The following is a 54,405-nucleotide window of genomic DNA, read 5'->3' as shown; positions in this document are numbered from 1 at the left end:
CCCTGATGATCCAGCGCAACGACCTGACGTCGAGGTTTCCCGCCGGCGTCATCGGAAGCTCGGGATGTGAGCCCGCCACGACCAGCATGGGGCGATCCTCATCGACCGTGGCGCGCCGCAATATGTCGGACTCGGTGCGACCTTCGACCAGCCCGAAATCGGCCCGGCCGTCCAGCACATTGGTTTCCACTTGCCGCGTGTTGCCGATGGTGACGCTCAGGCGCACCGCCGGATAGGCCTCGTGGAAGGACGCCAGGCGCCTCGGCAGCCAGTAGCTGGCGATGGTCTGACTGGCCGATATCGACAGGCTGCCGGTGATGGTCTGGGAAACATGCTCCAGCACGTTGTGGGCAGCCGCTGCCCGTTCCAGAACAGCCTTGGCTTCGGGCAGGAAGCGGTGGCCGGTCTGCGCGAGCTCGATGTTGCGGCCGACCCGGTTGAACAGCCGCACGCCATGATGGCTTTCAAGCGCGCGGATGGCGGCAGAGGCGGCCGATTGCGAGATGCCGAGCAGGTCGGCCGCCTTGGTCATGTGGCCATGCTCGGCGACGGCGACGAAGATGCGAAGCTGATCGAGGGTCATGGCCAACTAAGAAGCAAAATCGATCGGAATTACAAGAGCGGCTTGTTAGACAGATCAATCGCTTTGTTCTAACTTTTTACCCGAGCTTGGAAAAAATTGGCCGTTCTGCCGCCAAGGTTGGAAATGATCGGGCGCTTCAAATCCCTTTTCGCGCATTGGAGCCGCCAGCTGAAGCGGCAGTTCGCCGGCGACCGCTACCATCCTGAGCTGCATTATATGCGCGGGCCCGGCCCGAAGACCAAGGCCAAGATGGCAAGCGGCAAGAGCGTTCGCGGATCATGAGCCTAGCTGACCCACGCGGCGCAAACTCCGCGCCCTCGCAGCGGCCGCTGGCCGACAGCCAGGCGCCTGACGAAGGCGACGGCGTCGAGACCTCGCCGAGCGTGTCCGACCGCATCGCCAAGACCACCTGCTACATGTGCGCCTGCCGCTGCGGCATCGACGTCCACATCAAGGACGGCAAGGTGCGCTATATCAACGGCAACAGGGACCACCCGGTGAACCGGGGCGTGATCTGCGGCAAGGGCAGCGCCGGCATCATGCAGCATTACAGCCCGGCGCGGCTGAGGAAGCCGCTGCTGCGCACAGGGCCTCGCGGCTCCGGCGAGTTTCGCGAGATCGAATGGGACGAAGCGCTCACCATCGCCACCGAGCGCCTGTCGGCGATCCGCTGCGCCGATCCGAGAAAGCTTGCCTTTTTCACCGGGCGCGACCAGTCGCAGTCGCTGACCGGCTGGTGGGCGAGCCAGTTCGGTACGCCCAACTTCGCCGCCCATGGCGGCTTCTGCTCGGTAAACATGGCGGCCGGTGGGCTCTACACGATCGGCGGCTCGTTCTGGGAGTTCGGCGAGCCCGACTGGGACAACACGAAATACTTCATGCTGTTCGGCGTCGCCGAGGATCACGATTCGAATCCAATCAAGATCGGCCTCGGCAAGCTCAAGGCGCGCGCCGCCAAGGTGGTGTCGATCAATCCTTGCCGCACTGGCTACAACGCAATCGCCGATGACTGGATCGGCATACGACCCGGCACTGACGGACTGTTCGTGCTGGCGCTCGTCCATGAGTTGCTCAAGTCGGGCCGCGTCGATCTCGACTATCTGCTGCGCTACACCAACGCGCCGGTGCTTGTCGTGCAGGAGCCCGGTTCCGCCGACGATGGATTGTTCATGCGCGATGGCGACGGCAACCTGTTGGCTTGGGACAGGGGGGCGAAGGCGCCCGTCAATGCCGCCGATCCGGATGCCAAACCAGCACTGACCGGCAGCTACACGGTCAATGGCCGCCGCTGCGCACCGGTATTTCAGCTGATCGCCGACCGATACCTGCACGAAAGCCATTCGCCGGAGGCGGTGGCGGAGCGCTGCGGGGTCGGCGCCGACACCATCCGACGGATCGCGGCGGAGCTGGCGCATATCGCCTTCGAGCAGGCGATCGAGCTGCCGGTCGCCTGGACCGATTGGGCCGGCCGCCGGCACGAGACGATGAAGGGCCGGCCGGTGTCGATGCATGCCATGCGCGGCATCTCGGCCCATTCCAACGGCTTTCATACTTGCCGCGCCATCCACCTGCTGCAGGTTCTGCTCGGCACGGTGGACGTGCCCGGCGGCTTCCGCTTCAAGCCGCCCTATCCGCGTTGCGCGCCGCCGGGGCCAAAGCCCGCAGGCAAGAACGTCCGCCCGATGACGCCGCTGGAGGGCATGCCGCTCGGCTTCGTCTCAGGGCCCGACGATCTGCTCGTCGACGAGGTCGGCACACCGATCCGCATCGACAAGGCCTATTCCTGGGAGGCGCCCTTGGCCGCCCACGGCCTGATGCACAGCGTCATCCGCAATGCCTGGGCCGGCGATCCTTATCCGATCGACACGCTGATGATGTATATGTCGAACATGGCCTGGAACTCCTCGATGAATACCGTCGAGACGGTTCGTATGCTCACCGACAAGGACGAGGCGGGCGACTACAAGATCCCCTTCATCATTTATTCCGACGCCTATTATTCCGAGACGGTGCCGTTCGCCGACCTGGTGCTGCCCGACACGACCTATCTCGAGCGGCACGACTGCATCAGCCTGCTCGACCGGCCGATCAGCCATGCCGACGGGCCGGGCGATGCCATCCGTCACCCGGTGGTGCAGCCGGACCGGGATGTCCGGCCGTTCCAGTCGGTGCTGATCGAGCTCGGCGCGCGGCTCGGCCTGCCCGGCTTTGTCAACGAAGGCGGTTCGGCGAAATACCGCGACTATGCCGACTACATCGTCAACCACGAGCGCACGCCCGGCATCGGCCCGCTTGCCGGCTGGCGCGGTAAGAACGGCGACGCGATCGGCAAGGGCGAGGTGAACCCGGACCAGTTGCAGCGCTACATCGACAATGGCGGTTTCTGGCACCACGGGTTCGCCGACGACCAGCGCTATTACAAGATGGGCAACCGCGCCTATCTCGACTTTGCCGTGCAGATGGGATTCATCTCCAAGGCCGATCCGATCATCTTTCAGCTCTATTCGGAGCCGATGCAGCGCTTTCGCCTCGCCGCGCGCGGTCATGGCAAGGTGCAGCCGCCGGAGGCCGAGCGCGACCGGATCGAAGCCTATATGGACCCGCTGCCGTTCTGGTACGCGCCCTTCGAGGACGACGCCGTCGATCTCCAGAAATATCCGCTGCATGCGCTGACGCAGCGGCCGATGCACATGTACCATTCCTGGGGCTCGCAGAATGCGTGGCTGAGACAAATCACCAGCCAGAACCGGCTGTTCGTGCACCGGGAGACGGCAGCGAGGCTTGGGCTGGCCGACGACGACTGGGTGTGGATCGAAAGCGTCAACGGCCGCGTGAAGGGGCAGATCAAGCTGATCGACGGCGTCAACCCGGACACGGTCTGGACCTGGAACGCGATCGGCAAGCGGCGCGGCAGCTGGGGCCTGAAGGACGACGCCGCAGAGAGCAATCGCGGCTTCCTGCTCAATCACATCATCGGCGACCAGACCGCAGCCACCGTCAAGGGCAAGCGCTATTCGAACTCCGACCCCGTCACCGGACAGGCAGCATGGTTCGACGTACGCGTGCGTATCGCCAAATGCGCCGCGGAAGAGGCCGGCTTCACCGAGCCGCAATTCGAGCGCTTGCGGCAGCCGCCAAATTTCGAGCCGTCACCGGATGTGCTTCGCTTCGGCGATGGATTCCGCATAAAAAGGGAAGCCGCCGAATGACCTGCCTTCCCGCCCAAACCGAGAAGAAGCTCGGCCTCGTCATCGACCTCGACACCTGCGTCGGCTGCCAGGCCTGCGTCACCGCTTGCAAGGAATGGAACACCGGCGGACACATGGCACCGCTGACCGACATCGAGCCGTATGGCGGGCGTGTCGACGGCGTCTGGTTCAACCGCGTGCACAGCTATGAGCACACGACCGAACAAGGCGGCCGCACGGTGAACTTCCCGCGCTCCTGCCTGCATTGCGAGCAGCCAGCCTGCGTCACCGTCTGTCCGACCGGCGCCTCCTACAAGCGCGCCTCCGACGGCATCGTGCTGGTCGACGAGGACAAGTGCATCGGCTGCAAGCTGTGCAGCTGGGCCTGTCCCTATGGCGCGCGCGAATTCGATACGGATGTCGGCGTGATGAAGAAATGCACGCTGTGCGTCGACCGCATCTACAACGACAATCTGGCGACAGAGGACCGCGTGCCGGCCTGCGTCGCCGCCTGCCCGACCAGCGCCCGGCATTTCGGCGATCTGGGCGATCCCGCCTCGGCAATCTCGCAACTGGTTGAAGAGCGTGGCGGCGTCGAGCTGATGCCCGAGCTTGGCTACAAGCCGACCAACAAATACCTTCCCCCGCGAGCCCGCACCGAGCGCGCGGCGAAGGTGGACGCGCCGGTGCTGGAACCGATCCGGGCCGACGGAGGCTTCCTCGGCTGGATCGATCGCATGCTTTCGAACTGAAATTCGCGCAGCCATGCATCCCGCCTATTCCGTCGTCTTCTTCACCACCGCCACCGGGGCCGGTTATGGCCTGCTGGCGCTGCTCGGCGTCCTTGGCGGGCTGGGATTCATCGCGCCCGAGTTGTGGCTCGGGCTGGTCGGCATGGCGCTTTCGCTTGGCTTGATCGCGGCCGGCCTGCTCTCCTCGACCGGCCATCTCGGCCGTCCTGAACGCGCCTGGCGCGCCTTCTCGCAATGGCGAAGCTCCTGGCTGTCGCGCGAAGGGATCGCCTCGGTCGCGACCTTCATCCCGGCCGGGCTGTTCGGCATTGGCTGGGTGCTGATGGGCAAAAGCGGCGGTTGGGTGGCCATCGTTGGCCTGCTGGCTGCCGCCGGCGCCGTCGTGACGGTCTGTATGACCGGAATGATCTATGCCTCGCTGAAGCCGATCGCGCAGTGGCACAGCCGATATACTTTGCCGGCTTATCTTATCTTCTCGGCAATGACGGGTGGCTTGCTGCTCAACGGCCTGCTGCGAAGCTTCGGCGCCGGATCAACCGCGGTTTTGGCCGGCGCGCTGCTTGCCACTCTCGCCGGGTGGGGCTGGAAGCTTGCGACCTGGCACTACAACGACAAGCTGGAAATCCCGACCACGGCCAACACGGCGACCGGCCTGGCCGGCGGCACGGTGCGGTCCATCGAATGGCCGCACACCGAAGAAAACTACCTGCTCAAGGAGATGGGTTTTCGCATTGCGCGCAAACATAGCGCGAAGCTGAGGCGCATCACGCAGGTGCTGGCCTTCGCCGTGCCGGCCATCTTGCTCGTGATCGCCTTAGCCTTGCCACGGCCTTTCGCAGCAGCCGCATCACTGCTTGCAGCGCTCTTTCAGTTCGCGGGCATGCTGGTCGAACGCTGGCTGTTCTTCGCCGAGGCGAAGCACACCGTCACGCTCTATTACGGCAGATGAAGCCGCCTCAGCCCGGCCGCAGCATCGAGCCGGAAATGGCAAAGGTGCGCTCTGCACCCAGCATGTAGGCAACAAGCGTTTCCAGGCGGAACAGTCCGGCATAGGCGCGGTCGAGCACGTTGAGCGAGCCGGTATAGGCGCCGAAGGCCGGCATGATCATGCGGCCGCCGTCACCGGCGAAGCAGCGCCGCCTGACCGAGCGGCCGCGCTGGACGATGCGGGCGCAGGGATGCAGATGGCCGGCGATCTCGCCTTCCACCCGCAGCTTGGATGGCTCATGGCGGAAGACAAGCGAACCGATCGCGAGTTCCCTCACCGTCTCGCCAGGCAGGTCGGCGGGAGCATCCGGATCATGATTGCCGGCAACCCAGAACCAGTCGCGGCCGGCCATCATCGCCTCCAGCCGCTCGCGGAAGCTTAGATGCATGCGCTCGGCGCCGCCGCCGTCGTGGAAGGAGTCGCCAAGGCTGACGACGATCCGCGGACCGTAGTCGGCGATCACAGCCTGCAGCCGCAGCAAGGTCGCACCTGTATCATAAGGCGGGATCAGCGCGCCGCGCCTGGCGAAGGACGAGCCCTTTTCGAGATGCAGGTCGGAGACCGCAAGCAGCCGCAGATCGGGGAAATAGAGCACGCCGCGCCGGTCGCAAACCGCTCGTTCGCCAGCGATGCCGACGAAGTCGGCCTCGGCGACCAGCGTTGCGCGCGACAGCGAAAAATTCATCCCCTCTTGCCTTCTCTCAGTCGGCCATCTCCGGCCCCATGGCCTCTTCAACGAGGGTGGCGGCATCCATCAACAGCGTTTCATCCGCCTCGCCATGCACCGGCATCTTGCCGATTTCGAGCATGATCGGCACGGCTAGCGGCGATATCTGTTCCAGGTCCTTATGCACGATTCGACCGCGGATGCGCGAGAGCATCTCGGCAAGTCTGCTGACATCGAGCAATCCGGTCGCTGCATCGGAACGCGTCGCCTGGAGCAGGATGTGGTCGGGCTCGTGGCTGCGCAGCACATCATAAATCAGGTCTGTCGAGACGGTGACCTGGCGGCCGCTTTTCTCCTTGCCGGGATGACGTTTCTCGATCAGTCCGGAAATCAGCGCGCAGTTGCGGAAGGTGCGCTTGAGCAGCCAGCTGTCGGCAAACCATGCCTCGAGATCGTCACCGAGCATGTCCTGATCGAAGAGCGCAGCCAGCGATGGTTTTTTGTTTTTGAACATCCAGCCCATGTCGGCCAGCGACCAAATCGCCAACGCATAGTCGGTGGCAACGAAGCCGACCGGTTTGGCGCCCGCTCGATCCAGGCGGCGCGTCAGCAGCATGCCCAGCGTCTGATGCGCGAGCCTGCCTTCGAACGGATAGGCTACGAGATAGTGCCGGTTTCCGCGTGGAAAGGTCTCGATCAGCAGATCGTCCCGTTTCGGCAGGACGGATTTATCCGCCTGAAACCGCAGCCAATCGGCCACCTGCTCGGGCAGCTTCTTCCAGCGCTGCGGATCGTCGAGCATGGCGCGCACCTGCTCGGCGAGATAAGTCGAAAGCGGGAATTTGCCGCCGCCGTAGTAGGGCACCTTTGCTTCACTTCCGGGAGCATTCGACACGAAGCACTCATTGTCGCGGATACCCTCGAAGCGCAGAACCCTTCCGGCGAACATGAAAGTGTCGCCATAGGTCAAGGTCTCGAGAAACGCTTCCTCGATCTTTCCCAAGACTCTGCCGCCGCGCGAGGCCGCGCCCTTGCTTCCAGCTTGGACGTAACGAACGTTGAGGGCCGGCACTTCGATGATGGTCCCGACATTGAGCCGGTACTGTTGCGCCACGCGGGGATTGGATACTCGCCACAAGCCTTCCTTGGTTTGGCGAATGCGGGCGTAGCGCTCGTAGTTTCTCAGCGCGTATCCGCCGGTGGCGACGAAGTCGATGACCCGGTCGAATGTCGGGCGGTCTAGGCTGACATAGGGCGCAGCCGTCCTCACCTCGTCAAACAGCGCGTCGGCGTGGAACGGGGCACCGCAGGCGCAGCCGAGCACATGCTGCGCCAGCACGTCGAGCCCGCCATTGACTAGAGGCGGCGTGTCCTGCGCGCCGAGATAGTTGGCGTCGAGCGCGGCACGGCATTCGAGCACCTCAAACCGGTTGGCCGGGATCAGGATGGCCTTCGATGGCTCATCCATGCGGTGGTTGGCGCGGCCGATGCGCTGCGCCAGGCGGCTTGCCCCCTTCGGCGCGCCGACATGCACGACCAGATCGACATCGCCCCAATCGATGCCCAGGTCCAATGTCGAGGTAGCGACGATAGCGCGCAAGGCGTTTTCGCCCATCGCCTTCTCGACCCGCCGCCGCTGGGCGACGTCGAGCGAGCCGTGATGCAAGGCGATCGGCAACGTGTCTTCGTTGACGCGCCACAGCTCCTGAAACAGCAGCTCGGCCTGGCTGCGCGTGTTGACAAAGAGCAGCGTCGTCTTGTGCCGCTTGACCTCGCGATAGATCTCCGGAGTGGCGTAGCGGGCGGAATGGCCAGCCCATGGCACCCGCTCTTCGGAATCGAGAATGGAGATGTCGGGCTTGGCGCCGCCTGTCACGACGATTAACTCGGACATGGCCTCAGGGGAAGCCTGGCTGACCAGCCAGCGCCGCAACTCATCCGGCTCGGCGACCGTAGCCGACAGGCCGATGGTCTGCAGCTCAGGGACAAACGCGCGCAGCCGCGCCAGGCCTAGCGCCAAAAGATGCCCGCGCTTCGAGGTGACGAGCGAATGCAATTCGTCGAGGACGACATAACGCAAATCCTCGAAGAAGCGCCTGGCGTCGGCGGAGGCAATCAGAAGAGCGAGCTGTTCGGGCGTGGTGAGCAGGATGTCGGGCGGTGCGAGCTTTTGCCGCTGGCGCTTGTGCGAGGGAGTGTCGCCGGTACGGGTCTCGATGGTCACCGGCAGTCCGATCTCCTCGACCGGCTTGCCGAGATTGCGCTCGATGTCGACGGCCAGCGCCTTGAGCGGCGAGATGTAGAGCGTGTGGATGCCACGATGCGCCCCACCAGGCTTGCGCCGCGGACGTTTGGCGAGCTCGGTCAGCGAGGGCAGGAATCCGGCCAGCGTCTTGCCGGCGCCGGTCGGCGCGATCAGTAGCGCCGATTGACCGGCTTGAGCCTTCGCCAGCAGTTCGAGCTGGTGGGCGCGCGGCGACCAGCCTTTTGCAGCGAACCATTTTACGAACGGCTCGGCGAGAAGGACGGCGACATTCTGTTCGGCAAGGCGCGGCTGCTCTGTCACCCGCAAAGAGGTAGCGCGCTGGCAAGCGATCGCCAAGGAAAATCGGAACAAAAGGGGATCATTCTTCCCCTCTCCCCGTGTGGGAGAAAGGTGGCCCGGCGCGCAGCGCCGAGACTAATGAGGGTGATCCAGCTTGGCGCTACTTGCCAACCGACTTGCGAAGAGCAAATCGGGGCAATCCGACTTCTCTCCCATGGGGAGAGGTTAGGGCGGCGCTAAGGCCTGCGGAACCCGGTCGGGCCGCCATAGAGATAGCCGATCCGCTCGACGGCATCCTTCAGCCCTTCGCGCGAGACCAGCATCGTGTGGCCATTGGCGTGGATCATGTCCTTCGCGTCGGTCATGATCGCGACGTGGCCCTTCCAGAAGACGAGGTCGCCGCGCTGCAGCCCGGAATACTCAGTGCCCGGCTCGAGCGGCGTCCCGATCGATGCCGCCTGCATGTCGGAATCGCGGAGCACATCCTTGCCGGCCATGCGCATCGACAGTTGCACGAGGCCGGAGCAGTCGATGCCGAAGCCGGAGACGCCGCCCCAGAGGTATGGCGTGCCGAGGAAGCTTTCGGCGACCGTCACAAAGTCGTCTGCAACCTCGGCGAGCGGCCGCAGATGGCGGGCAATGACGGTCTGGCCGGATGGCAGCAGCGCGTAGTGCGTGCCGCGCGTTTCGGCGGAACCCGTCACCGTCACCGCGGAGCCCATCGACAGTTGCCCGCCGATCGGGAAGCGCAGGTCCGGTCCGGGATAGAGGAAGGTGCGCGGCACGGAGACGATGTGGGTGGGCGCATGCTCACGTGCGCCGAGTACATTGTCGGCGGCATAGCCGACATAGCCGTCGCGCTCGGCCTGCACCCAGGCCCAGCCTTCCGCAACCTCGAAGACCAGCACGTCGTCGCCGAACAGCGCCTGCGTGTTGATGCCGGCATCGGGGCGCGGCGCCTTGCGCAGGTCGGCGACGGCGGTGGTGATCCGCGCCGGGCGGCCGGCGACAAAGCGATCGGCGGCGACTTCCCCCTTCAGCCTGGCATCGGCGAGATCGGAACGAAAGGCGTGAAGGCGGGCATCCCTGGCGGTCAAATCGGTAGTCCAGTCAAATGAGTTTATCGGTCAGACAGACGAGTTGTCGGTCAGATGGGCAGCTCATGCGCCTTTGCGACGATACCATCGCCGAAGCGCTCGACAAAGAGCGCGCCCTCCACCGTGCGCCGGATCAGCACATTGCGCTTGTCGAGCTCGTCGCGGTGGCGCGAAACCAGCTTCAGCGCGCCCATCGTGTCGAGCGCGCGGGTAATGACCGGCTTGGTGACGTTGAGCCTCGCGGCCAGCCCGCGCACCGTATGCGGCGGCGGATCGAGGTAGATGGTGAGCAGGATGGCGGTCTGGCGCATGGTGAGGTCGGGCGCGTCGTCGCGCACCTGCGACAGCAATACCTGCTGCCACAGTCGCAAGGCCTGGCTCGGGCGCATCGAGATCGACATTTGCCAAGCATGACGGCAAATTGTTTCGCTTCCGTTTCAGTCCACGGCGGCTTTTGCCAGTTTTCTCGTCACACTCACCCGAAGCGCTTCGAGATCACTCGCTCCAGCGCGCGAATGCCTTGCGCCTCGCCCCCCGTCAGGCCGTGCGGGCGGTCATTCGGGTTCCAGGCAAAAATGTCGAAATGCGCCCATCCGGGCGTCTTCTCGACAAAGCGCTTGAGGAACAGCGCCGCCGTGATCGATCCGGCGAAGCCGTCCGTCGTGACATTGTTGACGTCGGCGATCTTCGAGGAAAGCTTCGCGTCATAGGGACGCCACAGCGGCATGCGCCACAGCGGATCCTCGACAGCAAGCGCAGCCGCAGCCAGGTCGGACGCCAGTGCCTCGTCGCCGGTATAGAAGGGCGGCAGATCGGGGCCGAGCGCAACACGGGCCGCTCCGGTCAAGGTCGCCATGTCGAACAGCAGGGCCGGCCTTTCCTCGTCGGCAAGCGCCAGAGCGTCGGCCAGCACCAGCCGGCCTTCAGCATCGGTGTTGCCGATCTCCACCGTTATGCCCTTGCGGCTCCTCAGCACGTCGCCAGGCCGGAAGGCATTGCCGGCGATCGAATTCTCGACCGCAGGGATCAGGACGCGCAGCCGCACATTCCGTTTCGCCGCCATGATCATCGAGGCGAGACCCAGCACGTTGGCGGCGCCCCCCATGTCTTTCTTCATCAGCAGCATGCCCGACGACGGCTTGATGTCGAGGCCGCCGGTGTCGAAGCAGACGCCCTTGCCGACCAGCGTCACCTTCGGCGCGTCGCTCGGGCCCCAGGTCATGTCAATCAGCCGCGGCGCGCCGGCCGAGGCGCGGCCGACGGCATGGATCATCGGGAAATTCCGCGCCAGGAGATCGTCACCCTTGACGACGGAAACGTCGGCGCCGTGCCCGGCTGCCAACCCCTGGACAGCCTCCTCCAGCTCATCCGGCCCCATGTCGCTGGTCGGCGTGTTGACGAGGTCCCGCGTCAGGAACATAGCCTCAGCGGTGCGGCGCACATGCGCGCCGTCGGCGCCCGAGGGCAGCGCCAAGCGCAACGCCCTGCCGGGTTTCTTGCCGTAGCGGGTGAATGCGTAGCCGCCGAGGACGACGGCCAGCGCCGCAAGATCGGGCGCTGGCAAATCCTGGGCGAAATGCCATTCGCCCTCGGGCAGCGACCGCGCCAGGGCGCCCACGGCAAGCTGGCTCTCGCCGTCGCCTGTACCGAACAGCGCGCCGGCGAGACCGCCACCTTCTGCCGGCAGAACGAGCGTGCGGCCCGCCTCGCCGGAAAAGCCGTTGGCCCGTGCCCAGGCGATAACGGAAGGGGGAAGGCCAGTGCCGTCGAGGCCATCCTTTCCCACCAGGTAGACTGGCAAGGCTGCTTCCGGTTTCTGGTCAACGAGTTCGACAGGCATTCGATGGTCTCCGGCCGGCACGGCGAGTCGGCTTCTTAACGATCCGTTAGGGTTAACAGAATATTTCTGTGGGAGGGAAGACGGCCAGCTTAATGGCCGCGCAGGAATGGAGACAGGCGCCGATGCCGATCAAAGCGTTGACCTTCACAAGCAAGCGTCTGGTCACCACGGCATTGCTGGCGGTGCTGGCGGCCAGCGTGGCCGGCTGCGGCAGCACCAGCAAGTTCACGACCGGCTCCATTTCCCGCTCCGACAACCGCCCGCTGGAAACGATGTCGGCCAGCGAACTGCACAGCGCCACGACCAGGCTCGGCGAATCCTACGCCCGGAACCCGAATGACAAACGCATCGCCACCAACTATGCCGCGGCGCTGCAGATGGATGGCGACGCCGACCAGTCGCTGGCGGTGATGCGCAAGCTCGCGATAGCCTACCCCAAGGACCGCGACGTGCTCGCCGCCTACGGCAAGGCGCTTGCCGCCAACGGGCAGTTCGAGCAGGCGCTCGATGCGGTGCGCCGCGCGCAGACGCCGGAATATCCGGACTGGCGCCTGGTTTCGGCGGAAGCCGCCATCCTCGACCAGATGGGGCAGCGGGACGAGGCACGTCAGGACTACCGGAAGGCGCTCGAGCTCAAGCCGAACGAACCCTCGATCCTTTCCAATCTCGGCATGTCCTATGTGCTGGAGGGGGATCTGCGCACCGCCGAGACCTATATGCGCTCGGCCGCGCAGCAACCCAACGCCGACAGCCGGGTGCGGCAGAACCTGGCGCTGGTCGTCGGCCTGCAGGGTCGTTTCGACGAGGCCGAAAAAATCGCCTCGCAGGAGCTTTCGCCGGAGCAGGCACAGGCCAACATCGCCTATCTGCGCCAGATGCTTGCGCAGCAGAATGCCTGGAGCCAGCTCAAGGATAAGGACAAGGGCAAGGCGAAGGTCGCGACGAACTGACCGCCCGGCACCTAGAGAGGTCACCGTTTACGGAAACCGCGAACTGCTCTGGCTGTTTGTTTTTTCCGTAATTCCGGATGGAAAACCGTTACACACTTTTCCTGGAATTGCACAAGGTTAGGCCAGACAGCATAGCCGCGCGGCGCCTGCCACGCGGCTTTTGTTATGACTTCAACGGCTTCGCCTATTGGCTGCTGGAATTGTGCTGATCGCCGAAGATGCCGCGCTGGCTGACCTGGATGCCGGCCGGCCCTAGGATGATGGCGAACAGAACCGGCAGGAAGAAGAGGATCATCGGCACGGTGAGCTTGGGCGGCAGTGCTGCGGCCTTCTTTTCGGCCGCATTCATACGCATGTCGCGGCTTTCTGAGGCGAGCACGCGCAGCGCATGCGCCACCGGCGTGCCGTAGCGCTCCGCCTGGACCAGGGCCTGAGTCACCGCCTTCACCGAATCCAGACCGGTGCGGCTTGCCAGGTTCTCGTAAGCGACCCTGCGGTCCTGCAGATAGGAGAGCTCGGCATTGGTGAGCACGAATTCCTCGGCGAGGGCGACGGACTGAGTACCGATCTCGTCGGCAACCTTGCGAAGCGCTGCTTCCACCGACATGCCGGATTCGACGCAGATCAACATCAGGTCGAGCGCGTCCGGCCACGCCAGTTGGATCGACTGCTTGCGTTTGGTGGCGCGGTTGTTGACGTAGAGGATCGGCGCATAGAAGCCGCCATAGGCGACAAGAATGCAGACGAACAGCTTGATGAAGGCAGGCTGCTGCGCCAGACCGCCGAGAAGGAACAGATAGATCGCCGCGAGCGCGAATCCGACAAAGGGCAGGATCAGACGAAAGAACAGGAAGCGCGTCAGCGGATTCTGGCCGCGGAAGCCCGCGACTTTCAGCTTCTGCAGCGTGCCTTCGTCGGCAAGCGCGCGCTTGAGATCCAGCCGTTCGACGATGTTGCGCATGCCGATCGACTGTTCCTCGCGCAGACCCTTGCGGCGGCGGTCGGCTTCATTGGCGAGCCGCTGACGCTGCTTTGCGCGCAGCTCATCCCGCTCGAGCGCCACCGTTTTCATGCGCGCCTTGAGCTGATTGCCGCCAAGCGCTGGCATGAGCGTGAAGACGGTCGCAAAAACCGCGATGCCGACCAGGAGCGCGATAAGAAACGAAGGATCGGTTAGCGTCTTGACGACCTGGTCTGTCATTGGATCCGCGTCCCTAGACTTCGAAGTTCATCATCTTGCGCATCACCAGGATGCCGATCGACATCCAGACGCCGGAGCAGCCGAGGATCAGATTGCCGACGCTGGTGGTGAATAGCGGCATGATGTAGTTCGGACTTGTCAGATAGACGAGAAAGGCGACGACGAACGGCAGGGCGCCGATGATGACGGCGGATGCCTTTGCTTCCATCGACAGCGCCTGTACCTTGGCCTTCATCTTCTTGCGGTCGCGCAGCACGCGCGAAAGGTTGCCCAGCGCTTCGGAGAGATTGCCGCCGGCCTGCGACTGGATCTGGATGACGATGCCGAAGAAGCCGGCCTCGGTGCATGGCATGGTCTCGGACATGCGCATGGTGGCGTCGGGGATCGACATACCCATCTGCTGGGAATCGACGATACGGCGGAATTCGGAGCGGACCGGCTCCGGGGATTCATTGGCGATCAGGCGGATCGCGTCGTTGAGCGGCAGACCGGACTTCACCGCGCGCACGATGATGTCGAGGGCATTCGGGAATTCCTCCAGGAAGGCCTTCACCCGGCGCGCGCGACGAAACGAGACGAACCAGCGCGGCAGGCCGAGGGCTCCGGCCAAGAGAGCGCCGGGCAGGACCAGCAACGGCGCGCCGGCAAGAAAGGCGAGGATCGTAAGCACGATGCCGCAGATCACCGAGTAGATGTAGAAGCGCTCGAGGGAGACGGTCATGCCGGCCTGGCGGATCTGGGCCCTCAGCGGCGGTTTCTTGACGTTGCGGTCATTGGTTTTCTGCTTTTCATCGAGCTGCTTGAGCGAATCCTGAAGCGTCTTGCGCCGTCTGACCGCTTCCGCGGCGCGGTCGCGCGTAGCCTTCACCACCGATCGGTCGGTCTCGGCCGTCTTGATCGTTTCAAGCCGCTTGCCGGCCTGCTTTTCGTTATCGATGCGCTTGAACAGGAAAGCATAGGCTATCGCGCCAGCGCTGAGGCCCGCGAGCACGACGAAAGCCAGAACCGTGGTGTCAATTCCGAACATCGACCGGGGCCCCTACACCTCCAGATGCACTAGAGCGGTTCAGCTTTTGATAAAAGCGCTGACCCGCTCTAAGTATTTGTTTTTACGCAATTCCGGACGGAAAACCGCTACGCACCTTCCCTGGAATTGCTCTAGTCAGCGCGTTTCTCCATGGCCTCGAGCGCGTTGGCGAGGCGCTGCTCCTCGCCATAGTAGCGGGCACGATCCCAGAAATGCGGCCGGCCGATGCCGGTGGAGACATGCTCGCCGATCAGACGGCCGCTCGCGTCCTCGCCCTTGATGTTGTAGAGGACGAGGTCCTGGGTGATGACGACGTCGCCTTCCATGCCGATCACCTCGGTGATGTGGGTGATGCGGCGCGAGCCGTCGCGCAGGCGAGCCGCCTGAATGATCACGTCGACCGAGCCGACGACGATCTCGCGCACCGTCCTCTGCGGCAGCGAATAGCCGCCCATGGCGATCATCGATTCAATACGGTTCAGACATTCGCGCGGGCTGTTGGAGTGGATCGTTCCCATCGAGCCGTCATGGCCGGTGTTCATCGCCTGCAGAAGGTCGAATACTTCCGGTCCGCGCACCTCGCCGACGATGATCCGCTCGGGCCGCATGCGCAGGCAGTTCTTGACCAGGTCGCGCATGGTCACCTCGCCCTCGCCTTCGAGATTGGGCGGCCTGGTTTCGAGACGGACCACATGCGGCTGCTGCAGCTGCAGCTCGGCCGAGTCCTCGCAGGTGATGACCCGCTCCTCGCGATCGATGTAGTTGGTCAGGCAGTTGAGCAGCGTCGTCTTGCCCGAGCCGGTACCGCCCGAGATGACGACGTTGCAACGGACGCGGCCGATGATCTTCAGGATCTCAGCGCCTTGCGGCGAGATGGCGCCGAACTTGACCAGCTGGTCGAGCGTCAGCTTGTCCTTCTTGAACTTGCGGATGGTTAGCGCGGTGCCATCAAGCGACAGCGGCGGCGCGATCACGTTGACGCGCGAGCCGTCGGGAAGGCGCGCGTCGCAAATAGGGCTCGATTCGTCGACGCGACGGCCGACCTGGCTGACGATGCGCTGGCAGATGTTGAGCAGCTGCTGGTTGTCGCGGAAGCGAATGCTGGTCGGTTCGACCTTGCCGTTGACTTCGATGTAGACGTTCTTTGAACCGTTGACCATGATGTCGGCGATGTCGTCGCGCGCGAGCAGCGGCTCCAGCGGCCCATAGCCGAGCACGTCGTTGCAGATATCCTCGAGCAGCTCTTCCTGCTCGGAGATCGACATCGCGAAATTCTTGATCGCGATGATGTCGTTGACGATGTCGCGGATTTCCTCGCGCGCGCTTTCCGGATCGAGCTTGGCGAGCTGCGAAAGATCGATCGTGTCGATGAGCGCGGAAAACACCTGGCTCTTGGTGTCATAATAGGTTTCGCCGCGCTCGCGCTGGACCCTTTTCGGCGGCTCGGGCGCCATCGGCGGCGCCTCCACCGGACGGCGAACGGGGGACGCGGCGGGCGTGCTCGGCGCGGGCGCGGCCGGCCGATCGACAGCGATCGTCCCAGCCGGAGCGGGAGCGGCCGGAGGAGGTGCTGGCGGACGGAATTCGGGAGCTGCCCGGCTGCCGTCGTCTGTGCCTCTTTTACCAAACATGATCGACTACCCGATGCCGCTTAGCGAGCGTCATTTCTTGCTGCGTGAAAGCTTGCCGAGGATGGCGCCAAGGCTTGCCTTCTTCTTCGCCTTGATCTCGCTGCGCCCTGTCAGCACATGCGCTATTTCGTTGATCGTGCCGACGACCGGACTCTTGGCATCCATCTCGCCGAGCATGCGGCCATTGTTGGCGGCGTTGCCGAACAGCAGCGGCTCGAAATTGATCACCGCCATCGGCGTGATGCCGAGCGGTTCGGAAAAATCCGATGCCGCGATCTCCGGTCGTTTGGGAACGCCCGCCTGATTGATGATCAGCTTCGGCGGCGGATCGTTCGGACGCAGCCGCTTCAGCATGTCGACCATATTCTTGGTGTTGCGCAGATTGGCGAGTTCCGGCGTGGCCGTGATGACGATCTCGTCGGCCTTGATCAGCGTGCTCTTGGTCCAACCGCTCCAGACGTGAGGGACGTCGAGCACGAGCAAGGGCGCGCTGCGCTGCGCCGTTTCGATGACCTGGGAGAAGGCGTCCGGATCGAAATCATAGACGCGCTCGAGCGTGGACGGTGCCGCCAGCAGCGACAAATGCTCGGCGCATTGCGCGAGCAGCCGGTCGAGATAGACCTCATCGACGCGCTCGGGCGAAAACACCGCCTCGGCGATGCCCTGCGCGGGGTCCCGGTCGAAGTTGATGTTGGCGGTGCCGAAGGCGAGATCGAGATCGGCGACGACGACTTCGGACTTGAACAAGGACGACATCGCCCAGGCGACGTTGTGGGCGATCGTCGAGGATCCGACACCGCCCTTGGCGCCGATGAAGGCGATGGAGCGGCCGATCGGATCGGACTCGGGATCGACGAAGATCGACGAGACGACGCTGACGATATCGGTCATCGAGACCGGCGCGATGACATATTCGGAAATGCCCGAACGGATAAGCTCCCGGTAGAGTCCGACATCGTTGTAATGGCCGATGACCACGACCTTCGAGGTCGGATCGCAATATTCGGCGAGCTGAGCGAGCTGCTCCAGCAGCTGTTTCGGCTCGCTGCGCGATTCCAGCAGGATCAGGTTTGGCGTCGGCGCCGACTGGTAGAATTCGATCGCGGTGGCGATGCCGCCCATATGGACCTTGAGATGGGCCTTGGCCATGCGACGATCCTCGCCGGCGCGCCCGATCGGATTTGCGACGCCTTCGGTCTCGCAAAAAGCCTGGATCGAGATGCGCGGCACCGGGCGCAGCGCCTGCATGGCGGCGATGTCCTGTTGCGAAAGATCGCCGGTATCCGCAGGCGTGTCGTAGGCAAGATTGCTCATCGTCATGCTCTTTCCGTGATCCGCCGCGGGCTCAGTAAGTCACTTCCGAATTGCCGAGGAACTCATCCGAAATGCCTCTCGCCCGATAGACGTCGATCACCGCGCCGCGATTTTCGGCATCGATGTCGGACTGCTTGCGTGGCCCGAGCAGATCGTTGGGATTGGCCATCTGGGCGGCGAGGTTGTTCTGATAGGAGCACCCGAAATCGGCGTAGTGCTTGTTCTCGGAAGTCTCGGTCAGATCCTCGGGCCAACGCCCGCATTTGTCGGTCTGTGCCCTCACCGCCACGAAGGCCACGCGGACCGGCGCCGAAGCCTCGGGCACGGCCGACTGATAGGAGGTCATGATGATATTGTTGCGCTTGACGCCTGCGGCCATCGCAAGTCTGGCGAAATCGCGGCTCGCGGCCTGGGCGGCGGCCTGGTTCGCGGAACCCACCGGGGCCGCGATCGTCAGCGCCGGCGCGGCGCTCCTGTCGTAGCCGTCGAGGAAGCCGAGCAGAGTGTCGCGCTGCGAAGCCGTCATGCCGCGATCACCGGCGCCGACCGGGAGGTCGATCTTCTGGTTCTTCTCGGCGATAACGATCGGATGATTGGTGCGGTAGTCGTCCGGAATGGAGCCCACTGTCACGCTGTCGCGATGGAAGTTGGCGCATCCGGTGAGCGACGCCGCAAGGGCGATCGCCAGGACCGGAGCCGACCCGCGGAATCGTCCGCGGCCCGATTGTGCCGCTGCGATCGTCATGGCCTTCGATGTTGAGTTGGACATGTCCGCTTTCCCGCTCACTTGTAGATGAAGCCGACAACGCCGTGGTAACGGCCAGGTGGCCTATCGGTCTGCATGGTGCCGTAGACGCGATTGACGCGACCGAGGAACATGCCGGCGCCGTCGCTCGGCGCATTGAAATTATCGTCGGGCTTGGCCAATTCGTTGCGCGCCACGGGCCGCGCCAGATAGGGCGTGATGATGATGACGAGCTCGCTTTCGTTGCGCACGAAGTCGCGGCTGCGGAAGAGCGCGCCGAGCACCGGAATCTTGGTCAGTCCGGGCAATCCAACGACGGCCTGCCTGACGTCGTCGCGCACAAGGCCTGCGATCATCATCGAGCCGCCGGAAGGCAGTTCCACCGTCGTATCGGCCAGGCGTTTGCGGAGCGACAAAGCGTTCATGCCGATGCTGCTGTTATCCGTGGATGCCGACACGGAGCCCTCGGTTGTCGGTTCGGAAACCGACGTTCTCACCTTCAGGCTGATGCGGCCGGGTGACAGCACCACCGGCTGAAACTCCAATCCGATGCCGTATTCGATCTTCTCGACCTGATAGTTCTTCAGGCCGGTCTGGTTGTCGTTGGAGACGTTGGCGGTAACATTGGTCACCATATTGTATTCGCCGCCGACCTTGAAGGTCGCCTTCTCCCCGGACACGGCGGTCAAGGTCGGCTCGGCCAAGGTCTTCATGACCCCCGACTGCTCCATTGCGTTGATATAGGACTGCAGCCCGGACGCACTGATCCCTAGGCCCGCGTTCGACAGCGGCTTACCGAGACCAGCGTAAGGGTCGCTGAGCGCGCCCCAGGAGATGCCGTTGCTGCCGCCGCTGGCCATCATGTTGACGCCGAGCTGCTTCATCACCGAGCGGCTGACTTCGGCCACCGTCACCTTCAGCGTCACCTGATCGTCGCCGATGATCTGCAGCAGATTGACGATCTTGGAAACCCGGCGCTCCTGGTCGGGATTGTTGATGTCGACGCCGCCGTTGGCGGACCCGCCGGCGGCCGTCTGTGAATATTGGCCGGTCGTCGCTTCACCGCCCGAGACGAAGATGGTGGCCAGGTCGACGGCGCGCTTGGCGTCGAGCGGTGTATCGACATTGCCGGTGAGAATCACGTTGTCGTTCAGCAGCTCGACCTTGATCTGCGACGTCGGGAGGAAGCGCTTGAGATAGTCTTCCAGCCCGGCCACGTCGCGTTCGACCGCCAGGTCAAGACTGGCGATCTGCTCGCCGTTGGGGCCGAAGACGAAGATGTTGGTTTCGCCGACCGCCTTGCCGAACAGATAGATGCGGCGCGCCGTGCGCGTCACTGCGTCGGCGACCGCGGGATTGGCGACGAGTATGTCGTAGGCGTCGCTCGGCAGGTCGATGACCACCGACTTGTTGAGGCCGAGCTTGACACGCTGCGAGGCAGCCGAGGCCGTCACACCCGCCGCCCTGTTCGCGGCTTTTGCCTCGACGAGCCCAGGCGCATTGGTGCCGATCAGGAACAGGCCGATTGCGGCCGCCGCGATGACGGGCAGTTTGCCGATTAGCCTCATTTCCTTGCTCCCACTTCGGAAACCTGGCCCGACTTGATCAACCGCACCGTGCCGCGCCGGCCATTGCCGTTCACCAGATAGTCGGCCTCGCCCAGGTTCTTCTCATTCGTGTCGGTGATCGAACGCAGCGCCAGCGTCAGGCGGTCCGCCATCTGCTGCGCCACCGTGATGATCTCCGCCTGCTGCGGCGTGAGCTCCAGCGTCGCGGTCTGGCCGACCCTGGTCTTCTTGCCCTCCTCATCCACCTGGATGGTCTGGTCGATGGCCAGGACACGGATGTTCTTCAGGATGGTCTCGGTATTGAAGCCGCTGCCGCCATTGCTGGCATCGGCGCGCCGGGTCATGATGACGTCGACGAAGTCATTGGGCAGGATGAAGCCGCCGGCGGACGTATCGGCCGATATGGCGGTCGCGACAGCGCGCATGCCGGACGGCAGGATCGAGGACATGAAGCTCTGCCCCTCGCCGACCAGCTTGGAGCGCCGCAACGGCTCACCGGCATACATGGCTACACGCGCCACCGAACCCTTCAGCTTTTCGACTGCGTCCGGTTCGGCCGCACGGGTGATGAAATTGACGTTGATGCCGCTCGCCGGCCACTGCTCCCACCTGATGTTGTCACCGAGCTGGCTGCCCATTGCGACATCGCCGGAAAGCGCCAGCACGTCCTGCAGCGCGATCGCCGGCTGCTTGGGAGCGTTGACGACGACTTGAGCCGGCGGCGGGACTACCATGTTCTTCGCGACATAACCCGCGCCACCCGCCGCGGCCACGGCCACGCTCAGAATAATCAGTCGGGATGCTGGCATTCGTCCGGACCCTTCGCCTCAAGGCAAACCACCTCGCCAAGCCGGACTTTGCAGCCGCAATCGTCAAAACAAGGTTAATGCAATGCTTACGATCGTGATTAATTTAACGTTTACTCAAATTGGATCGAACCGCTTGCCGTTAACAAAAAAGGCAGTCAAGGCCGCGAGAATCTTGTCACAGAAACGGATCTTCCGAAGGCGGGAATCGTTTCGGGACAGGGCAAGTAAAGCCAAACTCCCAAGGGGAGCTGAGCGCATCTGAAGATGGCCATATGCTTTAGGCGGTGAGCCTGTCGAGCGCCCAGACCATCAGCGGAGAATCCGGAAAGGTGAGGAGCCCGCCGAGACCAAGCGCGACGCCATAAGGAATGCCTGCGCTCTCGTCGGCGAAATGGCGCAGAAAACGGTTGTGACCGGTGTAAACCGCAAATGGCGATTTCCGGTAGGCCAGAATGGCAACCGTCAGCAGGCCGCCGATCAATGTCGAGGTGACTAGGTAGCCGATGAGATTGATGTTGAGCCCCATCCATACGGCGGTCGCGGCCAGCAGCTTGGCATCGCCGCCGCCCATGCCGCCGAGCGCGAACAGTCCGAACGTCGCGGCCAGCACCAGGGCACCGGCTGCGAAATGCCCGCCATAGGCGGCCCAGTCCATCCCGGTCAACGGAGCGACCAGAGCGAAAGCCGCCACGAGCAGCACCGGCACGCGGTTGGCGATCGTCATCGAAAGCACGTCGGAGATCGCTGCAAACAGCATGCAGAAAGGAAAGACGACGAGGATTACGGCTTCAAGCATGGAGGTGGCGCCTGGGGTGGAACTTCCGCTTGAGGTTAGACATGCCTCATTAACGATCGATAACGACAAACGGTCAAAGTCTTCACGCGAGGTAGAAATACAGAAGAAGAAAGGGCCGCGCAGAGCGGCCCTTCTTTCCAAGACAATGAGCTAGCTAGGTTAATTCGAGGTCGAAACCACGCTGGCGATGTGTTTGAACTTGGCATCCAGGGCATTGCCGAGCTGGCCGGCGCCGACCATGATGGCGAGCGCGATGAGGGCGGCGATCAGACCGTATTCGATGGCGGTCGCGCCGGATTCGTCCTTCACGAAACGTGCGATGAGGTTAGACATTCGAGAGCTCCTACTCCACGTGTTACAGCACTTCCGTCAACTTCTCTTGCCGGTTGATCGGATGTGCCAAATCTAGGAGGAAGCCCTTTCGATCGGCTTAATAAATACCCTTACCGATTCCTTTCCGGAGGCGATCCCGTTGCTTGGTTAACCGTGGCCTAAACCTCCAGAGGCGGAGCGGCGGGCAGGAAAAGCGTAGAGATCCGGCCCATCCGCGATTTCGCTAAAACAGCGTATGCTCTCGGCTTAAGACCGCCGAGCCGGCCAATCCCTATCGCGGCCATGCGGCGCTTAACCGTCGGTTCACCAATTTCGTTCATGTTCCGTTGAACAGTCTGCCGCTCCGGAGCGCTTCAATGACCTCGTCGAGATCGCCATTTTCAGTCGTCGCGCTGTTGGCTGTCGCCGCATCCGTCATGCCGGCCAGCGCCGGAGCCGGCATCGAGGTCACCATGAATCAAGCAAAGATCGTCAAGTTGTCGCGCGCGGCCGATACGATTGTCGTCGGCAATCCGGCCATCGCCGATGCCGCCGTGCAGGACGCCTCGACGGTCGTTCTGACCGGCAAGGGTTTCGGCGTGACCAATCTGGTCGTGCTCGATTCCGATGGCAGCCCGATCATCGATGAGCAGGTGACGGTCGTCCGACAAGCCGCGTCCTCGGTGCGCATCTATCGACGCGCCGAAGTCCAGACCATGTCCTGCACGCCCTATTGCGAAAGCTCGTACAAGAGCGAGGCTGAGAAAACGTCCGAAACCGAAATGAACGCAGCCCGCTGAGCTTAGGGCGCAAGCGCCCGCAGGTTAACAGCGGGTTAAGGGCCGCGCACCGAGTTTAACGCTGATCCAAACCGGACCTCAATGGGTGGCCGATAGGTTGCAGCCGACATTGCAAGGAATCGGCAGGAACGGAACATGAGCAGGGATCCGGCGCCCAAGGGCGGAATGGACGGCAAGGCCGAGGCACAGCCACGCCCCGATTTCTTCAGCGACAGGCGCGGCAGCACGGCATTGGAATTCGCAATGCTGGCCATGCCGTTCGCCTTGCTCGTTTTCGCCATCCTGGAGAGCTGCATCTCGTTCGCCGGCCAGGAAGTGATGGCCAACGCCACCGATGATATCGCGCGCCAGCTGCGAACGGGCCAGCTCAAGAAGGCCAACGTCACCGACGCCTCGATCAAGACGCTGATCTGCGACAGGCTGGAGATCATGGTCGCCACGAACTGCCCCGGTTCCGGGTCAAATGCTTCCCTGTTGGTGGACCTGCGCGAATATCCGACCTTCGCCGACGCCGCAGCGGCGGGCTTCAAGATCCAGAACGGCGAAATCGTGCTGACAGGCACGAGCTCGACGACTTTCACGGTGTCGCCGGGGCTGGCGGAATCGAAGAACATGCTGCGGGTTTTCTACAAATGGCCGGTGATCACCGATTTCCTGGCTAAACAGATGGCCAATCTGAATGGCGGCAAGACGCTGCACTTCGCATCGGTGACCTGGCAGAACGAACCATTCGACGACTGAAGCAGGTCGCGTGAGGCAACCTGCTTTGGCTTTTTGATTTTCGGCATGTCTCCCGAAACCGGGTCCACTTCGGGAGACATGCTTCAAGATTGCGGCCGGCCGAGACTTACGGCGGTGTGGGGGTAGGATATGTACCGTGCGGGGGCACAGCGGCGAGTTTCGGCTTTCGTGACGAAGGCGGCACGGTTTTGCCTCGATCGCCGCGGCGTCGCGGCAATCGAGTTCGCGTTCATCGTGCCGGTGCTGCTCATCATGTACTTCATCACGATGGAAGCCTCGCAGGCCATCGAGACCAGCAAGAAGGTCAGCCGCATCGGCAGCATGGTGGCGGATCTCGTCACGCAGCAGACCAGCGTCACGAAAGCCGATCTCGACGCGATCATGAAGATCGGCACCTCGACGCTGCAGCCCTACAACCGCTCCACGCCGACAATCATCATCACCGGGATCCAGATCTCCGACGAGGCATCGCCCAAGGCGACGGTGGCCTGGTCACGCAAGCTAGTGGGCACCACCTATAGCGCCGACGCGGCGAAGACCAGCCCCACCACCGTTCCGCCAACGCTGAATATCCGCAACACCTTCCTTGTTCGGGTGGAAAGCGACCTCGGCTATAAGCCGATCATCACCTGGTCAGCCGACAGTTCGTCGACGCTTGGATTGACCTCGGCCTTCAACAACATATCGATGGGCGAAACGTACTATCTGAGACCGCGCCGCGGTCCTACGGTTCCTTGCACCGACTGCTGACGGACTAATCCCCGCGAGTTTCCCGCCGCACGATGGCCAGGGCCGTTGCGTAGTCCTTTGATACGGCCAGTTCGAAGCCGCCGGAGTGCGTCGGCTCCAGAAGATCGTAGACGTCCGGAGTCAGCGACTTGAGATTGGTCAGAAACACGGCCAGCCGGCGCTTGGCTTCGGCGTCGAGATCGCTGCGCACCGCATGAGGCCCATATCGCAGCGGAGCCGAGCTCCACAGCACCCGAAGCGACGTCTTCGGGACGCCGGCGGCCGCAAGCCGCAGGATGGTGCCCCCCGTGTCGGTAGGCTGGCCGTCGGCGCCGACAGGCTCCCAGCCGAACAGGCCGTCGGCTTCGCCGTCGCCGAGCATCGCCTCGGCCGCGGTGGCCGACGAGGCGCGCGCCAGGAAAGGTGAATCCTGCGCGATCTGCACCCCTTCGCCGGCCAGTCCGGTCAGCGGCAGGAGAGAACCGGCGACATTGTCGGCGGGCGCGATGGCGATCCGATGCGAGGCGATCGCTGTGAGGCCCGGCACTTTGCCGTCGCGCGTCACCAGCACGGAACGGACGCCGGCGGCTCCATCGGCATCGACAGGTGCCACCAGCGGCTCGACACAGCCGCAGCGCTCCGAAGCCGTAGCATAGGCGAGCGCCGAATAGACCGCATACTGTATGCGGCCGCTCGCCTGAGCCTCGATCAATGCCGCATAGTCGCGAGCAACCACGAACTCGACCTTCATGCCGAGAGCGTTCGTATAGGCATCCGTCAAGCGGGCCAGACCAGGTACCGTGTTGCCTCCTCCGGGCTCGGCGACGATTCCTATGCGAAACGTGCCGATGTCGTCGCGCCAGTCGGCATGCGCCGGCGGGGCCGCGGAGAGCACCGCGAGAGCCGCCGCGCAGGTCCTCAATGCCTGGCTTGCCGCCGATTTTGCGCCCATGCCCATCCTTGCCGCATTCCCTCGATCCGCACCACTTTGCACCAAGCCGTTGCGGTCTGGCATCCGATTTGCCAACGCCGCTGCGGAACTCTATGTCTGGCTGGTTAGATTGGCACGATGGCACCCCTATGGCGCGGGCTTTCCTATTCGTTCTCGATTCTTTCGGCATCGGCGGAGCGGCCGATGCCGAACGCTACGGCGATGCCGGCGCCGACACATTCGGACACATCGCGCAGACTTGCGCCGAGGGCCGCGCGGATCATGGAGGCCTGCGCAGCGGACCGCTCGCCGTCCCCAACATGATATCGCTCGGGCTTGCCCGCGCGGCCAAGACGGCAACCGGGCTGACGGTCGACCTCGACGCGCCGCTGCTTGCCGCGTCGTTCCATGGCGCTGCCCAGGAGGTCTCTAGCGGCAAGGACACGCCGTCGGGCCATTGGGAGATTGCCGGCCTGCCCGTGCGTTTCGACTGGGGTTATTTTCCCGACACCGTGCCCGCCTTCCCGGCCGAGCTGACCGGCGCGATCATCCGCGAAGGCAAGGTGCCGGGCATCCTCGGCGATTGCCATGCGCCAGGAACCGAGATCATCGAGCGCTTCGGCGAGGAACACATCCGGACCGGCAAGCCCATCTGTTACACATCGGTCGACTCCGTATTGCAAATCGCCGCGCACGAGACGCATTTCGGCCTGGAGCGGCTCTACGAGCTTTGCCTGACGGTGCGCCGGCTGGTCGATCCGCTCAACATCGGGCGGGTGATCGCGCGGCCCTTCGTCGGCGAGACAAGCGCCACCTTCCAGCGCACCCACAACCGCCGCGACTATGCCGTGCCGCCGCCGGAGCCGACCTTGCTCGACCGGCTGACCGAGCGCGGCAGCAAGGTCATCGCCGTCGGCAAGATCGGCGACATCTTCGCCCATCGCGGCATCGCGGAGGTGCGCAAGGCGGGCGGCAACATGGCGATGTTCGACAAGGCGCTCTCCGCCATGGACGACGCCGGCGAAGGCGATCTGGTCTTTGCCAATTTCGTCGATTTCGATACCGAGTTCGGCCATCGGCGCGATGTCGCCGGCTATGCCGGAGCGCTCGAGGCCTTCGATCGCCGGCTGCCGGAAGCGCTGTCGCGCATCAAGTCGGGCGACCTTCTCATCCTCACCGCCGACCACGGCAACGATCCCACCTGGCGCGGCACCGATCATACCCGCGAACGCGTTCCGGTGATCGGGATAGGGCCGGGACTGAAGGGCGGCGACATCGGGCTCAGGCCGACCTTCGCCGATATCGGCGAAACCATCGCGGATCATCTCGGGCTTGCGCCTGGCCGCCACGGCACCTCTTTCCTCGCGACGATAGGCGGCCATGCCGGAACTGCCTGAAGTCGAAACGGTGCGGCGGGGGCTGCAGCCGATCCTGGAAGGGGCGCGGCTCGTCAATGTCGAGGCGCGACGGCCAGACCTTCGCTTTCCCTTTCCCGAACGGTTCTCGGAGCGGCTTGCCGGCAAGACCGTGACGGCGCTTGGCAGGCGCGCCAAATATCTGACGATGCACATCGAAAACGGTCCGGTGCTGATCTGCCATCTCGGCATGTCGGGATCGTTCCGCGTCGAAACCGATGGGAACGGACAAATTCCCGGCAGCTTCCATCACGAGCGCTCGAAGAGCGCAGCGCATGACCACGTCGTATTCGATGTCGACTCCCCGAAGGGCGAGCGGTCCCGCGTCATCTTCAACGACCCGCGCCGTTTCGGCTTCATGCTGTTTGCCGAAGGCGCGCCGGACACGCATCCAATGCTGGCGGGGCTGGGCATCGAGCCGACCGGCAATGCGCTCGACGGTCCCCTGCTCGCCTCGCTGCTCGAAGGCCGCAGATCGCCGCTCAAGGCCGCGTTGCTCGACCAGCGGCTGATCGCCGGGCTCGGCAACATATATGTGTCGGAAGCGCTGTGGCGCGCCGGCCTGTCGCCGCTGCGCGAAGCCGGCACCATAGCCGGCTCCGGCAAGAGAGCGAAAGAGCAATGCGAACGCCTGGCCGCCGCCATCCGCTCGGTCATCGCCGACGCGATCGCCGCCGGCGGTTCCTCGCTGCGCGACTATGTCCAGGCAGACGGGTCGCTTGGCTATTTCCAGCATTCCTTCGCGGTCTATGACCGCGAAGACGAGCCATGTCCGAAACCGGGCTGCAGCGGCCATATCGAACGCATCGTGCAGAGCGGCCGATCGACCTTCTATTGCCGGACCTGTCAGCGGTGAGCTAGACCGGTCTCCTCAATCGAAGCGAGGAGACGATGCCATGGCCTATGAAACCATTCTCGTGGAGACACGCGGCAAGGTCGGGCTGATCACGCTGAACCGGCCGAAGGCGCTCAATGCCCTGAATTCGCGGGTGCTGGCCGAGATCGTGGCGGCAGTGAATGCTTTCGGCGCCGATGCCGGCATCGGCGCGATGGTGCTCACGGGTTCGGAAAAAGCCTTCGCGGCCGGCGCCGACATCAAGGAAATGCAGGCGATCTCCTTTGTCGACGCCTATACTGGAGACTTCTTTGTCGGGTGGGAGGAGTTCACCCGGGCGCGCAAGCCGATCATCGCCGCGGTCGCCGGCTACGCGCTTGGCGGCGGCTGCGAGCTGGCCATGATGTGCGATTTCATCATCGCAGCCGACAACGCAAAGTTCGGCCAACCCGAGATCACGCTCGGCGTCATGCCGGGCATGGGAGGATCGCAGCGATTGACCCGCTTCGTCGGCAAGTCGAAGGCGATGGACATGTGCCTGACCGGGCGGATGATGGACGCTGCCGAGGCCGAGCGCTGCGGACTGGTATCGCGAGTGGTGCCGGCGGCCGAGCTGGTCGAGGAGGCGCTGAAAGCGGCAGCGAAGATCGCCGAGTTTTCCCTGCCGTCGGTGATGATGACGAAGGAAGCCGTCAACCGCGCTTTCGAGACGACGCTTGCCGAGGGGCTGCGCTTCGAGCGCCGCCTTTTCCACTCGCTGTTTGCGCTCGATGACCAGAAGGAGGGTATGGCCGCCTTCGTCGAGAAGCGGAAGCCGAATTTCAGCAACCGCTAGGGCTTGTCGGCCAAATGCGTGCCGCGACTTTGGCAAGAAGCCGGGCATGCACAAAGACAACGGCTTTAGGCGTGCGGACCCGTTTCAGCGCGGTACGGCTTCAAGCCCCAAAAAGACCGCGAAGCGGCGTTGACGCGCCGGAAAAGCTGAACTATAAGCCGCACCAACCGAGGCGGCCCGTGGCTGCCCGTTTGTTTTTTGCGCCCTGCGACCCGCTGGCGCCCACCAGATCAGAAGAGAGGCATCATGGCCAATACGTCCTCGGCCAAAAAGGCAACGCGCAAGATCGCCCGCCGCGCGGCGATCAACAAGAACCGTCGATCGCGCGTCCGCACCTATGTTCGCCAGGTCGAAGAGGCGCTCGCCGCCGGCGACAAGGCTGCTGCGCTCGAAGCGTTCAAGGCCGCGGAGCCGGAATTGATGCGCGCCGCAACCAAGGGTGTCCTTCACAAGAACACGGCTTCCCGCAAGGTTTCGCGACTGGCCCAGCGGGTCAAGGTGCTGTCGGCCTGACCGACTTCGCTTTAGAACCGTTATCCTTGAACCCGGCCGCACAGGCCGGGTTTTTTCGTTTGCCGGCAAGTACTTAAAAAGAACGGTCGGACAACGACGCTTGGGCCGAATTTCAAAGTAGCCAATGTTTTGCCGGCATATACATAATCGCTCATGTCGACGACCGCTGGATGCGGGCACGGCCATAGATGAGCCTGCCACAAAATCCATATATTTTTCAAAATCTTACAGACGGTCATCCACAGCTTGTTCAACTCGCGGAGGAGCGGCGGGGGACAAGTAGCTGTCAAGAGAATTATTTCAGAAAATTTCCGAAGGTGTGGCCTTTTTCACATTCCACGGAAAAGGGTTTGAATCACAATGGCTTTATGAAAATGGGCCGCAGTGGCACCTGCTTTGAACACGTCTCCGGTAACCAGATTCGTTAAAAATCCGTTAGACGTGGCCTTGCCCTATCCACAGCGATTTCGGTAATGTCCATCCATCGAAGGGACGGGCACCTGCCCTTAACCCAGCCTGAATCGGCCAGCAAAAAATGGCGGAATTCATGACGCGGAGCAATTCCGCGTGCGGCTTGGTTTGTCTCTTCGGTGCGGGTAGGGGACTGGCGTAATTGTACATGGCAGTCGACGTTGGGCCGGCATTTTCGCCGGGCGGTGTTGTATTGTCTTGGCATGATCAAGCCGGCTTGCGAGAGCCGGCAGAGGTCCCTTGCGCAACGTTGCAACGATATCGCCGGCGGCGGCGATAGAGGCGCAGCGAAAAACGTCGCCGGACCCAGGGTGCAGGAGGCGCACTCCCGGCGGAAAAAGGGTACGAGAGACAAGGAACTTGATCATGCAGAGCGGCATCGAAGGGGAGATTGCGGGCGAACTCCCATTCCCAGCAACTATCGTCGGAGGGGACGACATGGCGGCATCCAGCGACGCTGAACAGAAGTTCGAGCGGGTCAAGGCCCAATTGAAGGCGCGTCTGGGAGCCGAGGTCTATTCGAGCTGGTTCGGCCGCATGAAGGTTGCCGAGGCGTCGCGCGGCATGGTCCGCATCTCGGTACCGACGGCCTTCCTGCGGTCGTGGATCAACGGCCATTACCTTGATCTTATCGCCGAACTGTGGAGGCACGAGGATCCCGACCTTCTCAAGATCGAGATCGTCGTGCGAACCGCCACGCGGCAGGGCCGCAACAATGTCGAGCCGGAGATCGCGCCGGCGCGCAAGATGACCAAGCAGGCCCAGACCGCGCTTGCCGCCGGCACCGCGAGCGCCGGTCGGGTGGAGCGGACGCCGGCGCCCCGCCAGGGCGTGCCGGCGGAGACCGAGTTCCGCCACAATGTGCTGGGGTCGCCGCTCGATCCGCGCTACACTTTCACTTCCTTCATCGAAGGCCCTTCGAACCGTGTTGCTTTCGCGGCGGCTAAGGCGGTGGCGGAATCGCAGTCGAGCGCGGTGCGCTTCAACCCGCTCTTTCTCCATGCGACCGTCGGCCTGGGCAAGACGCATCTGCTGCAGGCGATCGCGGCGGAATCGCTGCGGCACAATCCGAAATCGCGCGTGGTCTACCTGACGGCGGAATATTTCATGTGGCGCTTCGCCACCGCGATCCGCGACAACAATGCGCTGACGCTGAAGGAGCAGCTGCGCGACATCGATCTGCTGATCATCGACGACATGCAGTTCCTGCAGGGCAAGTCGATCCAGCACGAGTTCTGCCATCTCATCAACATGCTGCTCGACAGCGCCAAGCAGGTGGTGGTCGCCGCCGACCGGCCGCCGTCTGAACTGGAGTCGTTGGAGCCGCGGGTGCGTTCGCGCCTCAACGGCGGCGTGGCGCTCGAAATGTCGGCGCCGGATTTCGGCATGCGCCTCGGCATGCTGAAGCTGCGCCTTGCTACCGCCAAGATCGACGATACCTCGCTCGACATTTCGGATGAGATCCTCGATCACGTCGCCAGAACGGTGACGGGCAGCGGCCGCGAGCTTGAAGGCGCCTTCAACCAACTTCTGTTTCGCCAGTCCTTCGAGCCGCAGATCACTATCGACCGCATCGACGAGATCCTCGGTCATATCTACCGCTCGGGCGAGCCGAAGCGGGTGCGTATCGAGGACATCCAGCGCATCGTGGCGCGCCACTATAACGTTTCGAAGACGGAACTGCTCTCAAACCGTCGCACGCGCACCATCGTCAAACCGCGGCAGGTAGCGATGTATCTGTCCAAGGTGATGACGCCGCGCTCGCTGCCGGAGATCGGACGCCGTTTCGGCGGCCGCGATCACACGACGGTTCTGCACGCCGTGCGCAAGATCGAGGATCTTTCCGGCGCCGACAACACGCTGGCACAGGAACTCGAACTGCTCAGAAGGCTGATCAACGAGCAGGCCTGAGCGCTTAGCCCGCTTTATCCCCAGAAAGCCCGCGCAACCGGCTGGAACCGGTGCCGCGGGCTTGCGTTTGCAGGGTTTTTACTGTCAGCTTACATAGATTCTGAGCTTTTCGGAGCTTTTGCGGGACGCCGCTGCCCGGTGACCCGCTCATTCATTGAAGCGAGCCTGTTTCGTCATGCGTGTTATCCTGGAACGATCCAATCTCCTGAAGTCCCTCAACCACGTCCATCGCGTGGTGGAGCGGCGCAACACCATCCCAATTCTGTCGAATGTGCTGCTCAGCGCCGAGGGCGCCAGCCTGGAAATGAAGGCCACCGACCTCGACCTTGAAGTGACCGAAGCCACGCCGGCCAAGGTCGAGCGCGGCGGCGCGACGACGGTTCCGGCGCATCTGCTCTACGACATCGTGCGCAAGCTGGCCGACGGCGCCGAGGTGATGCTGAAGACCGACGAGGACGGCAACGCTATGACCGTCACGTCCGGGCGCTCCAGCTTCCGCCTGCAGTGCTTGCCGCAGTCCGATTTCCCGGAGCTTTCAGCCGGCTCCTTCTCGCACATCTTCCGGCTCGATTCGGTGGCGCTCAAGGGCCTGATCGAGAAGACGCAGTTCGCGATCTCGACCGAAGAGACGCGCTACTATCTCAACGGCATCTTCCTGCACACGCATGAGGCGGGCGGCAAGCTGAAGCTGCGCTCGGTCGCGACCGACGGGCACCGACTGGCGCGCGCCGAGATCGACGCGCCGGCAGGCTCCGAAGGCATGCCCGGCATCATCATCCCGCGCAAGACGGTGAGCGAGCTGCAGAAGCTGGTCGACGACCCGGATATCGCGGTGACGACAGAGCTATCGGATACCAAGATCCGCTTCACCATCGGCAGCGTCATCCTGACCTCCAAGCTGATCGACGGCACCTTCCCCGATTATCAGCGCGTCATCCCGACCGGCAATGACAAGAAGCTGGTTATCGACCGCCAGAGCTTTGCCGCCGCCGTCGACCGCGTCTCGACCATTTCGTCCGAGCGCGGCCGAGCCGTGAAACTGTCGATCAATGACGGCCAGCTCACGCTCGCCGTCAACAATCCGGATTCCGGCAGCGCAACCGAGGAGCTGGCGGCCGAATACTCGTCCGACCCGATCGAGATCGGCTTCAACGCCAAATATCTGCTCGATGTCGCCGCCCAGCTCACCGGTTCGGAAGCCAAGTTCATGCTGGCGGATGCCGGGTCTCCGACGCTGATCCACGACATGGCCGACGAGACCGCGCTCTACGTGCTGATGCCGATGCGGGTCTAGGCTTTGTCCCTTTGTTGACGCAATTCCGGACGGAAAACCGCTATGCACTTTTCCCGGAATTGCTCTAGCAGGCCTCACATGTCGCCGTGACCTCGGACGCTAAACAGCTTCGGCAGCAGAGCTATATAAGTAAGCTTACACTTACAAATTTTCGCAACTATGCGGGACTTTCGCTTGAGCTCGGCCCCGGCGCTGTCGTGCTGTCCGGCGACAATGGCGCCGGCAAGACCAATCTGCTCGAAGCAGTCTCGCTGCTGACGCCGGGGCGCGGGCTGCGCCGCGCGCCTTACGCCGACGTCTCCCGCGAGGGCGGCGATGGCGGCTTTGCCTTGCATGCGCGCATCGAAGGACCGGAAGGTCAGGTCGAAATCGGCACCGGCATTGCCGGCGGCGATGGTGCCGCGGAAGGCGGCAGGCGCGTGCGCATCAACGGCGCGCCGGCAAAATCGGCCGAGGATATGCTCGAATGGCTGCGGGTCGTCTGGCTGACGCCGGCGATGGACGGGCTGTTTCCAGGGCCGGCCGCCGACCGCCGCCGCTTCCTCGACCGGCTGGTGCTGGCGATCGACCCCGGCCACGGGCAGCGCGCGCTCGATTACGAGAAGGCGATGCGTGGCCGTAACCGTTTGCTTACGGAAGGCTCGCGCGACGCCGGCTGGTTCGACGCGATCGAGATGCAGATGGCCGAAACCGGGGTGGCGATCGCGGCGGCCAGGGCCGAGCTGGTGCGGCTGCTTGCGGCCATGATCGACAAGCTGCCGGGCAGCGGCCCGTTTCCGCAGGCCGACATCAGCCTCGCCGGCGAATTGGAAAGCGAAATCGCGGTCACACCGGCAGTCGACGTCGAGGAGCGATTCCGCGCCATACTCGCCAATGGCCGCGAGCGCGACCGCGCCGCCGGCCGCACGCTCGACGGTCCGCACCGCTCCGACCTCGCGGTCCGTCACCGGCCGAAGTCGATGCCGGCCGAATTGTGCTCGACCGGCGAGCAGAAGGCGCTGCTTGTCGGCATCGTGCTGTCGCACGCGCGGCTGACCGGCGAGATGTCGGGCCTGACGCCGATCCTGTTGCTCGACGAGATCGCCGCGCATCTCGACAGCGGCCGGCGCGCTGCGCTGTTTTCCATCCTCGAAGAGCTCAACTGCCAGGCCTTCATGACCGGCACCGACGCGGCGCTGTTTTCCAGCCTCGCCGGGCGGGCGCAATTCCTGACGGTCGATCACGGCAGCGTCGGCCCGACCGGCTGAACTGTCGAAGAGTTGAAAGCGCCTTGCACGACGATTTGTCCTGCGGGACAAGGCTTTCCCTTGTCCGTGCGTGTGCATGACAAAGCTTCGCCTTGCATGTGCATGACAAGGCTTCGCCTTGCATGTCAGTGACAAGGCTTCGCTTTGCATGTGAGTGACAAGGCTTCGCCTTGCATGTGCATGACAAGGTTTCCTGCCCGCTATATGGTCGGGCCATGACGAATGCTGCCCTCACCGACGAAGAGCTTGAGCGCTATGCCCGCCACATCGTGCTGCCCGAAATCGGCGGCCCCGGCCAGCAGAAGCTGAAGCGGGCGCGGGTGCTGGTGATCGGCGCCGGCGGGCTTGGGGCGCCTGTGCTCGAGTATCTCGCGGCGGCCGGCGTCGGCACGCTCGGCATCGTCGACGACGATGATGTCTCCTTGTCCAACCTGCAGCGGCAGGTGATCCATGGCAGCGATACAATCGGCATGGCGAAGACCGATAGCGCTTCGGCGGCGATCATGCGCATCAACCCCAATGTCAGGGTGGAACTGCATCGCCTCAGGCTGACCGAGCAAAATGCCCCTGCCCTCGTCGCCCAATACGATATCGTGGTCGACGGCTCCGACAATTTCGAGACACGCTATGCTCTGGCCGATGCCTGCGCCCAGGAAAAGAAGCCCCTGGTCACCGCTGCCGTTGGCCGCTTCGATGGCTCGGTGACGGTGCTGAAGCCATTTGAAACGGGCGCCGATGGCCAGCGCAATCCAGGCTACCGCGACCTTTTTCCGGAAGCGCCGCCCGAAGGGCTGGTGCCCTCCTGCGCCGTTGCCGGCATCGTCGGCGCGCTGACGGGCGTCATCGGCACGCTGGAGGCGATGGAGGCGATCAAGCTGATCGCCGGCATCGGCGAGCCGCTGGTCGGCCGGCTGCTGCTTTACGACGGGCTGACCGCCCGTTTCGACACCGTCCGCTACAAGGCGGTCTGAGCGCATGGATCAGTCGGCCACTCTCCTCGTCAGCGAGCTTCCGCCGGACTTCGCGCAGTGGGACGCATTGCTGGCGCTGATCCGGCGCGCCTTCGCCTATATGGACCGCGTCATCGACCCGCCATCCTCGGCGCATCATCTCACACCCGAAAACCTCAAGAGCAAGGCGGGGCAAGAAACGGCGTTCCTGGCCATGGAGAACGGCCGGATCGTCGGCTGCGTCTTTGCGTTGGAGCGGGCAGACGATTTCTATGTCGGCAAGCTTGCCGTCGAGCCCAGCCTCCAGGGGCAAGGCATAGGCGGACGGCTGATGCAGGCCGTCGACGATCTTGCCCACCGACGCGGCAAGCAGGCCCTCGAACTGCAGACGCGTATCGAGCTTACGGCGAACCACGCGGCCTTCGCCCGGCTCGGCTTTCGCGAGACAGGGCGCACCGCGCATGCGGGTTACGACAGGCCGACCTCGATCACCATGCGCAAGGTGCTGTCTTGAGCCTCGCGCTCAGCCCGGAGGAACAGGCAACCGCCGCCGGTAAGGACGGCGCGGGAATGGCGATGCGCATCGTCGCCGAGAGCGCGCGCCTGCTCGGCGCGCCACGGCTGATCCCGATCTGTTCGGCGCATATCGACGGCGCGCTCTATCATGGCGATTCCGGCACGCTGTTCGCCGAGCGGCTGGTCGAAGGCGGCGCCAGGATCGCAGTGCGCTCGACGCTCAATGTCGGGGCGCTCGACCTGACGGGCTGCTCGCGCATTCGCCTGGAAGAGCCGCAGCGCGGCATGGCGCGGCGGATGATGGATGCCTATCGCAAGCTCGGCTGCGAGCAAAGCTGGACCTGCGCGCCCTATCAGGCCGGGCACAGGCCGGCACAGGGCAGCGATGTCGCCTGGGGCGAGTCCAATGCGGTGGTGTTCTGCAACTCGGTGCTGGGCGCCCGCACCAACCGCTACGGCGATTTCCTCGACATCGCCTGCGCCATCACCGGCCGCGCACCGGATTATGGCCTGCACCGGGCCGAGAACCGCCGGGCGCGACTGGTGTTCGACGTCTCGGGCCTATCGCCTCCCTTCCTTGCTTCCGAGATCGCCTGGCCGGTGCTGGGCAGCCTCTATGGCCGCGAGGTCGGCGATACGATCGGCGTCGTCGCCGGCATCGCCAGTTACCCCGGCGAGGACGCGCTGAAGGCCTTCGGCGCCGCGGCCGCTTCCTCCGGCGCGGTCGGGCTGTTCCACATTGCAGGCGTCACGCCCGAGGCGCCCAACGTCGAAACCATTCTGGCCGGGCCTGAACCGGAGGCGATGATCCACGTCACGCCGCAGATGGCGGCGAAGGCTCGCGCCGGCCTGTCGACCGCGGCGGTGCCGAAAACCATCGATGCGGTCGCCATTGGCAGCCCGCATCTGTCCTTTGCCGAGTTCGACATGCTGGAGCGGCTGATTGCCGGAAGACGGCTCGCCGTGCCGATCTATGCCTGCACCGGCCGTCATGTGCTTGCCTTGCTGGAGCAGGACGGCCGGCGGAAGAGGCTCGAAGCAAGCGGGGTGATCATCGTTGCCGACACATGCGTGGTGGTGACGCCGATCATGCCGGAACTTGCCGGCGGCGTGCTGATGACCAATTCGGGCAAGTTCGCGCATTACGCTCCAGGCAACACCGGCTATGCGGTGCTCTATGCCTCGCTCGCCGATTGCGTCGAAAGCGCGGTCGCCGGCAAGCCGCGCTTCACGGACCTCGCCGCATGAGCGCCGCCGCGGAGATATTGGTACGGGGCAAGGCCGGTAAAGGCGAAGCGCTGGTGCTGACGGCGCCGATCAGCTTCTGGGGCGGCGTCGACCCGAAGACAGGGCGCATCGCCGATGTCCGCCACCCGCAGCACGGCGAGGTGATTTCCGGCCGGGTGCTGTTCCTGCCGGGCACCATCGGCTCCTCGTCGGCTTCGGCAGTGCTGATGGAACTGGTCCACAACGGCCGCGGGCCGGCAGCCCTTATCCTGCACGAGCCGGACGCCATTCTTCTGCTCGGCCTGATCGTCGCGCGCGAAATGGGCTGGGAAACGCCTATGGCGGTGCGGCTCGGACGCGGTGTGTTCGACGCCTATCGCGGAAGCACCGTCAAAGTCGACGACGACGGCGCCGTGAGCGTCGCCGCCTGAACAAATCGTGGTTTTCAGGTCCTGAGCGGCAACACACGGTCCGGCGGGCGATGGCCGTCGAAGAAGGCGCGAATGTTGATGATCACCTTCTCGCCCATGTCGATGCGGCCTTCGAGCGTCGCCGAGCCCATATGCGGCAACAGAACGACCTTGCCCTTGTGGGCGAGCTTCAACAGCTTGCTGTTCAGCGCCGGCTCGTGTTCGTAGACGTCGAGGCCGGCGCCGGCGATCTTGCCGTCCTGGATGAGTTTGATCATCGACTCTTCGTCGATGATGTCGCCCCGCGCTGTGTTGACGATGTAGGCCGCCGGCTGCATCAGCGCCAGCCGCCGGGCCGACAGCAGATGAAAGGTCGCCGGCGTCGACGGGCAGTTGACCGAGATGATATCCATCCGCGCGAGCATCTGGTCGAGGCTTTCCCAATAGGTCGCTTCCAATTCGTCCTCGACCGCCGGCAGCACGCGGTGGCGGTTGTGGTAGTGGATGGACAGGCCGAACGCCTTGGCGCGCCTGGCGACCGCCGTGCCGATACGGCCCATGCCGACAATGCCCAGGCGCTTGCCCCAGATGCGGCGGCCGAGCATCCAGGTCGGGGACCAGCCGGCCCATTTCTTCTCGCCGGTGAGCACGTTGGCGCCTTCGGCCAGCCTGCGCGGCACGGCGAGCATCAGCGCCATAGTCATGTCGGCGGTGTCTTCGGTAAGCACGTTCGGCGTGTTGGTGACGGTGATGCCTTTCTTGGCAGCCGCCGAGACGTCAATCTTGTCGACGCCGTTGCCGAAATTGGCGATCAGCTTGAGGTTCTCGCCGGCCTGGGCGATCAGCGCGGCATCGATGTGGTCGGTGATGGTCGGGACCAGCACATCGGCTTCCTTGACCGCCGCAACCAGCTCAGGCTGGGTCATCGGCCGGTCCTCGACGTTGAGGCGCGCATCGAACAGTTCGCGCATGCGGGTCTCCACCGGATCGGGCAGCTTGCGCGTGATGACGACGAGGGGCCGTTTTTTGCCTGCCATTGTTTCCCCGAAGCTTCCTCGAAACCGATCTCGTTGAGACCTCTTTAACCAAGACAAGCGAAACTTGAAGCCAGTCGCGGTATCAGCCCACTCCTGTAACAAGCGGTGCCGCCGAAGACAAAGAAAAAGGGGCGCTCCTCCCACGGACCGGCGCCGAAAGGAATGAACGTGTCTGGTTTCGCCTCGCTCCGCCTGGCTTTCAGCGCAGCCGTTCTCGGCACTCTGCTTTGGGCGCCGCAGACATCCGCGCAAGGCGCGGCCACGTCGGCGCAGACCGTGACGCTGGGGCCGAGCGGCCTGCCGCTGCCGCGCTTCGTCAGCCTGAAATCCGGACGCGTCAATTCGCGCGTCGGTCCGGGCGCCAACTATTCCGTCGACTGGATGTACATGAAGGCCGGACTGCCGATGGAAATCATCCAGGAATTCGACACCTGGCGCCGCGTGCGCGACGCCGACGGCTCCGAAGGCTGGATCAACCAGTCGCTGCTTTCGGGCCGCCGCACCGCGATCGTCGCCCCCTGGCAGCGCGGCAAGGGCGGCCGAATCAATCTGCTCGACGATCCCGACAAGGACGCCGCCGTTGTCGCCATCCTCGAGCCAGGCGTGATGGGCTCGATCAAGAAGTGCGACGGTCAGTGGTGCGAGATGACCTTCGACGGCCATACCGGCTGGGTCGCCCAGTCGCAGGTCTGGGGCGCCTACCCGGGCGAAAAGGTCAAGAACTGATCTATTTTGTCTGGACCATGATCTGATCCAAACCGCAGGTCAGCGTAGCAAAACCGGTTCCGACTTTTCGCGATCATGGTCTTCGAGCCGTATCGCCAGATCCGGGCAGATCAGTCGCGGCGCTTGGGGCGCAGCCTCACCACGATATCGACGTTGGCGATCTCCATGCCTTCCGGAGGCTCCGGCAGGTTGGAGACGCTCACCGGGCCGCTGGCGATATCGAAGATCCGGTTCTCGCCCTCGACATAGAAGTGGTGGTGATCGGAAGTGTTGGTGTCGAAATAGGTCTTCGACCCTTCGACGGCAAGGATGCGCAGCATGCCGGCCTGGGTGAATTGATGAAGGGCATTGTAGACGGTGGCCAGCGAAACCGGCACACCGGCGGCGATCGCCTCTTCATGCAATTCTTCGGCCGAAAGGTGTCGGTCGCCCTTGGCGAAAAGCAGGTCGGCCAGCGCAATGCGCTGGCGCGTCGGCCTCAGGCCGGCTTCGCGAACCCGCTTGTCCACAGCGACATTTTCCTTCCGGCAGCCCGAATCCATCTATCCCGTCTAAGCTTGCAAGCCCCATAGACCGGTCCAGAATGGCAAAAAGAGGTCAATGCCAAAAACTGGACACCACCCGACATATATTCTGTCGCCCAAATGCGATCAATAGCGCGCATTGACCCAGGCAGGCGCACGGGTTAAGCGCAAACGCCGGTTTCCGGCCACAAACAGAGTGTGTTAGGAAACCAACGACATGGGCGCCCTGCCGCCCGGAACGAGAACGGGGACGGAATTAATGGCGGGTCAAAAGTCCAGCTACGACTACGAGGAACTGCTTGCCTGCGCCCGCGGCGAGCTGTTCGGACCGGGAAACGCCCAGCTGCCCTACCCGCCGATGCTGATGTTCGACCGCATCACCGAGATCAGCGAGACCGGCGGCGCCTTCGACAAGGGCTTCATCCGTGCCGAGTTCGACATCAAGCCGGATCTTTGGTTCTTCGCCTGCCATTTCATCGGCAATCCGATCATGCCGGGCTGCCTCGGCCTCGACGCCATGTGGCAATTAACCGGCTTCTATCTCGGCTGGCTCGGCGAACCCGGCAAAGGCATGGCGCTGTCGACCGGCGAGGTGAAGTTCAAGGGCATGGTGACGCCATCGGTCAAGAAGGTCGAATATGGCGTCGACTTCAAGCGCGTGATGCGCGGCCGCCTCGTGCTCGGCATCGCCGATGGCTGGCTCAAGGCGGATGGCGAACCCATATACGCGGCAACGGATCTGAAGGTGGGCCTGTCCAAGCAGTCCGCCGCCTGATCGCCATCGCCACGGGGCCTGGCGTGTCCGACGGATGCGCAAGGACGCCGCGGCAGTTTATTTTGCGTGTGATCGAAGGCGGGAACCAATTAGGTTTTTCGCCAAACTACGCCGGAAGGAGTTGCGAATGAGACGCGTCGTAGTGACAGGCCTCGGCATTGTGTCGTCGATCGGCAACAACGCCAATGAGGTGCAGGCCTCGCTTTACGATGCCAAGTCCGGCATCAGCTTTTCCAATTCCTTCGCCGAGCACGGTTTCCGTTGCCAGGTGTGGGGCGCGCCGACGCTCGACCCGTCGGCGATGATCGATCGCCGCGCAATGCGTTTCCTGAGCCAAGGCGCTGCCTGGAACCATGTCGCCATGGATCAGGCGATCGCGGACGCCGGGCTCGGCGAGAGCGACATCACCAATGAGCGGACCGGCATCGTCATGGGCTCCGGCGGACCCTCGACCAGGACCATCGTGGAAGCCGCCGAAACGACGCTCAAGAACAGCAGCCCGAAGCGGATCGGTCCGTTCGCGGTGCCGAAGGCGATGTCGTCGACCGCTTCGGCCACCTTGGCGACCTGGTTCAAGATCCACGGCGTGAATTACTCGATCTCGTCCGCCTGCTCGACCTCCGCGCACTGCATCGGCAATGCCTGTGAGCTGATCCAGTGGGGCAAGCAGGATATGATGTTCGCCGGCGGCCACGAGGATCTCGACTGGACGATGTCGGACCTGTTCGACGCCATGGGCGCCATGTCGTCGAAATTCAACGACAAGGCATCGGCCGCTTCGCGCGCCTATGATGTCAACCGCGACGGCTTCGTCATCGCCGGCGGCGCGGGCGTTCTGGTGCTGGAAGAGCTGGAGCACGCCAAGGCACGCGGCGCCAAGATCTACGCCGAGATCGTCGGCTACGGCGCGACCTCCGACGGCTACGACATGGTGGCGCCGTCCGGCGAAGGCGCCGTGCGCTGCATGCGGCAAGCCCTTGCAACCGTCTCGACGCCGGTCGACTACATCAACACGCACGGCACATCGACGCCGGTCGGCGATTCCAAGGAAATGGGCGCCATCCGCGAGGTGTTCGGCGACCAGATGCCGTATATCACCTCGACCAAGTCGCTGACCGGCCATTCGCTCGGCGCCGCCGGCGTCCAGGAATCGATCTACTCCATCCTGATGATGCAGGGCGGCTTCATCGGCGAGAGCGCCCATATCGAGGAGCTCGACCCCGAATTCGAGGGCATGCCGATCGTGCGCAAGCGCATCGACAACGCCAAGATCGACACCGTCCTGTCCAATTCCTTCGGTTTCGGTGGCACCAACGCAACGCTGATTTTCCAGCGCTATTCCGCATAAGGATTGCCTTTTATGGAAGGGTTGATGAAGGGCAAGCGCGGGCTTGTCATGGGGGTCGCCAACGATCATTCGATCGCCTGGGGCATCGCCAAGAAACTGTCCGAGCACGGGGCGGAGCTTGCCTTCACCTATCAGGGTGACGCCTTCGGGCGGCGGGTCAAGCCGCTGGCAGAGAAGCTCGGTGCCTCGCTGGTCGTGCCTTGCGACGTCGAGGACAGCGCCTCGGTCACCGCAACCTTCCAGACGCTTCGCGAAGTCTGGGGCGGCCTGGATTTCGTCGTTCACGCCATCGGCTTCTCCGACAAGAACGAGCTCAAGGGCCTCTACGCCGACACCAGCCGCGACAACTTCGTCCGCACCATGGTGATCTCCTGCTATTCCTTTACAGAGATCGCCCGCAATGCCGCCGCGCTGATGACGAATGGCGGCTCGATGATCACGCTGACCTATGCCGGGTCGGTGCGGGTCATGCCGAACTACAATGTCATGGGCGTCGCCAAGGCCGGACTGGAGGCAAGCGTGCGCTATCTCGCCAATGATTACGGCCCGCGCGGCATTCGGGTGAACGGCATCTCGGCAGGACCGGTGCGGACGCTCGCCGGCTCCGGCGTATCCGACGCACGCCACATGTTCTCCTATCAGCAGCGCAACTCGCCGCTGCGGCGCACCGTCACCATCGACGAGGTCGGCGGCTCGGCGCTCTACCTGCTGTCCGATCTGTCGTCGGGGGTCACAGGCGAGATCCACTATGTCGATTCCGGCTATCACATCGTCTCCATGCCGACGCTAGAGGAACTGAAGCAGAACGACGGCCCCCGCGAATAATTCGCTAACGAAAAAAGCACCTTCCAGTAAAATTGGAGGCATTGGCGGAAACCCATCTTAAGGAGGTATCCGCTAAACGGCCCTGTAGTTCAGGGACCTTGCATGTCTGCAGTCAGCAACCCGAAGCGAACACCGCTGTTCCGGCTGATCACCATCGCCAGCTCGGCCATGGGCAGTTTTATCCTCGGACTCTGGGGGTTGCGCTTCGGCTTCGGCGACGGCCTGGCCGGCATGTCTGCCGGAACGATGGCGAGTATCATCGCCGCGCTCTGTGCCCTTTCCGCCGGCGGCGCCGCGATGTCCTTCTTCGCAGGAATCGATGAATCGGCCGAATACGTCTTCAAGGAAACCCATTTCGACAAGATGACCGGCCTGCTGACGCGCCAGGCGATCGTTGGAAAGGTCGCGGCGGCGGCAGCGGAAACGCTGGAGACCGGCGAACCGGTCTATCTGATCGATATCGACATCGACCGCTTCAAGCAGATCAACGACGCCATCGGCTACAGTCATGGCGACGAGCTGATCCGCGCCTTCACCAAAAGGCTGAAGGAGAGCATGCCGGAGGATGCCGTGATCGGGCGGCTCGGCGCCGGCGAATTCGCCGTGCTCTTGCCGGACCGTGAGATCCGGGGATATCTCGAACGGTTCCTCGAAACATTCATCAACCGCATGATGGAGCCCTACCAGCTCCAGACGCATCTGCAGTCGGTCAGCATGTCCGTCGGCATCGTGGCGATGCCGAAGGACGGCGTCGATCCGGTGCTCATCCTTCGCCGCTCAAACCTGGCGCTGCAGAATGCGCGCGCAAGCGGCATCGGCAACTGGTCAGTCTTCCACGCCGACATGGGCCGCGTTGCGGACCACCGGCAATGGATTGAATCGGAGCTGAAAGCCGCCTTCGACCGCGGCGACTTCAGCCTCCACTACCAGCCGCAATTCGACCTCCAGGGCGGCCGCGTCGTCGGCTATGAAGCGCTGATCCGGTGGAAGCATCCGGAACGCGGCATGATCCCGCCGATGGAATTCATTCCGATCGCCGAGGAAACCGGCATGATCAACCCGATCGGCGAATGGGTGCTGCGCAAGGCTTGCAGCGACGCCCAGTACCTGCCGGAGGATTGCTTCGTCGCCGTCAACATCTCGCCGGTCCAGTTCATGACCAGGGACTTCGTCGGCATCGTGCGCCAGACCATGGCATCGACCGGCATCAAGCCGTCGCGGCTGGAACTCGAAGTCACCGAAACGGCGATGATGCAGGACCGCGACCGCGCGGCCGTCATCCTGCGGCAACTCGCCGAGATGGGCATCTCGGTCGCCGTCGACGATTTCGGCACCGGCTATTCCAACCTGAGCTATCTGATCGACTTCTCGTTCGGCAAGCTGAAGATCGACCGCTCCTTCGTCAGCCGCATCGATACCGATTCCAGCTCGGGCGCTGTCGTCTCGACCATCGTCGGGCTATCGCGGGCGCTCGGCGTCGGCATCATCGCCGAAGGCGTCGAGACCGAGAACCAGGCGACGCTGCTGAGAGCCGCCGGTTGCGAGGTCGTGCAGGGTTATCTGTTCGGCCGCCCCGCGCCGCTCGAGATCGAGCTCGGCGCGTTGCGCCCTGTTCATGCCAGGCGCGAGCCGGCACGCCTCGTCAGCCTGCAGTAGGGCGCTGCGTTCTTTTCCTGGAGCAATCACGGGGACGGAAAACCGTCTCACGCTTTACCTGGAATTGCTTTTAACGCCGCGCCGAAAACACCTTGAACATGCCATCGCGCGCGACCTCGGCGTGACTGGAGAAGGCTCCCGCCAGCACCTGTTCGTAGGGCAACTGCCGGTTCGCCACCATGAACAGGCGTCCGCCTGGTTTCAGCGCCTTCGACGCCGCGCGGATCATGCCAGCGCCGATGCCCGGGTCGGCAGCCCTGCCGCTGTGGAAGGGCGGGTTCATGACGATCGCGTCGTAACCTCGCTCGACCGTTTCGGTCAGCAGATCGGTCCAGAAGAAGCGCGGCTCGACTGCGGTTGCGCGGATATTGGCCTTTGCCGCCTGCAGGGCCTCGAAATCCGCTTCGTAGAGGTCGAGACCGGACAGCCCTGTCGAGCGTTCCATCACTTCGGCCGCCAGATAGCCCCAGCCGGCACAGAAATCGGCGACATTGCCCGCAAGCCCCTGCGGCAGGCTGTCCAGCAGAAGCTTCGATCCTGCGTCGACCCGATCGAAGGAGAACATGCCGGGCGCGGTGCGGAAGCGGCCTTCGACGATCAGATTAGGGTTGGCGGCGCGAAGCGCCCGGGCCGCATCCATGCCGGCCTGGCGGAACCAGAAGGCGACGCCGTGATGCTTCGGCAGGTGGGCTTCGAGCGGCGCCAGCGCGCCCACGCGCTTGCGCAGGCTATCGATGCCGTCTTCCTTGCCGCCGGCGACGACGATCAATCCGCCGGGCGCGACGCGCTCGATGGCTTCGGCGATGCGCAGCTCGTTCTGGCCGCGATGCCGGCCGGCCAGCACAAGGGCAGCATCGAAGGCCGAGCCTTCCGCCCTCGGCGTGACCGAATAGCCGGCTGCCTGCAGAGCACGAAAATGCGGCCGAAAGCCTTGCACGAGATGCAGCGCCGCAGCGACGCCGCCGGGCAAACGGAAACCAGGCTCAGCGCCAAGAAACAGGATGCGGGCATCGCTTCGCGGCCAAGGCAGCGCTTCGGCCTCAAATGGATAGAACAGCGTCTTCAGCGGCTCAGCGGCCATTCACCTACCCTTGAAGGGCGCTTGAAATAGAAACGGGCGCGACCTTGCAGCGCGCCCGTCTCAATCATGCGGTCAGGCCGATCAGGCGGCGTCTTCCTCGCCTTCCGGCTTCTTCTTTTCCTGAACGATTTCCTTGCCGGTCGCCTGGTCGACGACCTTCATCGACAGGCGCACCTTGCCGCGCTCGTCGAAGCCCATCAGCTTGACCCAAACCTTGTCGCCTTCCTTGACGACGTCGGAGGTCTTGGCGACGCGCTCATTGGCGAGCTGCGAGATGTGGACGAGGCCGTCGCGCGGGCCGAAGAAGTTGACGAAGGCGCCGAAGTCGGCCGTCTTGACGACGGTACCTTCATAGATCTCGCCGACTTCCGGCTCGGCCACGATGGTGTGGATCCACTTCTTCGCCGCCTCGATCTCCTTGGCGTTGGCCGACGCGATCTTGACCGTGCCGTCATCCTCGATGTTGATCTTGGCGCCGGTCTTCTCGACGATCTCGCGGATCACCTTGCCGCCGGAGCCGATGACGTCGCGGATCTTGTCGGTCGGGATGTGCATGACCTCGATGCGCGGCGCGAATTCGCCGAGCTCGGCGCGCGAGGAAGAGATGGCATGCGCCATCTCGCCCAGGATGTGCAGCCGGCCTTCCTTGGCCTGGCCGAGCGCGATGCCCATGATCTCCTCGGTGATGCCATCGATCTTGATGTCCATCTGCAGCGAGGTAACGCCGTTGGCGGTGCCGGCGACCTTGAAGTCCATGTCGCCGAGATGGTCCTCGTCGCCAAGGATGTCGGAGAGCACCGCGAAGCGCTCGCCTTCCTTGATCAGGCCCATGGCGATGCCGGCCACGGGTTTGGCGATCGGAACGCCGGCATCCATCAGCGCCAGCGAGGTGCCGCAGACGGTCGCCATCGAGGACGAGCCGTTCGACTCGGTGATCTCCGAGACGACGCGCAGCGTGTAGGGGAACTGGTCCGCCGAAGGCAGCATCGGGTGGATCGCGCGCCAGGCAAGCTTGCCGTGGCCGATCTCGCGCCGGCCCGGCGAGCCCATGCGGCCGGTTTCGCCAACCGAATAGGGCGGGAAGTTGTAGTGGAGGAGGAACTTCTCCTTGTACATGCCGGTCAGCGAATCGACGAACTGCTCATCCTCGCCGGTGCCGAGCGTGGCGACGACCAGCGCCTGAGTCTCGCCGCGGGTGAACAGCGCCGAACCATGGGTACGCGGCAGGACGCCGACTTCGGCGACGATCTTGCGCACGGTCTTCAGGTCGCGGCCGTCGATCCGCGAGCCGGTGTCCAGGATGTTCCAGCGTACCACCTTGGCCTGGAGTTCCTTGAAGACGCTTGCGATCTGCTCGGAGGAGTATTTCGGATCCTCGCCTTCGGCCGGCGTGAACGCGGCCTTGACCTTCGCCTTGACGGCGTCGACGGCCGCGTAGCGGGACTGCTTCTCGATGATCTTGTAGGCGTCGCGAAGCTCGTCGCCGACAACCTTCAGCATCTCGCCTTCGAGCTGCGAATGGTCCGGCGCGGTGAAGTCGCGCGGATCCTTGGCGGCGACCTCGGCCAGCTTGATGATGGCGTCGATCACCGGCTGGAAGCTCTTGTGACCGAACACGACGGCACCGAGCATGAGCTCCTCGCTGAGCTCCTTGGCCTCGGATTCGACCATCAGCACGGCGTCGGCGGTGCCGGCGACGACGAGGTCGAGCTTCGATTCCTCCATCTCGTCGATATGCGGATTGAGCACATACTCGCCGTTGATGTAGCCGACGCGGGCGCCGCCGATCGGGCCCATGAAGGGCACGCCGGACAGCGTGAGCGCGGCCGAGGTAGCGACGATCGACAGGATGTCCGGATCGTTCTCGAGATCGTGCTGGACGACGGTGACGACGATCTGGGTGTCGTTCTTGTAGCCGTCAGCAAACAGCGGGCGGATCGGGCGGTCGATCAGACGGGAAACCAGCGTTTCCTTCTCGCTCGGACGGCCCTCGCGCTTGAAGTAGCCGCCCGGAATCTTGCCGGCGGCATAGGTCTTTTCCTGGTAGTTGACGGTGAGCGGGAAGAAATCGAGGCCGGGCTTCGGCTCCTTCATCGAAACGACGGTGGCGAGAACCACGGTCTCGCCGTAGGTGGCGAGCACCGCGCCGTCAGCCTGGCGAGCGATCTTGCCGGTTTCCAGGATGAGCGGACGGCCGCCCCATTCGATTTCCACTTTGTGTTGATTGAACATATCTTGTCCTTCATGTGCGGAAAGGGCCGCGCCGTCTCAACGGTCGCGGAGCATCCCTTCCCTGGCTTCCTTCGGGCAGCCACGGGCAAGACAACGGGAAGCTCGACAGGTGGCGATTGCCGAGCGAGCATCCTGCAATCCTGCCCCATGACCGTCCATGGGCGGTTCCGAAAGGCCCTTTGCGCTTCCGGAACCGGGTCTGGCCGACCGGTCGGCCGGCCTTTTGCGCACGACGCCGGAAACCCCTGTTTCCGAGACGCGCCATGCGCGAATGCGAATTTCGAGAGCGCGCGGCGCGCTCCACTCCAGCATCGGGCACCGGAGCGACCGGTCCGCCAATGCGCGACCGGCGGGCTCTCCGCAGAGAGCCCGCCGGTCAATTCGTCAGCGACGGAGACCGAGCTTGTCGATCAGCGTCTGATAGCGCGTGTCATCCTTGCGCTTGAGGTAATCAAGCAGGCTGCGGCGCTGGGAAACGAGAGCAAGCAAACCACGGCGGGAATGGTTATCCTTCTTGTGGTCCTTGAAGTGCTCCGTCAGGTTCTTGATGCGCTCGGAAAGAATGGCAACCTGGACTTCCGGGGACCCGGTATCGCCCTTCGCGGTCGCGAATTCGGCCATCAGTTCTTTTTTGCGATCGGCAGTAATCGACATCGTGTTTTTCCTTATCTGTTCGAGGAAACGGGACGCCCTCAGCCGGGATGTCGTCCAGCAGGGGCCGGTGCAAGCAGCGCGTCAGGGCGCGAAGCTGCCGCGCATATAGTGCAATTTCCCGCAAAACACCAGCCTAATTGTCAAGCCGGCTTGTCGCATGTCCTGCCGCAAAAACAGAGGGTTCTGCTGCTACAGCCACTTCTTCCATTTGAAGAAGGCGACGAGCCCGACAGCAACGACCAGCATGAACAAAAGTGCCGCCGGGTAGCCGTAGTAGGCCTTGAGCTCCGGCATGTTCCAGGGCGAGCTATCCGGGTCGAAGTTCATGCCCCAGACACCGACGAGGAAGGTGAGCGGCATGAAGATCACCGAGACGATGGTCAGATAGGAGATGACGTCGTTGGTGCGTGCCTGGGTCAGCGACAGATGCATTTCGATCAAGCCGGTCAGCATGTCGCGCTGAGTCTCGACCAGCTCGATCAGCCGCAGCGCATGGTCGAGCGTGTCGTTGAAGAATATCTTGGTCTCGGCCTTCACGAAGAGCACGTCGTTGCGGATCAGCGTCGCCAGCGCGTCGCGCATCGGCCACAGCACGCCCTTCAGCACGTTGGCGTCGCGCCGCAATTCGTGCAACTGCCGCATCTGCTGCTTGTGGGGCGTGCTGAGCATCTGGTCTTCGATGCCGTCGACCAATTCGCTCACCGTCTCGATCGGCGGGAAATAGCTGTCGACGATGGCGTCGATCAGCGCATAGGCGAGATAGTCGGCGCCGCGCGAGCGCAGCCGGTTGGGCATGGGAGCCGCGATGCGCTTGCGCACTGGATCGAACGGGTCGCCCTCGCGCTCCTGAAAGGTGACGACGAAATTCTCGCCGAAGAACACCGCGATCTGCTCGTAGCGATGCGCGGCGACATCGTCGATCATGCGCATGACGACGAAGGCGTGGTCCTCGAAGAAATCCACCTTCGGCCGCTGGCCGGTGTTGACGACATCCTCGAGCGCCAGCGGATGAAGGTCGAAAATCCGGCCGATCTCTTCGATCAGCGGGATGTTCGCGAGCCCCGTGCAATCAAGCCAGACGACCGGCCAGCGGTCGCAATGGGTGTTGAGCTCGTCGATGCTGGCATTGTCGATGGTTTTGTATTTCTCCGGCGAGATCAACGTCAGCCGAAGCTCGCTGCGCCGCGCCGCCGGATCGGCGATCAAGGTGCCGGGCGAAGCGCCGACCGGCGGCCGGCGGATTTTCAGCGGCGCCCGCTTTCCGACGGTCTCAGCCATTGCCACAATCCTCTGGGCCATAATCCTCTGGGCCATGATTCCTCTGGGCCATGAGCTCCCCTGGGGCGCGACGTCATAGCAGATCGCTGCTCTAACCGTCGGTTTTCATGCAATTCCGACGAGAACCGTTACACGTTTTCCTGGAACTGCGAGCCGAAACTAGCCGAGTGCCGTCAACCGGCAAAGACCCGCTTGGGCTTGAACATGCCCTGTTCGATGGCGCCGATGGCGACGAGCTTGCCGCGCGCCGTGGCACAGGCCTCCTCGGCCTCGACCGGCGCGTCGCGCCCTCGAATGATGACGGGATTGCCGAGGCGGATCTTGGTCGCGGCGTCGTCGCTGACGGCGACCTGCGGCAAGCAGTCAAGTGCTGCGGCGGTCTCGACCAGCAGCGCATCGATGGCGCCGAAATCGACCGACACCTCGGCTTCTTCGTCCGAATTCTCATCCGTCTTGCCGCCGAAGCGCGCCGCTTCGAGCTCGGCGACGGTGACGAAATCGTCCGCCGTGAACGGCTCGACCTCGACGCGGCGCAACTCGGAGATGTGGCCGAAGCAGCCCAGATCGCGACCCATGTCGCGCGCCAGCGAGCGCACATAGGTGCCCTTGCCGCACTCGACCACGAAGACGGTTCTATCGACACCATGCTCGACGATGTCCAAACGGCCGATTTCGATCTCGCGGGCGGGAATGTCGACCGTCTCGCCGTCGCGGGCAAGATCGTAGGCGCGCTCGCCGGCAATCTTGACGGCAGAAAATTGCGGCGGCGTCTGCATGATGACGCCGGTGTATTTCGGCAGCAGCGCCCGCACCTCGGCCTCGGCCGGGCGGCGGTCCGAGCTGTTCGTCACCGGCCCTTCGAGGTCGTCGGTCGACCGCTCCTCGCCCCAGGCGACGGTGAAGCGGTAGACCTTGGCGCCATCCTGCACGTAAGGCACGGTCTTGGTCGCCTCGCCGAGCGCGATCGGCAGCATGCCGGAAGCCAACGGGTCGAGCGTGCCGGCATGGCCGGCCTTCTCCGCTTGGAACAGCCATTTGATCTTGGAGACGGCTTCGGTCGAGCCCATGCCGACCGGCTTGTCCAGCACCACCCAGCCGGAGACCGGCCGGCCCTTTTTCTTGCCGCGGCGCGCCACCTATTCCTCGTCCTTGTCGTTGTTTTTATTCTGGTGGTCGAGATCGCGCGCGACCTCGGGCGATTTCAGCAATTCGTTGATCCTGGCGAAATTGTCGAAAGACGTATCGAGCCGGAAGCGAAACTCGGGCATGTACTTCATCTGCCTGAGCGCGCCCGAGACGCGGCCGCGAATGAATTTCGCATGCCTGTTGAGCGCCCCGACCACGGCATCGGTGTCGCCGACACCAAGCGGTGAAACGAAGGCGGTGGCGATCTTGAGGTCGGGCGACATGCGTACTTCCGAGACCGAGACGACGCTGTTCTCGATCAACGGGTCGATGATTTCGCCGCGCTGCAGGGTCTCGGATAGGGCGTGACGCACCTGCTCGCCGACGCGCAGCATGCGCTGGGAGGGGCCTGATGTTGTCGAACGGGACATTTTTCTTCAGTCCTGAAATCGTGAAGCGCGGGATGGGACCGCGCCACATGTCTCAACTACGAAACAAGGATCTCGGGCGGCAGCCTTGCGGCCGCCGCCCGGTGAACTCCGGCAAGTATATCCGAAATTAGAGCGTCCGGCTCACCATCTCGACGCGGAAGCACTCGATGACATCGCCGACGCGCATGTCCTCGTAGTTCTGGAAGGCCATGCCGCATTCCTGACCGCCCGGCACTTCCGAAACCTCGTCCTTGAAGCGCTTCAGCGTTTTCAGCGTGCCTTCGTGGACGACGACGTTGTCGCGGATCAGGCGCACGCCCGCGCCACGCTCGACCTTGCCTTCGGTGACGCGGCAGCCGGCGATCTTGCCGACCTTCGAGATGTCGAAGATCTCGAGGATCTCGGCATTGCCGATGAAGGTCTCGCGCCGCTCGGGCGAGAGCATGCCGGAAAGAGCTGCCTTCACGTCATCGACGAGGTTGTAGATGATCGAATAGTAGCGGATCTCGATGCCGGCAGCGGCAGCAGCCGTGCGCGCCTGCGCATTGGCGCGGACGTTGAAGCCGATGATCGCAGCGCCCGAGGTCTCGGCAAGCGAGACGTCGGTTTCTGTGATGCCGCCGGCACCCGAATGGACGATCCGTACCCTGACCTCGTCGTTGCCGAGCTTTTCGAGCGCAGCGTTGATCGCTTCGATCGAGCCCTGCACGTCGCCCTTGATGACCAGCGGAAACTCCTTCAGCCCGCTCGCTTGCAACTGCGACATCATCTGCTCGAGCGAGCCGCGCTGGCCGGCATGCTTGGCCACCGCCTTCTCGCGCGCCAGGCGCTGGCGATACTCGGTGATCTCACGCGCACGCGCCTCGTTGTTGACGACCGCGAAGCGGTCGCCTGCCTGCGGCGTGCCCTGGAGGCCGAGCACCTCGACCGGCATTGCCGGCGGCGCTTCCGGCACATGCTCGCCGCGATCGTTGACCAGCGCGCGGACACGGCCCCATTCGTTGCCGGCGACGATGATGTCGCCGGGCATCAGCGTGCCGGTCTGCACCAGCACGGTGGCGACCGGACCGCGGCCCTTGTCCAGCTGCGCCTCGATGACCGCGCCTTCGGCGGTGCGGTCGGGATTGGCCTTGAGGTCGAGGACTTCGGCTTGCAGCAGAATCGCTTCCAGCAGCTTGTCGAGATTGGTGCCCTTGGTCGCCGAAACCTCGACGTCCAGCACCTCACCGCCCATCGATTCCACGAACACTTCGTGGCGCAGCAGTTCAGTGCGCACCTTCTGCGGGTCGGCGTCACGCTTATCGATCTTGTTGATCGCCACGATGATCGGCACGCCGGCCGCCTTGGCGTGATTGATCGATTCGATCGTCTGCGGCATGACGCTGTCGTCGGCCGCCACCACCAGCACGGCGATGTCGGTCACCTGGGCGCCGCGAGCGCGCATCGCCGTGAAGGCGGCGTGGCCGGGCGTGTCGATGAAGGTGATCTTCTGACCGTTCTTCTCGATCTGGTAGGCGCCGATATGCTGGGTGATGCCGCCGGCCTCGCCTGAGACGACATTGGCGTTGCGGATGGCGTCGAGCAGCGAGGTCTTGCCGTGGTCGACATGGCCCATGATGGTCACCACGGGCGGACGCGACACCAGGTCTTCCGGGCGGTCGGCGATGTTGAACAGGCCTTCCTCGATGTCGGACTCGGCGACGCGGCGGACCGTATGGCCGAATTCGGAAGCGACCAGCTCGGCCGTATCGGCGTCGATGACGTCGCCCGGCTTCAAGATCTGGCCCTGCTTCATGAAGAACTTGACCACGTCCACGGCGCGCTCGGACATGCGCTGCGCCAGTTCCTGGATGGTGATGGTTTCGGGCAGGATCACTTCGCGCATGACTTTCTCGCGCGGCTCGTTGTGCATCGCGCGCTTGAATTTTTCCTGGCGGCGGCGCATCGACGACAGCGAGCGGCCGCGCGCATCTTCATCCGACAGCGCGGTGTTCAGCGTCAGCTTGCCGCGGCGACGGTCTTCCTCGCCCTTGGTCGGCTTGGCCGGCCGCGCGACTTCCGGCGTGACTAGACGGCGCACAGGCGCTCCGGCGCCGGCACCACCAGGGCGCCGCGGCTTGACCTCCTCTTCCTCGTCGGCCGTGGCCAGCTCGGCGGCTTGCGGGGCGCGGCGGCGCGCTTCTTCCTCGGCGCGGCGGCGGGACTCGGCCTCGGTTTGCAGACGTGCCTCTTCTTCGGCCTGACGGCGGGCGGACTCCTCACGCTCGCGCTTGCGGCGCTCTTCCTCCTCGGCGCGGCGCTTGGCCTCTTCCTGGGCGCGCTGACGATCCTCGATCTCACGCGCCTTGGAGCCTTCGAGCGCCCTGCGGCGCGCTTCCATCTCGCCGCGCGACAACTCGTTCAGCACCATTCCGGAGCGTTCCGGCTGCGGCGGCGCCTTCGGCGCTTCCGGCACGGCAGGCGCGGGTGCCGCGGCTGCGGGCTTCGGGGTGAAGACGGACGGCGCCACCGGCTCCGGCTTGTCGCCGGGCAGCGAAAACTTGCGCTTCTTGGTCTCGACCACGACCGACTTGGTGCGTCCGTGCGAGAAATTCTGGCGCACGGTGCCCTGCTCGAGGCCAGGGCGCTTCAGCGTCAAGGTCTTCTTCGGCGTAACGCTCAACGTCTTGTCGTCGCCCGATTTCGTATCGCTCATTCCATATCCTCTGCGGCATCATCATCGTCAGCAACGGCCGCAAGCATTGCCAAATCGTCCGGGGTTCCGCCCCGATAACGGTCGAGCGCAACCATGCGCTTCTCAACCGCCTTACCCGCATCCTGCGCGAGGACGGCAGCATGTATCACATTTGTACCCCCCAATGCCAAGCTCAACTCGGCTTCGGGGAAAAGTTTGTAGGCCGGTGTAGCGGGGCCGCCAAGATGAACGGTTGCCCGCCGCGCCTGACTGATCTTGCGCACGCCGTCGTCCGAGGCTTCCTTCGCGTGCAGCACGAAGAGCGCCTGCCCGTCGCGCACGGCAGCCTCTACCTTGGCGGCGCCCAGTACGACCGCTCCGGCCTTGCGAGCAAGACCCAACATGCCCAGGGCGGATCTGGAAAGCAGCCCGTCGACCATGTCGCCGAGTTCGGCTGGAACGGTGACCTGCGCCTTGAAGGCGCGGGCAAACAGGTTCTTCGCCGCTGCCTTGTCGATATGTAGGCGATCGGCGGTGACCCAGCAACCGCGGCCGGGCAGATTTCGCTTGATGTCCGGAACGACGGCCGAATCCGGGCCGACGACGAAGCGGATCAGTTCATCCGCTTCGGCCTGCCTGCGCGTGACGATGCAAGTGCGATCGTTCATCTCGTCCACGGGTTTTGCGATTGGTGGTCACCTCACGCACCGACGGTTTCACCGGCCGCTTCCTCAGCGGCCAGTTCTTCCTCGGAAATCCAGCCGGCCTTCTTGCGAGCGGTCAGCACCATCTGCTCGGCATCGGCGCGCGAGACGCCGTGATCGGCGAGCACACCGGGATAGACCTTGGTCTCGCCGTCCTTGCGTTCCTTCCAGCCGATCAGGTCGTCGGCGGCATAGCCGGCGAAGTCCTCGATCGTCTTCACGCCGTCCTCGCCGAGGGTCACCATCATGGCCGTGGTGATGCCGGGGATCTCGCGCAGCTCGTCCTCGACGCCGAGCGCCTTGCGCTTCTCGTCGTGCTCGGCCTCGATCTTCTCCAGATATTCGCGGGCGCGCGACTGGATTTCCGAAGCGGTGTCCTCGTCGAAGCCGTCGATCGAGGAGATTTCGCCAGAATCGACATAGGCGACTTCCTCGACGCTGGTGAAGCCTTCCGAGGCAAGCACCTGGCCGACCATCTCGTCGACATCGAGGGCTTC

At 63.8% G+C, this 54,405-nt stretch carries 51 protein-coding genes (1 of these 51 cut by a window edge); 23 read left to right on the top strand and 28 right to left on the bottom strand.

Going from position 1 to position 54,405, the window contains the following annotated elements:
- Together A9K71_RS14370 and A9K71_RS31485 are read right to left on the bottom strand one after the other, a co-directional pair.
- Positions 1-583: LysR family transcriptional regulator (locus A9K71_RS14370; RefSeq protein ID WP_156752663.1), on the bottom strand; the 583-nt coding region annotated here is incomplete at its 3' end.
- A gap of 54 nt (positions 584-637) precedes the next feature.
- The gene (locus tag A9K71_RS31485; protein WP_156751064.1) at positions 638-784 is read right to left on the bottom strand and encodes a hypothetical protein; all 147 of its coding nucleotides are present in this window, start codon (positions 782-784) and stop codon (positions 638-640) included.
- Positions 785-861: 77 nt separating this feature from the next.
- Between A9K71_RS31485 and A9K71_RS14365 the strand changes: the two genes are divergently transcribed.
- The 3 genes from A9K71_RS14365 to A9K71_RS14355 are packed head-to-tail and all read left to right on the top strand — an operon-like array spanning position 862 to position 5,472.
- A complete protein-coding gene (locus A9K71_RS14365; protein WP_066996468.1) occupies positions 862-3,792 on the top strand; it encodes a molybdopterin oxidoreductase family protein in 2,931 nt (976 codons plus the stop codon).
- Positions 3,789-4,523 carry a 4Fe-4S dicluster domain-containing protein gene (locus A9K71_RS14360; RefSeq protein ID WP_066996465.1) on the top strand — a complete coding sequence of 245 codons (735 nt, stop codon included), beginning with the start codon at positions 3,789-3,791 and terminating at the stop codon, positions 4,521-4,523. The genes A9K71_RS14365 and A9K71_RS14360 overlap by 4 nt, the downstream gene beginning before the upstream one ends.
- A 13-nt stretch (positions 4,524-4,536) precedes the next feature.
- Positions 4,537-5,472: a DmsC/YnfH family molybdoenzyme membrane anchor subunit gene (locus tag A9K71_RS14355; RefSeq protein WP_066996463.1), complete on the top strand. Its 936-nt coding sequence runs from the start codon at positions 4,537-4,539 to the stop codon at positions 5,470-5,472.
- A gap of 7 nt (positions 5,473-5,479) precedes the next feature.
- Here the strand turns inward: A9K71_RS14355 and pdeM are convergent, their stop codons facing one another.
- The 5 genes from pdeM to A9K71_RS14330 all read right to left on the bottom strand — a co-directional run bounded on the left by pdeM (position 5,480) and on the right by A9K71_RS14330 (position 11,660).
- A complete protein-coding gene (pdeM, locus tag A9K71_RS14350) occupies positions 5,480-6,196 on the bottom strand; it encodes a ligase-associated DNA damage response endonuclease PdeM (RefSeq protein ID WP_066996460.1) in 717 nt (238 codons plus the stop codon).
- A gap of 16 nt (positions 6,197-6,212) precedes the next feature.
- Entirely contained in the window at positions 6,213-8,744 is a 2,532-nt protein-coding gene (locus tag A9K71_RS14345; RefSeq protein WP_066996457.1) for a ligase-associated DNA damage response DEXH box helicase, read from the bottom strand.
- Positions 8,745-8,959: 215 nt separating this feature from the next.
- Entirely contained in the window at positions 8,960-9,820 is an 861-nt protein-coding gene (locus A9K71_RS14340; protein WP_066996454.1) for an NlpC/P60 family protein, read from the bottom strand.
- A gap of 50 nt (positions 9,821-9,870) precedes the next feature.
- The gene (locus tag A9K71_RS14335) at positions 9,871-10,221 is read right to left on the bottom strand and encodes a MarR family winged helix-turn-helix transcriptional regulator (RefSeq protein WP_066996450.1); all 351 of its coding nucleotides are present in this window, start codon (positions 10,219-10,221) and stop codon (positions 9,871-9,873) included.
- Between the two features lie 74 nt (positions 10,222-10,295).
- Complete coding sequence (locus tag A9K71_RS14330) at positions 10,296-11,660, bottom strand: leucyl aminopeptidase family protein (protein WP_082980513.1); 1,365 nt, start codon at positions 11,658-11,660, stop codon at positions 10,296-10,298.
- A gap of 122 nt (positions 11,661-11,782) precedes the next feature.
- Here A9K71_RS14330 and A9K71_RS14325 point away from each other — a divergent pair, with 122 nt between their 5' ends.
- On the top strand, positions 11,783-12,610 hold the full coding sequence (locus tag A9K71_RS14325) for a tetratricopeptide repeat protein (protein ID WP_066996506.1): 828 nt from the start codon (positions 11,783-11,785) through the stop codon (positions 12,608-12,610).
- A gap of 184 nt (positions 12,611-12,794) precedes the next feature.
- Here the strand turns inward: A9K71_RS14325 and A9K71_RS14320 are convergent, their stop codons facing one another.
- From A9K71_RS14320 to A9K71_RS14280, 9 genes are all read right to left on the bottom strand, one after another.
- A complete protein-coding gene (locus A9K71_RS14320; protein WP_066996444.1) occupies positions 12,795-13,811 on the bottom strand; it encodes a type II secretion system F family protein in 1,017 nt (338 codons plus the stop codon).
- A gap of 13 nt (positions 13,812-13,824) precedes the next feature.
- Positions 13,825-14,838 carry a type II secretion system F family protein gene (locus A9K71_RS14315; RefSeq protein ID WP_066996441.1) on the bottom strand — a complete coding sequence of 338 codons (1,014 nt, stop codon included), beginning with the start codon at positions 14,836-14,838 and terminating at the stop codon, positions 13,825-13,827.
- Positions 14,839-14,969: 131 nt separating this feature from the next.
- Positions 14,970-16,469, bottom strand: a complete 1,500-nt coding sequence (locus A9K71_RS14310) for a CpaF family protein (protein ID WP_066996438.1) — start codon at positions 16,467-16,469, stop codon at positions 14,970-14,972.
- A gap of 30 nt (positions 16,470-16,499) precedes the next feature.
- Positions 16,500-17,783: a CpaE family protein gene (locus A9K71_RS14305; RefSeq protein ID WP_170950412.1), complete on the bottom strand. Its 1,284-nt coding sequence runs from the start codon at positions 17,781-17,783 to the stop codon at positions 16,500-16,502.
- Between the two features lie 31 nt (positions 17,784-17,814).
- Complete coding sequence (locus tag A9K71_RS14300; protein WP_066996433.1) at positions 17,815-18,552, bottom strand: CpaD family pilus assembly protein; 738 nt, start codon at positions 18,550-18,552, stop codon at positions 17,815-17,817.
- A gap of 14 nt (positions 18,553-18,566) precedes the next feature.
- A complete protein-coding gene (locus A9K71_RS14295) occupies positions 18,567-20,096 on the bottom strand; it encodes a type II and III secretion system protein family protein (protein WP_066996430.1) in 1,530 nt (509 codons plus the stop codon).
- On the bottom strand, positions 20,093-20,905 hold the full coding sequence (gene cpaB / locus A9K71_RS14290) for a Flp pilus assembly protein CpaB (RefSeq protein WP_066996427.1): 813 nt from the start codon (positions 20,903-20,905) through the stop codon (positions 20,093-20,095). Before cpaB ends, A9K71_RS14295 begins: the two co-directional genes overlap by 4 nt.
- A 277-nt stretch (positions 20,906-21,182) precedes the next feature.
- Complete coding sequence (locus A9K71_RS14285) at positions 21,183-21,701, bottom strand: prepilin peptidase (protein WP_066996424.1); 519 nt, start codon at positions 21,699-21,701, stop codon at positions 21,183-21,185.
- Between the two features lie 159 nt (positions 21,702-21,860).
- The gene (locus A9K71_RS14280) at positions 21,861-22,034 is read right to left on the bottom strand and encodes a Flp family type IVb pilin (RefSeq protein WP_066996421.1); all 174 of its coding nucleotides are present in this window, start codon (positions 22,032-22,034) and stop codon (positions 21,861-21,863) included.
- Positions 22,035-22,390: 356 nt separating this feature from the next.
- Between A9K71_RS14280 and A9K71_RS14275 the strand changes: the two genes are divergently transcribed.
- The 3 genes from A9K71_RS14275 (at position 22,391) to A9K71_RS14265 (ending at position 24,304) form a co-directional block, all read left to right on the top strand.
- On the top strand, positions 22,391-22,813 hold the full coding sequence (locus A9K71_RS14275) for a pilus assembly protein N-terminal domain-containing protein (RefSeq protein WP_066996418.1): 423 nt from the start codon (positions 22,391-22,393) through the stop codon (positions 22,811-22,813).
- Between the two features lie 165 nt (positions 22,814-22,978).
- Positions 22,979-23,554: a TadE/TadG family type IV pilus assembly protein gene (locus A9K71_RS14270; RefSeq protein ID WP_245299625.1), complete on the top strand. Its 576-nt coding sequence runs from the start codon at positions 22,979-22,981 to the stop codon at positions 23,552-23,554.
- A 129-nt stretch (positions 23,555-23,683) separates the two neighbouring features.
- Complete coding sequence (locus A9K71_RS14265; RefSeq protein WP_066996412.1) at positions 23,684-24,304, top strand: TadE/TadG family type IV pilus assembly protein; 621 nt, start codon at positions 23,684-23,686, stop codon at positions 24,302-24,304.
- Between the two features lie 4 nt (positions 24,305-24,308).
- On the opposite strand, the gene A9K71_RS14260 is transcribed toward A9K71_RS14265, so the two are convergent.
- The gene (locus A9K71_RS14260; protein ID WP_066996502.1) at positions 24,309-25,235 is read right to left on the bottom strand and encodes a PhnD/SsuA/transferrin family substrate-binding protein; all 927 of its coding nucleotides are present in this window, start codon (positions 25,233-25,235) and stop codon (positions 24,309-24,311) included.
- Between the two features lie 128 nt (positions 25,236-25,363).
- On the opposite strand from A9K71_RS14260, the gene A9K71_RS14255 reads away from it, so the two are divergent.
- The 11 genes from A9K71_RS14255 to A9K71_RS14205 all read left to right on the top strand — a co-directional run bounded on the left by A9K71_RS14255 (position 25,364) and on the right by A9K71_RS14205 (position 36,859).
- Complete coding sequence (locus A9K71_RS14255) at positions 25,364-26,611, top strand: phosphopentomutase (protein ID WP_066996410.1); 1,248 nt, start codon at positions 25,364-25,366, stop codon at positions 26,609-26,611.
- On the top strand, positions 26,595-27,485 hold the full coding sequence (gene mutM, locus A9K71_RS14250) for a bifunctional DNA-formamidopyrimidine glycosylase/DNA-(apurinic or apyrimidinic site) lyase (protein ID WP_066996407.1): 891 nt from the start codon (positions 26,595-26,597) through the stop codon (positions 27,483-27,485). The genes A9K71_RS14255 and mutM overlap by 17 nt, the downstream gene beginning before the upstream one ends.
- Positions 27,486-27,525: 40 nt before the next feature.
- Positions 27,526-28,299 (top strand): enoyl-CoA hydratase, encoded by a 774-nt coding sequence (locus A9K71_RS14245; RefSeq protein ID WP_066996404.1) that lies wholly within the window; start codon positions 27,526-27,528, stop codon positions 28,297-28,299.
- Positions 28,300-28,545: 246 nt separating this feature from the next.
- Positions 28,546-28,812, top strand: a complete 267-nt coding sequence (gene rpsT / locus A9K71_RS14240; RefSeq protein ID WP_066996401.1) for a 30S ribosomal protein S20 — start codon at positions 28,546-28,548, stop codon at positions 28,810-28,812.
- A gap of 909 nt (positions 28,813-29,721) precedes the next feature.
- Positions 29,722-31,194, top strand: a complete 1,473-nt coding sequence (gene dnaA / locus A9K71_RS14235) for a chromosomal replication initiator protein DnaA (RefSeq protein ID WP_245299622.1) — start codon at positions 29,722-29,724, stop codon at positions 31,192-31,194.
- Positions 31,195-31,369: 175 nt separating this feature from the next.
- Complete coding sequence (gene dnaN, locus A9K71_RS14230; protein WP_066996395.1) at positions 31,370-32,488, top strand: DNA polymerase III subunit beta; 1,119 nt, start codon at positions 31,370-31,372, stop codon at positions 32,486-32,488.
- An 86-nt stretch (positions 32,489-32,574) separates the two neighbouring features.
- Positions 32,575-33,735, top strand: coding sequence for a DNA replication/repair protein RecF (recF, locus tag A9K71_RS14225; protein WP_066996392.1), 1,161 nt, complete (start codon positions 32,575-32,577; stop codon positions 33,733-33,735).
- A 215-nt stretch (positions 33,736-33,950) separates the two neighbouring features.
- A complete protein-coding gene (locus tag A9K71_RS14220) occupies positions 33,951-34,706 on the top strand; it encodes a molybdopterin-synthase adenylyltransferase MoeB (protein WP_066996389.1) in 756 nt (251 codons plus the stop codon).
- Positions 34,707-34,710: 4 nt separating this feature from the next.
- Positions 34,711-35,199, top strand: coding sequence for a GNAT family N-acetyltransferase (locus A9K71_RS14215; RefSeq protein WP_066996386.1), 489 nt, complete (start codon positions 34,711-34,713; stop codon positions 35,197-35,199).
- Positions 35,196-36,449 (top strand): aconitase X catalytic domain-containing protein, encoded by a 1,254-nt coding sequence (locus tag A9K71_RS14210; protein ID WP_082980512.1) that lies wholly within the window; start codon positions 35,196-35,198, stop codon positions 36,447-36,449. Before A9K71_RS14215 ends, A9K71_RS14210 begins: the two co-directional genes overlap by 4 nt.
- Positions 36,446-36,859: a DUF126 domain-containing protein gene (locus A9K71_RS14205; RefSeq protein ID WP_066996383.1), complete on the top strand. Its 414-nt coding sequence runs from the start codon at positions 36,446-36,448 to the stop codon at positions 36,857-36,859. Before A9K71_RS14210 ends, A9K71_RS14205 begins: the two co-directional genes overlap by 4 nt.
- Positions 36,860-36,873: 14 nt before the next feature.
- Here the strand turns inward: A9K71_RS14205 and A9K71_RS14200 are convergent, their stop codons facing one another.
- Complete coding sequence (locus tag A9K71_RS14200; RefSeq protein ID WP_066996380.1) at positions 36,874-37,875, bottom strand: D-glycerate dehydrogenase; 1,002 nt, start codon at positions 37,873-37,875, stop codon at positions 36,874-36,876.
- A gap of 168 nt (positions 37,876-38,043) precedes the next feature.
- Here A9K71_RS14200 and A9K71_RS14195 point away from each other — a divergent pair, with 168 nt between their 5' ends.
- Entirely contained in the window at positions 38,044-38,601 is a 558-nt protein-coding gene (locus A9K71_RS14195) for an SH3 domain-containing protein (RefSeq protein WP_066996495.1), read from the top strand.
- Positions 38,602-38,711: 110 nt separating this feature from the next.
- Here A9K71_RS14195 and irrA read toward each other — a convergent pair whose 3' ends face one another.
- A complete protein-coding gene (gene irrA / locus A9K71_RS14190; RefSeq protein WP_066996377.1) occupies positions 38,712-39,143 on the bottom strand; it encodes an iron response transcriptional regulator IrrA in 432 nt (143 codons plus the stop codon).
- A gap of 241 nt (positions 39,144-39,384) precedes the next feature.
- Between irrA and fabA the strand changes: the two genes are divergently transcribed.
- The 4 genes from fabA to A9K71_RS14170 all read left to right on the top strand — a co-directional run bounded on the left by fabA (position 39,385) and on the right by A9K71_RS14170 (position 43,729).
- Positions 39,385-39,900 (top strand): 3-hydroxyacyl-[acyl-carrier-protein] dehydratase FabA, encoded by a 516-nt coding sequence (fabA, locus tag A9K71_RS14185; protein ID WP_027165888.1) that lies wholly within the window; start codon positions 39,385-39,387, stop codon positions 39,898-39,900.
- Between the two features lie 127 nt (positions 39,901-40,027).
- The gene (gene fabB, locus A9K71_RS14180; protein WP_066996374.1) at positions 40,028-41,248 is read left to right on the top strand and encodes a beta-ketoacyl-ACP synthase I; all 1,221 of its coding nucleotides are present in this window, start codon (positions 40,028-40,030) and stop codon (positions 41,246-41,248) included.
- 12 nt (positions 41,249-41,260) lie between these two features.
- Positions 41,261-42,073, top strand: coding sequence for an enoyl-ACP reductase FabI (gene fabI, locus A9K71_RS14175; RefSeq protein WP_066996371.1), 813 nt, complete (start codon positions 41,261-41,263; stop codon positions 42,071-42,073).
- 102 nt (positions 42,074-42,175) lie between these two features.
- Complete coding sequence (locus A9K71_RS14170) at positions 42,176-43,729, top strand: bifunctional diguanylate cyclase/phosphodiesterase (protein ID WP_066996368.1); 1,554 nt, start codon at positions 42,176-42,178, stop codon at positions 43,727-43,729.
- 70 nt (positions 43,730-43,799) lie between these two features.
- Here A9K71_RS14170 and A9K71_RS14165 read toward each other — a convergent pair whose 3' ends face one another.
- From A9K71_RS14165 to nusA, 9 genes are all read right to left on the bottom strand, one after another.
- Complete coding sequence (locus A9K71_RS14165; RefSeq protein ID WP_066996365.1) at positions 43,800-44,810, bottom strand: class I SAM-dependent methyltransferase; 1,011 nt, start codon at positions 44,808-44,810, stop codon at positions 43,800-43,802.
- A gap of 81 nt (positions 44,811-44,891) precedes the next feature.
- Positions 44,892-47,042: a polyribonucleotide nucleotidyltransferase gene (gene pnp / locus A9K71_RS14160; RefSeq protein ID WP_066996362.1), complete on the bottom strand. Its 2,151-nt coding sequence runs from the start codon at positions 47,040-47,042 to the stop codon at positions 44,892-44,894.
- 384 nt (positions 47,043-47,426) lie between these two features.
- Positions 47,427-47,738 (bottom strand): 30S ribosomal protein S15, encoded by a 312-nt coding sequence (rpsO, locus tag A9K71_RS14155; protein ID WP_275955123.1) that lies wholly within the window; start codon positions 47,736-47,738, stop codon positions 47,427-47,429.
- A 147-nt stretch (positions 47,739-47,885) separates the two neighbouring features.
- Entirely contained in the window at positions 47,886-48,980 is a 1,095-nt protein-coding gene (gene corA / locus A9K71_RS14150; RefSeq protein WP_066996492.1) for a magnesium/cobalt transporter CorA, read from the bottom strand.
- 167 nt (positions 48,981-49,147) lie between these two features.
- The gene (gene truB, locus A9K71_RS14145; RefSeq protein ID WP_066996358.1) at positions 49,148-50,110 is read right to left on the bottom strand and encodes a tRNA pseudouridine(55) synthase TruB; all 963 of its coding nucleotides are present in this window, start codon (positions 50,108-50,110) and stop codon (positions 49,148-49,150) included.
- Positions 50,111-50,530 (bottom strand): 30S ribosome-binding factor RbfA, encoded by a 420-nt coding sequence (gene rbfA, locus A9K71_RS14140; RefSeq protein ID WP_066996355.1) that lies wholly within the window; start codon positions 50,528-50,530, stop codon positions 50,111-50,113.
- 127 nt (positions 50,531-50,657) lie between these two features.
- Positions 50,658-53,225: a translation initiation factor IF-2 gene (gene infB, locus A9K71_RS14135; RefSeq protein WP_066996352.1), complete on the bottom strand. Its 2,568-nt coding sequence runs from the start codon at positions 53,223-53,225 to the stop codon at positions 50,658-50,660.
- Complete coding sequence (locus A9K71_RS14130; protein WP_082980511.1) at positions 53,222-53,872, bottom strand: RNA-binding protein; 651 nt, start codon at positions 53,870-53,872, stop codon at positions 53,222-53,224. Before A9K71_RS14130 ends, infB begins: the two co-directional genes overlap by 4 nt.
- Positions 53,873-53,904: 32 nt before the next feature.
- Positions 53,905-54,405: the 3' portion of a transcription termination factor NusA gene (gene nusA / locus A9K71_RS14125; protein WP_066996346.1), read on the bottom strand. The gene runs 1,092 nt beyond the window's last position; the window shows 501 of its 1,593 coding nt (coding positions 1,093-1,593); its start codon lies off the right edge, out of view; its stop codon occupies positions 53,905-53,907.

Source organism: Mesorhizobium sp. WSM3873, from assembly GCF_001672445.1.
Taxonomy (GTDB): Bacteria; Pseudomonadota; Alphaproteobacteria; order Rhizobiales; family Rhizobiaceae; genus Mesorhizobium.
The sequence above is the reverse complement of the archived record's forward strand: the minus strand, read 5'-3'. Positions and strand labels throughout refer to the sequence as shown.

Coding starts and splice junctions, on each gene's coding strand:
- A9K71_RS31485 (WP_156751064.1), bottom strand. CDS start 784: ATGGTAGCGGTCGCCGGCGAACTGCCGCTTCAGCTGGCGGCTCCAATG.
- A9K71_RS14365 (WP_066996468.1), top strand. CDS start 862: ATGAGCCTAGCTGACCCACGCGGCGCAAACTCCGCGCCCTCGCAGCGG.
- A9K71_RS14360 (WP_066996465.1), top strand. CDS start 3,789: ATGACCTGCCTTCCCGCCCAAACCGAGAAGAAGCTCGGCCTCGTCATC.
- A9K71_RS14355 (WP_066996463.1), top strand. CDS start 4,537: ATGCATCCCGCCTATTCCGTCGTCTTCTTCACCACCGCCACCGGGGCC.
- pdeM (WP_066996460.1), bottom strand. CDS start 6,196: ATGAATTTTTCGCTGTCGCGCGCAACGCTGGTCGCCGAGGCCGACTTC.
- A9K71_RS14335 (WP_066996450.1), bottom strand. CDS start 10,221: ATGTCGATCTCGATGCGCCCGAGCCAGGCCTTGCGACTGTGGCAGCAG.
- A9K71_RS14330 (WP_082980513.1), bottom strand. CDS start 11,660: ATGCCTGTCGAACTCGTTGACCAGAAACCGGAAGCAGCCTTGCCAGTC.
- A9K71_RS14325 (WP_066996506.1), top strand. CDS start 11,783: ATGCCGATCAAAGCGTTGACCTTCACAAGCAAGCGTCTGGTCACCACG.
- A9K71_RS14320 (WP_066996444.1), bottom strand. CDS start 13,811: ATGACAGACCAGGTCGTCAAGACGCTAACCGATCCTTCGTTTCTTATC.
- A9K71_RS14315 (WP_066996441.1), bottom strand. CDS start 14,838: ATGTTCGGAATTGACACCACGGTTCTGGCTTTCGTCGTGCTCGCGGGC.
- A9K71_RS14310 (WP_066996438.1), bottom strand. CDS start 16,469: ATGTTTGGTAAAAGAGGCACAGACGACGGCAGCCGGGCAGCTCCCGAA.
- A9K71_RS14305 (WP_170950412.1), bottom strand. CDS start 17,783: ATGAGCAATCTTGCCTACGACACGCCTGCGGATACCGGCGATCTTTCG.
- A9K71_RS14300 (WP_066996433.1), bottom strand. CDS start 18,552: ATGTCCAACTCAACATCGAAGGCCATGACGATCGCAGCGGCACAATCG.
- A9K71_RS14295 (WP_066996430.1), bottom strand. CDS start 20,096: ATGAGGCTAATCGGCAAACTGCCCGTCATCGCGGCGGCCGCAATCGGC.
- cpaB (WP_066996427.1), bottom strand. CDS start 20,905: ATGCCAGCATCCCGACTGATTATTCTGAGCGTGGCCGTGGCCGCGGCG.
- A9K71_RS14285 (WP_066996424.1), bottom strand. CDS start 21,701: ATGCTTGAAGCCGTAATCCTCGTCGTCTTTCCTTTCTGCATGCTGTTT.
- A9K71_RS14280 (WP_066996421.1), bottom strand. CDS start 22,034: ATGTCTAACCTCATCGCACGTTTCGTGAAGGACGAATCCGGCGCGACC.
- A9K71_RS14275 (WP_066996418.1), top strand. CDS start 22,391: ATGACCTCGTCGAGATCGCCATTTTCAGTCGTCGCGCTGTTGGCTGTC.
- A9K71_RS14270 (WP_245299625.1), top strand. CDS start 22,979: ATGGACGGCAAGGCCGAGGCACAGCCACGCCCCGATTTCTTCAGCGAC.
- A9K71_RS14265 (WP_066996412.1), top strand. CDS start 23,684: ATGTACCGTGCGGGGGCACAGCGGCGAGTTTCGGCTTTCGTGACGAAG.
- A9K71_RS14260 (WP_066996502.1), bottom strand. CDS start 25,235: ATGGGCGCAAAATCGGCGGCAAGCCAGGCATTGAGGACCTGCGCGGCG.
- A9K71_RS14255 (WP_066996410.1), top strand. CDS start 25,364: ATGGCGCGGGCTTTCCTATTCGTTCTCGATTCTTTCGGCATCGGCGGA.
- mutM (WP_066996407.1), top strand. CDS start 26,595: ATGCCGGAACTGCCTGAAGTCGAAACGGTGCGGCGGGGGCTGCAGCCG.
- A9K71_RS14245 (WP_066996404.1), top strand. CDS start 27,526: ATGGCCTATGAAACCATTCTCGTGGAGACACGCGGCAAGGTCGGGCTG.
- rpsT (WP_066996401.1), top strand. CDS start 28,546: ATGGCCAATACGTCCTCGGCCAAAAAGGCAACGCGCAAGATCGCCCGC.
- dnaA (WP_245299622.1), top strand. CDS start 29,722: ATGGCGGCATCCAGCGACGCTGAACAGAAGTTCGAGCGGGTCAAGGCC.
- dnaN (WP_066996395.1), top strand. CDS start 31,370: ATGCGTGTTATCCTGGAACGATCCAATCTCCTGAAGTCCCTCAACCAC.
- A9K71_RS14220 (WP_066996389.1), top strand. CDS start 33,951: ATGACGAATGCTGCCCTCACCGACGAAGAGCTTGAGCGCTATGCCCGC.
- A9K71_RS14215 (WP_066996386.1), top strand. CDS start 34,711: ATGGATCAGTCGGCCACTCTCCTCGTCAGCGAGCTTCCGCCGGACTTC.
- A9K71_RS14205 (WP_066996383.1), top strand. CDS start 36,446: ATGAGCGCCGCCGCGGAGATATTGGTACGGGGCAAGGCCGGTAAAGGC.
- A9K71_RS14200 (WP_066996380.1), bottom strand. CDS start 37,875: ATGGCAGGCAAAAAACGGCCCCTCGTCGTCATCACGCGCAAGCTGCCC.
- irrA (WP_066996377.1), bottom strand. CDS start 39,143: ATGGATTCGGGCTGCCGGAAGGAAAATGTCGCTGTGGACAAGCGGGTT.
- fabA (WP_027165888.1), top strand. CDS start 39,385: ATGGCGGGTCAAAAGTCCAGCTACGACTACGAGGAACTGCTTGCCTGC.
- fabB (WP_066996374.1), top strand. CDS start 40,028: ATGAGACGCGTCGTAGTGACAGGCCTCGGCATTGTGTCGTCGATCGGC.
- fabI (WP_066996371.1), top strand. CDS start 41,261: ATGGAAGGGTTGATGAAGGGCAAGCGCGGGCTTGTCATGGGGGTCGCC.
- A9K71_RS14170 (WP_066996368.1), top strand. CDS start 42,176: ATGTCTGCAGTCAGCAACCCGAAGCGAACACCGCTGTTCCGGCTGATC.
- A9K71_RS14165 (WP_066996365.1), bottom strand. CDS start 44,810: ATGGCCGCTGAGCCGCTGAAGACGCTGTTCTATCCATTTGAGGCCGAA.
- pnp (WP_066996362.1), bottom strand. CDS start 47,042: ATGTTCAATCAACACAAAGTGGAAATCGAATGGGGCGGCCGTCCGCTC.
- rbfA (WP_066996355.1), bottom strand. CDS start 50,530: ATGTCCCGTTCGACAACATCAGGCCCCTCCCAGCGCATGCTGCGCGTC.
- infB (WP_066996352.1), bottom strand. CDS start 53,225: ATGAGCGATACGAAATCGGGCGACGACAAGACGTTGAGCGTTACGCCG.
- A9K71_RS14130 (WP_082980511.1), bottom strand. CDS start 53,872: ATGAACGATCGCACTTGCATCGTCACGCGCAGGCAGGCCGAAGCGGAT.